The following is a 54,612-nucleotide window of genomic DNA, read 5'->3' on the forward strand; positions in this document are numbered from 1 at the left end:
TCTTGACCGGTGAACTGCTGACCACGCCAAATGTGGCCAGCGTCAAGACATCGCTTGTTATCCGCGGCGCAAAAGACGAGCCAGGCGTGCCGTTCGACGTTCTGGAAGAACGAATGAACCGGACGGCGTAACCCCCAGACGTTTTGCAGGTGCGGTGTTCGGTGGCAGCATGGCAGCCACCGCCAAGGATAGAATCCAACTTAGTAACAGCTGCATGATGCCCCCCATAATGCAGTAATCGCTATCGTTACTCAGGCTGTCATCGCGTCGATTTCTCCGTCCCCGGCGCGCGGCATCAGCAGCGGACCAAAATCGTTGAGCGACTCGATATGCGCAAACAGGTTCAGATAAACCGACCGCAAAGAGTGGCTGATCATCCGGACCGCGTTCACACCTGGGTGATACGTTTCGAACTGTAAACCATCTACCCGAATAACGGAATGCCGTTTCAGACAAATGTGAAACAGTTCAACTGGCGTCGGCGGCATTGTTTCAATCACACCCGTTCCATCCTGAAATTCGGACACAGGTGTCAGAATCGGGTCATTTCCATACAAATGCCGTAAATGCGTCGGTGTGCCCACGATCCGTGCCGCAGGCCCGGCGATTACACCCGACATCGGCTTTTGGATCCCGAATGTATCTGCCGTGACGCGCGTAAGCGGCCGCGTGCGGCCCCGCGAATCCGGACGTCCCGGGATCAGAGTGACAGATCCCTTCCACAGCACGGTTTCCGACGCGCCATCCTGAGTAAGGACAGTATCCCCCGGCATCAGGTCTTCGATGGCCATGGGCCCATGTTCCGTTTCAACCAGCGATCCGCGCGTGAAGGCACAAAAGGCGTCTTCGAACATTGGCAGGGCAGGCGCTATGTGTCTGGTCTGAACCACGTTTCCGTTTTTCAACAGGGTGCTGACTTCATACCGGCGCAGCTGGGCCTTTGGTTTCGCAACCGGTCGCGGTGCGTCCCGCAGCATGGCTGTCGTTTCGATCGCATTTCTGGCCGCACGGGCCAGTGAACTAGGAATAGTCATAAATATTCCTTCCCCTCAAATTGTCCGGTCAGGCGCGGCGTAACCCCGTACAGGCCAACCTGGCGAACTGGTTCTTTGTCTTGAAACAAATGGGTGACCCTTGGGCGGCGGTCGGTCGGACCCCGCATTGCGACAAAATCTCGCTTTCCAATGGTCAACACATTGACCCCCCAGACAAACTCGTACTTCACGGGCGAAAATTGCCCGCACACACACAACTCCTGAATCCGTCTCGACCCCCTCAGATCGCGACGCATCACACATCGGGCAGGAGCAAGCCCGAAGCGCGTTCACCCAATCGAGACCGGCAGCTTGGCCTCGGGGTGTTTCTGTCTCAGCGTCGTGCCGCGATGCGGCTGGCGACCCTGACAGAATGGCTTGATACCCGCTTCCACGGCATTTCCAGCTTCTGGCTCCGCGTGGCGGCAACCATGGCTTTGAGAAAGCGAGATTTGGTTTTCATTTTCTGGTCCTGCTCCGAACGGGTTTGTTTCCCGCATCCGTTATGAACCTTTTGTGACGCACGTTTGCGGCATGGATAAGGCTTATCCGGGATGTTTTGCAGACAAGAAATTTATACTCGGTCCATCCTTCCACTCAACACGCCAGCGTCCGAAACAAGGACGTCAGAAGACCATCTGATAGCTGGCAAAACTCGTTACGATTCTGAGTCCGGTAAACACAACAAATGTGGCGGAAAAGTGGCGCGACGCCTAAATCTGGGCCAAAATCACAATCTTATGACCGAGATCAACCGCCCGTAATCGGCCTCGTTTGCATGTGTTGTGCGGCGATATGAATAGAACCGGTCCGGGTCGGAATATGTGCAGTGCCGGGTCCATTCCGCCTGCCCGACACCGGCCTGCCGCAATCGGTGCAAACCAAAGGCGGGCAGGTCGAATTGCAGCCGGTCATCCTGTCCGTTCGCGAAGAACCGGGTGTTGTCTGGAGAATCGGCGATAAATGCGTCCAGAAACTCGGGGCCCACTTCGTAGGCGCGTTGTGAAATGCTGGGGCCGATGACGGCGTTGATATTCCGGCGTGCTGCGCCAAGCGCTTCCATGGCGTCCAGAGTCGCCTCAAGCACACCGTCGAGTGCGCCGCGCCAGCCCGCATGCGCTGCTCCGATCACATTGGCTGCGGGATCGGCAAACAGAACTGGCTGGCAATCTGCCGTCAAAATTGTCAGCGCCAGACCAGGTGTCGCCGTCACGACCGCGTCCGCGCGTGGTTTTTCACCTTCCAAGGGCTGTTCAACCGTCAGAACTGTTGGGGAATGAACTTGATGCAGGCCGATCATCGCCTCGGGCGCGACGCCCATCGCATCGGCAACCCGCCGACGGTTCAGTGCGACAATTTCGGTTTGATCAGACGATCCATAACCGCAATTCAACCCGTTGAAGATACCAGAGGACGCCCCGCCGCGACGGGTCAAGAACCCGTGACGAAATGGGGAAAGCAAGTCCGAAGTCAGAATTTCCAGTGTCATGGCTCTAATCCCGGCGGTGGTGCAGCATAGGCCGGATAGAGGCCCATCACCTTGAACAGATTTCCCATTTCGGCCGGATGCGTCAACCGGCGATGCGCGGCAGCCAGCGCGTCCAGCTCGGAACCGCTCAGCGACCGGGACAAAGCCTGCGCCCTGGCGGTTATGCCAAGCCGTTCCAGAAACACGCCCTGCGGTGTCAGGCGTGTGTGCCTGGCTCCACAGGCGCGGGTCGCAATGGCCAGAGGCTCAAAATCCACATGTGCCGTCAGGTCGGCCTGACCGGGTGACGCCAGCGGATCGGCGGGCTTGTGGTTTTGCAGGGCTTGCAGTGTATCGCCCAAAGAATGCCAGTCGCCATAATCGACGATCAGCGCGGCACCTCCGTGGCTGGCGATCCGACCGGCAATCACGGTCAGAATGGGGATCGCAGCCGCGCACAGCTCGACCAGATCACCATCCTTGGTGTCCGAAAGCCTGTCCGCCAGCGCCACTTGTGGCCCATTGGGCCCTCGCCCAAACAGCAATTCGCCGTCGCGCTCGCCGACCAGGCGTTCACTCCAGCCGTCACCGTCGCGCAGGAACTGCCGGACAGGCAGCGCGTCGAAGAACTCGTTCGCCACCAGCAGCAGTGGTTGGTCCGGCAACTCTGCGACCCTGTCAGCCCAGTTCGGTGTGTAACCCTTCAGGGTGTCCGCCTGCACCTGCTTCAGGGCAGGCGAGGCCTCGATCAGCACAATCCGGGCAGCATCGTGAAATCCCTGCACGGTTCGGGTGGCACGCAATATGTCACTCATCAGAGTGCCGCGCCCGGGCCCCAATTCGCACAGGGTGAATGGCGCGGGACGGCCCTGATCCATCCAGCATTGCGCAAGGCACAGCCCGATCAGTTCGCCAAACATCTGGCTGATTTCCGGTGCCGTGGTGAAATCCCCGTCAGCCCCCAACGGATCACGCGTCGTGTAATAGCCCAGCGTGGGATGCAGAAGGCATTCGGCCATGTAGTCGGCCACGCTCATCGGGCCATCCTGTCGGATGCGGGCGATCAGGTGATCGGTCAGGCTCATTTTGCCCGCCCTGCGCGCAAGACAAACCACAGGCCAAGCGCGATCATGGGCAATGACAGGATCTGGCCCATAGTCAGGCCATATCCGCCCACATGCCAGGCCAATCCCAGCGGATTGCCGGGCGACACGAACTGCGCATCCGGCTGGCGGAAGAATTCAACAATAAAGCGCGATGCGCCGTAACCGGCCAGAAACGTGCCCATGATCAGGCCGGGTTGCTGAAAGGCTCCCCGGCGATAGACCAGCCACAGCAACAACGCGCCCAGCAACACGCCTTCCAACGCCGCTTCGTACAGCTGCGAGGGGTGCCGGGCACACATTCCCGCAACCACGCCGGGGCAGTCCTGCGCGGCAAAACCGGGAAAGATGACGGCCCAGGGCAGCTCGCTCGGGCGGCCCCACAGCTCGGCATTGACGAAATTGGCAAGCCGCCCCAACAGAAGGCCGGGTGGCACGGTGTAGGCAACCAGGTCGCCCAGCGACAGGGCCGGAATCCGATGGTGCCGGGCAAACAGATACGAGGCCAGAATCACGCCCAGCAGCCCCCCATGAAACGCCATACCGCCCTGCCAGACCTTCACGATCTCAAGCGGATGCGACAGGTAATAGCCAGGTTGGTAAAACAGCACGAAACCAAGCCGCCCGCCCAGGATCACGCCCAGAATGATCCAGGTGACCAGATCCTCCAGTTGGCCCGGTTTCATCGGCGGGCCGTCCGCAGGCCACAGGGCAGGGCGGCGCAACGCCACGACTGCCAGCCGCCACGCAATCAGGATACCCGCGATATAGGCCAGCGCATACCACCTCAACGCGAACTCTATCCCGAACAGCGAGATCGAGAACAATTCGGGCGACAGATCGGGGAAATTCAGAACAGCCTGCATGTGCGTCTCATTGCCCGGGGTTTGCAGGGCAAGTCAACCTTGAGCCTGCGGCAATCTTTCCCCATATAGAGATCAACCGCGATACCGGAGTAAAGATATGCAAACCCGCAACAAGATACTGGACGACATGTCCCAGCTGATGACCAACGCCATGGGTGTCGCGCAGGGCGCGCGGGAAGAGGCCGAGAACGCGATGAAGTCGATGATCGACCGCTGGCTGGCCGACCGTGATTTCGTCACCCGCGAAGAATTCGATGCCGTCCGCGCCATGGCCCAGAAAGCGCGCGAAGAAAACGCCGCACTCGAAGCCCGCATTGCCGCACTCGAGGCGAAACTGGACAAGTAACGCCGCGGGCGTTCCCTGATTTCACAGTTTTGGACAAACTCTGCCGCCGCGCAATCCGACCGGGATTGTGCGGTGTCGTGCATTCTGACGTATTGCGGGATTTAATCAAGACAAAGCTGACCCGACAGCCAATATTTTGATCCACGTTGCCTTCTGTCCACAACTTATTGCTGTTATCCCCAACAAATAGGGTTGCCAGAACCCACGCCACATCGCACCATATTTAGTACAGGCCTATGGGGGAAGCCCGGTTTGTAGAGCAGGCAACTAGCGCTGGGGCGCTGCCAGCCCCAAGATGCTAGAGATTAGTGAGGTGGCATTATGGCCCTTTCCGAGCAGTATCTCGAAGAAGACATTCATCCGATCGACATTGTTGAACATCTGGCCGAACACCACGACTGGGATTTTGACCGCATTGGGGACGATCAGATCGCCATGGCTGTCGAGGGCCAGTGGCGGACGTATTCGATCACCCTCGCCTGGTCCAACTATGACGAAACGCTGCGGATGGTGTGTTCGTTCGAAATGGAACCACCGGCCGAGCGGGAAATGCAGCTCTATGAGCTGCTCAACAAGATGAATGATCAGTGCTGGGCAGGTGCCTTTACCTATTGGGCGAACCAGAAGCTGATGGTGTACCGGTACGGGTTAGTCCTTGCCGGGGGGCAGACAGCCAGCGCCGAGCAGATCGACACGATGATCACCGCTGCCGTCATGAGCGCGGAACGGTACTATCCGGCGATTCAACTGGTCACCTGGGGCAATCGAGAGCCAGAAGAAGCCATGCAAGTGGCCATTGCAGAGGCCTACGGCCGGGCGTAAAGCTTTGCCCCGAACCGACATGTAACGCGGGAGGGGCAAATGGACATGACGCGTGTGGCCGAACAGGGGCTTGTGCTTCTGGGGTGCGGAAAGATGGGGTCCGCAATGCTGGCGGGATGGCTGGAACACGGCCTCCCGCCAGCGTCCGTTTGGGTGATCGATCCGCACCCGTCCGACTGGCTGAAGGCGCAGGGCGTCAACATCAACACACCCTTGCCCGAAGCCCCTGCCGTGGTTTTGGTCGCGGTCAAGCCGCAGATGATGGGCGAGGCCTTGCCCGCCATTCAGGCGCTGGGCGGTGGCAGCACGCTGTTTGTTTCGGTCGCGGCGGGCACCTCGATTGCCACGTTCGAATCCGTTCTGGGCAGCGATACGCCGATCATTCGCGCCATGCCCAACACCCCCGCCGCCATCCGTCAGGGCATCACCGCGTTGATCGGCAACAGCCACGCCTCTGCCGAGGATCTGGCTCTGGCCGAAAACCTGCTGTCGGCGGTGGGTGAGACGGTTCGTCTTGAAGATGAGACGCAGATGGATGCGGTCACCGGCCTCAGCGGATCCGGTCCTGCCTATGTGTTCCATCTGATTGAAACACTTGCCAAAGCCGGCGAGGCGCAGGGCCTGCCGCATGACCTTGCGATGAAACTGGCCAAATCGACGGTGGCCGGGGCCGGCGCACTGGCGATGGCCGCTGACGAGGATCCGTCTCAACTGCGGATCAATGTAACGTCGCCGAACGGCACGACCCAGGCCGCGCTTGAGGTGCTGATGCATGAAGAACGCGGCTTCCCTGACCTGCTGCACCGTGCCGTCAAGGCCGCAACCGACCGATCCAAGGAGCTGTCACGTGAGTGAGATTTCTTTCGACGATTTTCTCAAGGTCGATATTCGTGTGGGCGAGGTGATCCGCGCCGAACCCTATCCCGAAGCCCGCAAACCCGCGATCAAGATGTGGATAGACTTTGGTGATGAGATTGGCGAACGCAAGACCTCGGCCCAGATCACCGCGCATTATGATCCGTCGACCTTGGTGGGCAAACAGGTCATGGCAGTGGTCAATTTCCCCCCTCGCCAGATCGGCAAGTTCATGTCCGAGGTTCTGGTGCTTGGCCTGCCCGATGACAGCGGCGAGATCGTTTTGATCGGCCCTGACGGTAAGGTTCCTACAGGCGGGCGGATGCACTGATGAAACTGCTGATCACGCGCCCGATGACTCCGGCAGTCGAATCGCGCGCCCGCGCCGATTTCGATGTCACCATCCGGGAAAACACCCTGCCCATGGCGCGGCAGGAGATGCTGGCCGCTCTGGCCGATTACGACGTGGTTGTCCCGACGCTGGGCGATCAGTTCTCGGCTCAGATCTTTGCCGAGGCCGGTCAGCCGCGCTGCAAGCTGCTGGCCAATTTCGGTGTTGGCTTCAACCATATCGACGTGGATGCTGCACGCACGGCCGGGATTGATGTAACCAACACCCCTGGCGCTGTCACCGACGCCACGGCCGATATCGCCATGACCCTGCTGCTGATCACAGCCCGGCGCGCCGGTGAGGGTGAGCGGCTGGTGCGGTCGGGTCAGTGGCAGGGCTGGCACCCGACGCAGATGTTGGGCCAACATGTGACCGGCAAGCGCGTGGGCATCGTCGGCATGGGCCGCATCGGGCAGGCCATCGCGCGCCGCTGTCATTTCGGGTTTGCTATGCAGGTGGCCTATCAGTCCCGCAATGCAAAAGATCTGGATTTCCCGGCGGAATTTACACCTGACCTTGAAGCCCTTGTCGCCTCGGTCGATTTCCTTGTGCTTGCGGTTCCCGGCGGTGCGGAAACCCGCCACCTGATCAATGCGCAGATTCTTCAGGCGATGAATCCTTCGGCCATTCTGGTCAATATCGCGCGGGGTGAGGTCGTGGACGAAGCGGCCCTGATCGCAGCGCTGCAATCGGGTCAGATTGCCGGGGCCGGGCTGGATGTCTATGAGTTCGAGCCCAAAGTGCCCCGGGCCCTTTGTGAAATGGAAAACGTCACCCTGCTGCCCCATCTGGGCACGGCCACCGAAGAGGTGCGCAGCAGCATGGGGCAAATGGCACTGGATAACGTGGCGGCATTTGTGGCGGGCGAGGCGTTGCCCAACCCGGTCTAGTCGCCCACCGCCTCGCGCCAGTGTTTGCGGCACAGCGAAACATAGGTCTCGTTGCCGCCGATCTGAACCTGGGCACCTTCGGTGATGGCGTTGCCGTTTTCGTCCTGACGTATCACCATCGTGGCCTTGCGTCCGCATTTGCAGATGGTGCGGACCTCGCGCATCTCATCAGCCAGAGCCAGCAGCGCGGCTGATCCGGGAAACAGCTTGCCCTGAAAATCCACCCGCAGCCCGTAGGCCAGCACCGGTACGTCCAGATCGTCGACGGCCCGGGCCAGCTGCCAGACCTGCGCTTCGGACAGGAACTGTGCCTCATCGATGAACACGCAGGTTACCGGACCGTCGCCCAGTCTGTTTCGGATCATCGCGAAGACGTCGTCGCCGGGCGTGAAGGTATCGGCCTCCTCCGAGATGCCGATGCGTGATGCGATCCGTCCGGCACCCGCCCTTCCGTCAATGGCCGCGGTCATCAGGTATGTCTGCATCCCACGCTCGCGGTAGTTGTGCGAGGCTTGCAGCAATACGGTCGATTTCCCCGCGTTCATGGTTGAATAGTTGAAATACAGCTTTGCCATGACGCGGGTCTAAAACGCTTGGGGAAAAGGAACAAGATACCAATCTTTTTGATGGAGCGACGTCGCCGTTGCGTTCGCAGAGGCCGAGCTACGCTCTAGGGGATGGAACCCCCACATCTGCAACAGCGACGCCGTCGGCCAACATGTGGCCAAAACGCAGCAAGGCTTAACAATATCACCCCGCAATCACTCATTACCGGCTTGAACTGCCGCCACTCACTCACAAAATCCCCCGCATATCTGAGGGATAGCCAATGTATGACATTTCAATTATGACTTGGTTATGGGAAATTTACCCACGCTTTCCCCCGTTTGGACATCGGGCAGGCGTTTGCAGGTAACAAAGGTAAAACAATGGCAGATATCGGGGCCTATCTGAAAAAACACACAGAAGCGCTGGTCAAGGATGTTGGAATCGAAGCCGCGTGTGAAATTACGGGGAAATCCAAAGCCACTTTGGGACGATACTATTCCGACAATGCTGAGCACGAGGACAGGTTCATGCCTGTGGACGCGGTGGCCCGCCTTGAAAACGCGGCGACTTACCCGCACGTGACGTCGGCTTTGGCGGATCTGAAGAACATCACCTTGTCCTATAGCGACCGCAACACCTCTACCCCCCGCACCGGTGGCGTCAATTCGGATGTCATTGCGCTGAGCCAGCGGTTTGCGATGTTGATGACCGAGTATCAGGCCGCAATCGAAGACGGAATCATCACCGTCAACGAAGCCAAACGGTTGCTGAAAGAAACCAGTTTGCTGCAACAGGTTCTGATCGAGATGAAGCTGCATCTGGAAGAAGAAAGCGTCAGCTAGCCGGGGTCAGGAACCGTTGCGCTCATGACCGGCCAGTTTTCGCCTGTGCGGCTTACCTGTTTTCATGCTCGAAAAGTCAGAAACGCTGACTGTGCCTGTTGCCTCAATTCAGTCACGTCTGTCTTGTAAGGTCCGTCGCGGGCAAGATCGTCAAGGGCAGAGAACCATGCAGAAATCGCAGGGAACATACAGGATTTTCGCAGACCGGGTGGTTCTGCGATTTTTTGTATGCGCCTATGTGGCACTTCTGGTTCTGATGACCCTGAGTGGTCATCAGGATGGCTCTGACGACGTGATGCGCTGGGTGGTCGTGCAGGATCTGTTGCAGGGGCAGGGCTGGTTCGACAACCATCAGTATCGGCTGGGTCCCGAGGGCGGTACATTGATGCATTGGTCCCGATTGATCGACGCGCCGATCGCCTTGCTCTACGGAACATTCGGTTTGGTTTTGCCGCCCGATACGGCCCTTCAGGTGACGGCATTCGCCTGGCCCTCACTTTTGGCCGGCCTGGCCTTGTGGGCCTTTGCGGTGACAGGCAGCGTTTTGGGCGCGCGGGAAGGCGCTGTTTCGGCACTGGTTGTGGGTGTGCTGGCGCTCGAACACTCCAGGAAGTTCGACTATTTTTCGTTTGATCACCACAATGCTCAGATTCTTCTGTTCGCCACGGCCCTGATGCTGTTTGCGTTGCGCAGGGACAAACCATATGCCGGATGGCTGCTGGGTGCCTGCCTGGCGCTTTCGGTGTCGATAGGCACCGAATCGATATTACAGATCGCACTTGTCGCCGTGTTTTTTGCCATTGACTGGATCGTCAACGGTGAACCGACCCGTCGCCGGACCATGGCATTCGGTATCGGGCTGGTCGTGACGCTTGTACTGACCAGCCTTGCGACAACGGGACACGAGGCCTTTCTGTTTCCAAGCTGTGACGCCCTGACTCTCAGCGTGGCGTTGCCGGCGAGCGTTGCCGCGGCGGGGCTTTGCATTGTGGCCTGGATCGGGTCTGGCTGGTCACTTTGGGGCCGGGTCGGCGCATGTGTTGCAATTGGCGTGGTGACATTGGCCTGCGCTTACGATTTCGCCCCGCATTGTCTCAGCAATCCGATCGAAGCCCTGCCTCAGGACATGCGCGACTATTGGCTGAGCCAGGTGGCGGAAGCCCAGAAAATCAACGTCACTCTGCAACGGCACCGGGGCGAAGCGCTGGCCCTGATCGCGATGTCGATCCTGTGCGTGGCAGCCGCCCTGATCTTTGCAGTCAGATCGCCCTTCAGACTGGAATACGCCCTGTTTCTGGCCCTGATCGTGACCGGCCTGGTGGTGTTCCTCTATCAGTCCAGAATGATGACATTCCTGGGCGTTTCGCTGGTGGCTGTCCAGGCGCAGATCCTGCGTGTCCTATACACCTCTTATGCAAGCAGTCGCCGCGCGATGTCAGGGCTTGCGATGGTTGCTTTCATCCTCTGCATCTCGCCGAAAACCGGCGCCAGCATCGATGAGCAGTTGGGGCGCTTTGCCGAGCCGTCCTTTGCCGCATCCGCGATGCCGGCCCGACAGTCACAGCAAAATTCGGGGGCATCCTGCAAAACGCCCGAAGCCTATGCAGCCCTGCATGGCCTGCCAGCCGGCAGAGTTCTTGTTGATTTCGACTTTGCCGCGAACGTGCTGCGCCATACCGACCATTCCGTATTGGCGGGCAATTATCACCGGAATCAGGCTGGAATTCTGGCGCAGATCAAACTGTTCCGATCGGACGCCGACCAGATCGGATCACGCCTGACCGAGCTGGACGTGGATTACGTCATGCTCTGCACGTCCGCACCGCGCGCCGAATTCTGGTCCTGGGCGTCACAGGGCCGTGGTTTGCAACCGCGATTGATTGCGGGGGAAATCCCGGCCTATCTCAGACGGATACAAGCTGCGGAAGGTACAGCCTTTCAGGTCTTTCAGGTGAGTGGGGCAGGCTAGGCCACACAAGATCAACCGTCAGGCGTGGCGCTTCACGATCACCGAACCGACGGAATACCCGGCGCCGAAGGAACAGATCAGGCCCAGATCACCTTCCTGCAAGTCGTCGGAATACTTAGAAAACGCGATGATCGACCCCGCAGAAGACGTGTTGGCATAATCCTGAAGGATGTTGGGTTGCTCGCCCGGCTCGGGTTCGCGGCCCAGAACTTTCTTGCCGATGAAGTCGTTCATCGTCTTGTTGGCCTGATGCAGCCACAGGCGTTTCAGATCAGAGTTTCTGACCCCTTCGGCATCCATGTGGTCGCTGATATGCTTGCTGACCATCGGCAGTACTTCCTTGAATACTTTCCGACCGTTCTGCATGAACTGCATGTCGCGCCGGTCGGTCAGCCCGTCAGGGCGCGAGCGGCGCAGAAAGCCGTTGTTGTTGCGGATATTGTTGGAAAACGCAGTAGCACAGCGGGTCGACAGGATTTCGAAATGCGGGCCTTTGGCGTCTTCGATCCGCTCGATCAGCGTTGCCGTCGCCACATCGCCAAAGATGAAATGACAATCCCGGTCGCGCCATTCCAGATGGCCCGAGCAGATCTCGGGGTTGACCACCAGCGCCGCTCGCACCGATCCAGACCTCACCATATCCGCCGCGGCCTGAATGCCGAACGTGGCCGAAGAACAGGCGACGTTCATGTCAAAGCCGAACCCGTTGATCCCCAGTTCCTGCTGAATTTCGATCGCAATCGCCGGATAGGCGCGCTCGTGGTTCGAGGCCGCGCAGATTACCAGATCGACATCCGCCGCTGTGCGCCCCGCCTGCGCCAGCGCCTTCCTGCAGGCATCCACTGCCATCTCGGTCATGATCCCGGGCTCGTCATCGCTGCGCTGGCGCAGCGTCGGGTGCATCACGTCCGGGTTCAGCACCCCGGCCTTGTCCATCACGTAGCGGTTTTCGATCCCCGACGCCTTGACGATGAACTCTTCCGAGGAATGCTGCATCGCCTCCATCTGCCCGGCGGCGATGGCTTCGGCATTCTTCGCGTTCTGTTTGTCGGCATAAGCGTTGAATGCTTCGACAAGCTCGGCATTGGTGATGACGTTTTCCGGCGTGAAGACACCGGTACCGGTGATGGCGGGGGTATACATGGCGAGCCCTGAGTGTTTCGGATTTGCCCAAAATGCAGTCACGGTGTGATTTGATCAAGGTATGTTGACCTAAGGGAATGTGCATAAAGCTGTAGCTTCATATCTTGAATAGTTCAGAAACTGAAGTATATGACCGCTCCAAACGCGCGGAGATCCCCGATGCCCGACGATATCAGCACCAGGCTTGGCCGCCTCAGCCCCGAGATTCAGGCGATCATGGGCGTCTATGCCCTGTACTGGAAACTGGAAGAGACCTTCGACTGTATCGAAACAGACCTGAGCCACCCCGAATGCCATATGCTGATCAAGCTGGATCAGCCGAAACGCATGGGGGTTCTGGCTGCAGATATGCTGAGTGTACCGTCCACAATCACCGCCACCGCGGATTCGCTGGAAAAAGCCGGCTATCTCATGCGCGAGCGTGACCCCGAAGACCGCCGCGCCTGGTTGCTGGTGCTGACCGAGCGTGGCGAAGAAGCCCGCAACATGCTGGTGGCCGAGGCCGGAGACCTTTTTCACAGGGCCTCGGGCCTGAACGACGAAGAAACAGCCGAATTCGCGCGACTGGCGCGCAAAATCCGTGACAACGTTTTGAAAACGGGAATTCCCGAGGGACTGAAGAAATGAAACTCCTGACCTCTCTGGGCCTTGCACTGGCCGTTCTGGCAACTCCGATTACCGCTCAAGATACTCCGAAACCGGTCAAGCTGATGCAGGTGCACGAAACAACGCCCGGCTTCACCCGCCAGTTCTTCGGTCGTGTTGCCGCGCGGCAGACGGTCGATCTTGCCTTTCAGGTTGCCGGTCAGATCGTCGAAATGCCGGTCAACGAAGGGTTTGTCATCCCCAAAGGCGGCCTGATTGCGCGACTGGATCAGGAGCCGTTCGAACTGCGGCTTGAGCGGGCGCAGCTGCAAAAGGAACAGGCCGACCGAACCGTCGCACGCCTGTCGCGTTTGCGGGGCACCACGGCCAGCCAGGTGGCGGTCGATGACGCGGAGACCGAAGCGCAACTGGCCGCGATCGCACTGCGCGATGCCGAATACGAACTGGAACACGCGACTCTGACCGCACCATTTGACGCGCTGGTCTCCAGCCGCGCGGTCGAGGCTTTCACCACCGTATCGGCGGGCACGCCGATCGTCCGCATCCACGACATGTCCGAACTGCGCATCGAGGTGGACGTGCCCGAGATCCTGTTTCAACGCTCGGGCCAGAACGACGATATCACCATCACCGCCAAATTCCCCGTAAGTGATGAAGTCTTCCCGCTGGAAATCCGTGAATTCGACGCTGAAACCTCAAGTGTCGGGCAGACCTTCCGCATTCAGTTCGGCCTGACCCCGCCCGAGGGGCTGCAAATTCTTCCCGGCTCGTCCGTCACCGTCAACGTAAAGGTCCGGGATGAGCGCACAGGCATCGTCGTGCCGGCGACGGCCGTCATTGCGGATGCAACAGGTGAGCTTAGCGTCATGGTGTTTTCTCCCGCTGGCGCGGATGAAGGCACGGTCCGCCGCGTTCCGGTGACAATCGAACCCACGCAGTCGGGCGATGTTCGGGTGTTGAAAGGCTTGTCCGACGGTGACGAAGTTGTTGTGGCTGGCGGTGCTGTGCTGACAGACGGTCAGTCCGTGCGCCGGTTCACCGGCTTCGCGAACTGAGGGGCAGACAGATGAACATCGCACGCGCCTCGATTGATCGACCGCTTTACACATGGCTGATCATCCTCATTGCCCTCTTTGGTGGCATCTGGGGATTCACGTCGCTTGGTCGCTTGGAAGACCCGGCTTTCACCATCAAGAACGCGGTCATCGCCACGCAATATCCCGGTGCCACGGCGGAACAGGTGGCGCTTGAAGTGTCCGAACCCCTTGAATCCGCGATCCAGCAGATGGGCGAGGTGGATGTCATAACTTCTGTCAACCAACCCGGACAATCGCTGATCGAAGTAGAGATCAAGTCGACCTACGACGGCACCGAACTGCCCGATATCTGGACCCGCCTGCGGGCCAAGGTGCGCGATGCTGCCCGCGGGCTTCCGTCGGGTGTCAGCCAACCCTATGTGAATGACGGGTTCGGTGATGTGTTCGGCCTGTTCTATGCGGTGACTGCCGAAGGGTTTTCGGACGCCGAAAAGCATGAACTGGCAACGTTTCTGCGTCGCGAACTGCTGACAGTGGACGGCGTCGCCGATGTCGAGGTTCAGGGCCTGCCGGACGAGGCGATTTTTGTAGAGCCCGATCTGGCGATCTCGGTGAACCAGAACGTCCCGCTGCAAGCGATCAACGAAGCCATAGCCAACGCGGATTCGGTGAATTCCTCGGGGTCTTTGCGGTCTGAAGATGCCCGCACCACCATTCTGACGGCCGAGGGTTCGGACAGTGTCTCGGCCATTGCGGGCCTGTCTGTCGGTTCGCAAGGGCAGGTGATCAACCTGTTCGACATGTCCGATGTCTATCGCGCCCGTCAGAACGATCCGGACATCATGATCCGCTATAACGGGACCGAAGCCTTTACCCTCGGTATCGCTGGTCTGGCGACGGAAAACATCGTCGAGGTCGGCAAGCGAGCTGACGCCAAATTCGCCGAGCTGGATGCGAATATCCCCTTCGGTGTCGATATTCTGCCGATCTATCAGCAACATGTGGTGGTCGAACAGGCCTCGAACAACTTTCTCGTGAACCTTGCCATGTCGGTGGCCATCGTGGTCGCCGTTCTGGGCATCTTCATGGGCTGGCGCGCGGCCATTGTTGTCGGTTCGACCCTGTTGCTGACCGTGGTCGGCACGCTTCTGTTCATGTCACTATTCTCGATTGAGATGGAACGGATTTCCCTGGGTGCGCTGATCATTGCCATGGGTATGCTTGTGGACAATGCCATCGTGGTGGCCGAAGGGATGCAGATCGCGATGTTGCGTGGCCAATCCTCGCGCGATGCGGCTGAGGATGTGGCGTCCAAAACCCAGATCCCCCTGCTTGGGGCCACCGTGATCGGCATCATGGCCTTTGCCGGGATCGGGCTCAGCCCGGATGCGACGGGCGAGTTTCTGTTTTCCCTGTTTGCGGTGATCGGCATTTCGCTGCTGCTCAGCTGGATACTTGCCATCACGGTCACGCCTTTGCTGGGGCACTATTTCTTCAAGCAGGGCAAGGAGGGTGAGATCGACGCCTACGGGGGCATCCTGTTCCGCACATATGGCGCGATCCTGCGGTTTGCGCTCCGCTTCCGGTGGCTGGTTGTTGCGGGTCTCATCGGCGTAACCGTTGCGTGCTATGCCGGGTTCGGGTTGATGAAACAACAATTCTTCCCCAACTCGAACACGCCTTTGTTCTTTGTGCATTACAAGCTGCCTCAGGGCACGCCGATTGCCCGCACGGCTCAGGACATGGCGGTATTCGAAGATTGGCTGACCCAACGCGATGACGTGGTTTCGGTCACGACATTCGTCGGTCAGGGGGCAACCCGGTTCATGCTGACCTATTCGGCGGAAAAACCGAACCCGAGCTATGGTCACATGATCATCCGCACGGAAAGTCTGGATAACATCCCGGCCTTGCAGGCGGATCTGGAAGCGTTCGGGTCGGTCCAGTTCCCCGAAGGCGAGTTCGGAACCAAGCGCCTGGTGTTTGGCCCCGGTGGCGGTGATCCGATCCAGGCCCGGTTCTCGGGCAGCGATCCGGTGGTCCTGCGTCAACTTGCGGATGAGGCCGTGCAGCGCATGGCGGCGGCGTCGCCCAACGCGCTGCTCGTTCATCATGACTGGCGCGAACAGGAACTGGCGGTGCAGCCGATCTATGCCACAGAACGGGCCCAGACCGCGGGTGTTACGCGCGAAGACATTGCGGCCACGCTGCAATTTTCGACCGATGGCATCACGGGCGGTGTGCTGCGGGAACGTGACCGCCTGATCCCCATCATCTTGCGTCGTCCGGCGGACGGAGATTATTCCATCGTCGATCAGGTGGTGTATTCGGACCAATCCGGGAAATTTGTACCAATCGAACAGATGGTCGATGGATTCGAGTACAAATCCCTCAATACGCTGGTTCATCGCCGCGATCGTGTTCTGACCATCACCGTCGGCGCGGACATCCCGCCCAACCTGACGGCGGCTCAGGTACACGCCGAAGTTCGGGACGCCATCGAGGCAATCGAATTACCCCCCGGATACAAGATGGAGTGGGGCGGTGAGTTCGAAAACTCGCGTGACGCGCAGGAAAGCCTGGGCAAACAGTTGCCGTTGAGCCTGCTGATCATGGTGCTGATCTCGGTTCTGCTGTTCAACGCGATCCGACAGCCGATCATCATCTGGCTGCTGGTTCCGATGTCGGTCAACGGCGTGGTCATCGGCCTGTTGGGCACAGGGCTGCCCTTTACCTTCACGGCCCTTCTGGGCCTGCTCAGCCTGTCGGGCATGCTGATCAAGAACGGCATCGTTCTGGTGGAAGAGATCGACCTGGTTCGCGCCACGGGCAAACCCTTGCGCGCATCCATCGTCGAAGCCTCGGTCTCGCGTTTGCGTCCTGTGATGCTGGCTGCGATCACCACTATTCTGGGCATGGCGCCGCTGCTGACCGATGCGTTCTTCGTCTCGATGGCGGTGACGATCATGGGCGGGCTGGCTTTTGCGACCGTCCTAACAATGGTCGCCGCGCCGGTGTTCTACCTGCTTTTCTTCGCGGGCGATGAAAAACGCGAACTTGCAACGGTGTGATCCCTTTTCAAGATTGCAATGGAATCCCAGCTAAAACACACCGATCCTTGTGTGCCAGTTTAATCGTACCGAACCATTCAAAGTGACTCAGATCAGAAGGCGTCGGGAGGGTCGTAGAATGGTCGCCTGAGGGGCGGCCTGCATGGAACTCGTTGTTTGACGATGGTCGCCGCTCATCGAGAAACGCAAGGCTTGCCAGGCTCTTCTTCATTTGCTTCAGCGTGTTAGGAATTTGCACGAGGAATTCAATGGATAACAAAATTGGCGTGGCGGGCGTCGCTGGGGGGTTGGTCGGTATAGGGACCTTGTTATACACATACATTGATGGGGAACGAGCCAACGCGCGTGAGCAGGATTTGGGATTTAGCCAGTTTGCTGCAAAAATTTCTCGTCTCGAGGCAGATCTTGAACAAATAGACGAAGAACTCACTTTAAAGGATCAAGAGATTTCTTCGTTGCGCGACGCATTGAGTGCCATCAGCGAACGAGCACCGGTTGATCTTACGTTGCTGGAAAAACGCCTTAGCGATCTTGAGGAACAGCCTGTCGGGCAAGGACAAGCCGCTTCTGTAGAGGCTGTGGCAGCTTTTTTAGTACAGAACCACTTGGATGAGCTGCGCGGACCACAGGGACTGGCAGGTCCGCAAGGCCCGGTGGGTCCAAAGGGGGAAGCCGGGGCTGCTGCTAGCTCGGCGGCACTGAATCCGCGCGCTCCTATCGAAGTCACTGGCGACTTTTCGACAGATTTTGAACCGCAGTATTTCGGGTCGACCAAAGCGAACCTCGTGGGATGTGCAGGAAAGGGCGTGCGGGTTTCCTGCACCATGCTTTTGGAACCGGAAGATGCCGCGTCATATCACTTTCAGGCCAGAGGAGACAAAATTCGCCTGGCATTGCCGACGGCGGAATGGGTCCAGGCGAAAGAATTCAAAGTTGGTTCACAAAAAAACTGGGTTGTCGGGGGCAATTTGTCCGCGGGTATCCCCCAGCGTGTAGATATTGCTTTCGACCTGCCGAGCGGTGGGCACAAAGGATTTCTGGCATTGGAAGTTTTTGAAGGTCAAAGCAGATCAACCGCCGTTTGGAAAGACATCCCTTTGGCAGAATGATGAGGAAGCTCTGGAGCATATCCAGAGCTTCTTAACGCTGATAGCCACGGCGCTTATCCCTGTAGCGACTTCACCTCGACATCCCCTTCGGCCTGCGCCTTGATCGCCAGAGCGGCAGCATGGCTTGCAGCGGCCGTAGTGTAATACGGGATCTTGTCATAAAGCGCGATGGACCGGATGGCCTTGCTGTCCTCGACCGCCTGCGCGCCTTCGGTGGTGTTCATCAGCAGTTGAACCTGACCGTCTTTCAGCATGTCGACCACGTCCGGGCGGCCCTCATAGACCTTGTTGACCACGTCGCATGGCACACCCTGTTCCGCCAGCCAGCTTTGCGTGCCGCGGGTGGCGACCAGCGTGAAGCCTTGTTCGACCAGAACCTGTGCGGCCTCGAGCATCGCCGCGCCCTTGTCGGCATCCTTGATCGAAATAAAGGCCCGGCCCGAAGTCGGCAGCACCATGCCCGCGCCCATCTGCGCCTTGAGGAAGGCGCGCGGGAAATCGCGGTCCCAGCCCATGACCTCGCCGGTCGAGCGCATTTCCGGGCCAAGGATGGTATCGACGCCCGGGAAACGGGCGAAGGGCAGGACCGCCTCTTTCACCGAGAACCATGGCATGTCCGGGTCGGCCAGCGTCATCTGATCCGCGATCTTTGTGTCGTCCACGGTCTTGTAGGGCGGACGCTGCGGGAAGCTCGCCAGCTTTTCGCCTGCCATGACGCGCGCGGCGATGGACGCAATCGCGCTGTCGGTGGCCTTTGCCACGAACGGCACGGTGCGCGAGGCGCGCGGGTTGACCTCGATCAGGTAGATCTCGTCATCCTTGATCGCGAACTGAACATTCATCAGGCCAACAACGTTCAGCGCCTTGGCCAGCTTGAACGCCTGATCCTTGATCTGCGCGATGATCTCTTTCGACAGCGAATAGGGCGGCAGCGAACAGGCGCTATCGCCCGAGTGCACGCCGGCCTCTTCGATATGCTGCATGATGCCTGCCACATGCACATCGGTGCCGTCGCACAGCGCGTCCACGTCCAGCTCGACCGCGCCAGCCAGATAGCTGTCCAGCAGAACGGGGCTGTCGCCCGAGACCACCACGGCCTCGTTGATGTAGCGTCGCAGCTGGTCCATGTCGCGAACGATCTCCATCGCGCGGCCGCCCAGAACGTAGGACGGGCGGATCACCAGCGGAAAACCGATTTCCTCGGCGATTTCCAGCGCCTGCGCGTCGGTCGAGGCGATGCCGTTCTTGGGCTGTTTCAGCCCCAGTTCATTGACCAGCGCCTGAAAACGCTCGCGGTCTTCGGCCAGGTCAATCGCGTCAGGCGTGGTGCCCAGGATCGGGATGCCCTCGGCCTCGAGCGCGTTGGCCAGTTTCAGCGGTGTCTGTCCACCGAACTGAACAATGACGCCGTGCAGCGTGCCGTTTTCCTGTTCCTTCGTCAGGATTTCCATGACGTGTTCAAAGGTCAGCGGCTCGAAATACAAGCGATCCGAAGTGTCATAATCGGTCGAAACCGTCTCGGGGTTGCAGTTGATCATGATGGTTTCATAGCCCGCTTCGGTCAGCGCGAAGCAGGCGTGGCAGCAGCAATAGTCGAACTCGATGCCCTGACCAATGCGGTTTGGGCCGCCGCCAAGAATGACGACCTTTTTGCGGTCGCTCGGGCGCGCCTCGCATTCGACCTCGCCCATCATGGGCGCTTCGTAGGTTGAGTACATGTAAGGTGTCTGCGCCTCGAACTCGGCGGCGCAGGTGTCGATGCGTTTGAACACCGCTGAAACGCCCAGATTGCGGCGCGCGCGGCGGACGTTGTCTTCGTCACGGCCCGTCAGCTTGCCCAGGCGCGCATCGGTGAATCCCAGCATTTTCAGCTTGCGGATACCATCCTCGGTGACAGGCAGGCCGTCCTTGCGGAGCTGACGCTCGGCCTCGACGATCTCGCGGATGCGAGCCAGGAACCAGGGGTCGAACTTGGTGACGCCGAAAATCTCGTCATCGCTCAGGCCATGGCGCATCGCTTGTGCAATGGTGCGCAGGCGGTCGGGTGTCTGCTGGCTGATCGCCTTGATCACGGCGGCCTTGTCGTCGGCCTCGTCCCAGAGGCCTACGTTCAGGCCGGGGATTTCGACCTCATCAAAGCCGGTCAGGCCCGATTCCATCGAGGCCAGAGCCTTCTGCATCGATTCGTGGATCGTACGGCCAATCGACATCGCCTCGCCCACTGACTTCATCGCGGTGGTCAGATAGGGTTCGGAACCGGGGAATTTCTCAAACGCGAATTTCGGAATTTTTGTCACGACATAGTCGATGGTCGGCTCGAACGAGGCCGGGGTGACTTTGGTGATGTCGTTGTCCAGCTCATCCAGCGTATAGCCCACGGCCAGTTTTGCGGCGATCTTGGCAATCGGGAAACCGGTCGCCTTCGACGCCAGCGCCGACGAGCGCGACACGCGCGGGTTCATCTCGATCACGACCATGCGACCATCGACCGGGTTGATCGCCCATTGCACGTTTGAGCCGCCGGTTTCGACACCGATTTCGCGCAGCACGGCAATCGAGTGATTGCGCATGATCTGGTATTCTTTGTCAGTGAGCGTCAGGGCAGGGGCCACGGTGATCGAGTCACCCGTATGCACGCCCATCGGATCGACGTTTTCGATGGAACACACGATGATGGCGTTGTCGGCAGTGTCGCGCACCACCTCCATTTCGTATTCTTTCCAGCCCAGAAGGCTTTCGTCGATCAGGATTTGACCCACGGGCGAGGCATCCATACCCGAGCGGCAAATGTGGATGTAATCCTCACGGTTATACGCCACGCCGCCACCGGTGCCGCCCAGTGTAAAGGCCGGGCGGATGATGGCAGGAAGCCCCACGGTTTCAAGGGTTTCAAGCGCCAGCGCCACGCCAGCGTCCAGGTCTTTCTTGCCGCTCTCGTCCTTGGGGGCGGTCACAATCTCGGCCTTGGGGTTTTCGATGCCCAGCCGGTCCATAGCCTCGCGGAACAGGGCGCGGTCTTCGGCCATTTCGATGGCATCGCGCTTGGCGCCGATCATCTCGACGCCGAACTTGTCCAGCACGCCCATTTCTTCCAGTGCCAGCGAGGTGTTCAGGCCGGTCTGTCCGCCCATGGTGGGCAACAGGGCGTCAGGGCGTTCTTTCTCGATGATCTTGGCGACCACTTCGGGTGTAATCGGCTCGATATAGGTGGCGTCGGCCAGACCGGGGTCGGTCATGATCGTCGCCGGGTTCGAGTTCACCAGAATGACCCGGTATCCTTCCTCGCGCAGGGCCTTGCAGGCCTGAGCACCGGAATAGTCGAATTCACAGGCCTGACCGATAACAATGGGGCCCGCCCCAATGATCATGATCGACTGGATGTCGGTTCTTCTCGGCATGGCCTTGTTCCTTCGATTGTCCGCGAGTCAGGGCACCGCCCCAGCGCCCAAATTGTCCTGCGTTATAGGGACCGCGCAAAAAGGTGCAAGAGGTATCGGAAACAGGGACGAAATTGCCGCTTTCCCCTCTTTCACTTGGCAGAGTATTCTCTATATGGCCCCTCACGGCAAATGAGGATGCAAGTGCGTATTCGTTTCGATCAGGGACCGGCCGGGCGAGGAACCCGGTTTCAGCGTCCGTCTCAGGTGATCCGCGCGGATGTGGCGGAGGACGTGCCCCAGGCTCTGGCGGCGCTGGACGAGGCGCGCGCAGGCGGTGCCTGGCTGGCAGGGTATGCCAGTTACGAGCTGGGCTATGCGCTTGAACCCCGGCTCAATGGTCTATTGCCGGAAGAACGACGCCTGCCCTTGTTGTGCTTTGGGGTCTATGATGCACCGGATCGTGTCGCCCTTCCGTCGCCTGCGGGTGAAGTGGGCGCATTCCGGCCGCGCTGGGATGAAGCGCGCTACGGCAAGGCCTTCAGGGCCGTGCATGACGCCATCGGTGCCGGCGACATCTATCAGGCCAATCTGACATTTCCGATTGATCTGTCCGTCTCGGGCAACAGCGAAACGCTCTATGCCGCGCTGGCGGTGGGGCAGCCAGTGGGCCACGGAGCACTGGTGCAGCAGGATGGGCTGCCCGATCTTCTCAGCCGCTCGCCGGAGTTGTTTTTCCGCACCGATGAGGGTGGGCGGATCGAAACCCGGCCGATGAAGGGCACGCAACCGCGCAGTGAAGACCCGGATGAGGATGCGCGCCGCCGAGCTTTTCTGAGCGCGGACGAAAAGAATCGGGCCGAGAACCTGATGATTGTTGATTTGCTGCGCAACGATATCAGCCGCGTCGCGCTGCCCGGATCCGTTCATGTGCCTGACCTGTTCCGGGTGGAAACCTATGCCACCGTACATCAGATGGTCTCGCTGGTGCGGGCGCAGCTGCACAAATGCGTGGGGTTGGGTGAAATTCTGACGGCACTGTTTCCCTGCGGGTCGATCACCGGAGCCCCCAAGATTCGCGCGATGGAAATTCTTGCGGAACTGGAGCCATGGGCGCGCGACATCTATTGCGGGACGATTGGCTGGGCCGCGCCTGATGGTCGGTCCGAGTTCAACGTGGCCATCCGCACCTTGATGCTTGAGGATGATCAGGCCACTCTGAACGTAGGTGGCGGTGTCGTTTGGGACAGCACCGCCCCGTCAGAGTATGAGGAGGCGTTATGGAAAGCCCGCTTCGCCCGCCAGCTGAACCTGATTTCAGCCTGATTGAAACACTGGCCTTCCGCCCGGATCAGGGCTTTGTCAGGCTGGACCGCCATCTTGCACGAATGGCCCGTACTGCGCGGGTGTTCGAGATTCCTTTCAACCCCGATGAAGCAACCGCCCGACTGAATGGCGCTGCTTGTGACACCCCGCTGCGTTGCCGCCTTACGCTGGATGTGTCGGGATCGTTCGATCTGTCGACCGGCGAACTGGTGGACAATCCCAGAATCTGGCGCGTCGCTCTGTCGGATCAGCGTCTGGCTTCGAATGACCTGTGGTTGCGTCACAAGACCACGCGCCGTGCGCTCTATGATGCCGCGCGCGCAGCGCTGCCCGAGGGGGTGGACGAACTGTTGTTTCTGAATGAACTGGATGAGCTTTGTGAAGGCACCATTACGAACCTGTTTCTGGAAATGCCTGATGGCCGGGTTCTGACGCCCGCTCTGTCCTGTGGGCTCTTGCCGGGGATACTGCGCGAAGAACTGTTGGAAAATAAAGCGGTCACCGAAGCCGTGCTGACCTTGACCGACCTGAAAAATGCGCAAACTGTGCGGATCGGAAATTCACTGCGCGGACTGATCGAGGTGGAGCTGATAGACGGGTGACAAAAAACAGCACGATGATCGGACCGCCGGTTGCATTGCGACGGCTGCGGCTGGAATTTGGCCTGTTCTATATTGGCTTGCCGCTGCTGATCGCTGTTCTTTTCCCTCCGAACTGGATGTTTCCGGCGCTGTTTGCGCTGACCGGGCTTGGTATCGTGCTATTGCACCGGACGCCCGGGTTTCAATGGGCCGAACTTCGTTATGACTGGGCCAACTGGACCCTGCGCGAGGTGGCTTTGTTCTCTGCCATCGTGGCTGCCTTTTGTGTTGGGTTGATTCAGATCACGCGCCCGGAGGCCGCGTTCTTCCTGCTTGTGCACCGCCCCGAAATGCTGGCCTTCATCTGGGTCGGCTACCCACTTTTGTCAGCGCTGCCGCAAGAGCTGCTGTTCCGTCCTCTGTTTTTTCGCCGCTATCACGCGATCCTACCGGATGGGCGTGCGGCCTATCTGCTGAACGCGGCCATATTCTCGTTCGCGCACCTGATGTACTGGAGCTGGATCGTCGCGCTGATGACATTCGCCGGCGGCCTGCTGTTCACATGGGCCTACCGGCAGCGTGGGTCATTCTTCTATGCGGTGTTGCTGCACGCGATTGCGGGCAATATCATTTTTGCGGTGGGGCTGGGCGTATATTTCTACTCGGGCAATGTGCAAAGGCCGTTTTGAAGGGGCAACCCGCCTTGACTTTCCGGGGCTGACAGGGTGTATCGGCGCGACGAATTCTGCGCCCGAAGGGATATTCCATGCACGCCTATCGCAGCCACACCTGCGCCGCCTTGACCGCCGCCAATGTCGGAGAAACCGTTCGCCTGTCCGGTTGGGTGCATCGGGTTCGAGATCATGGGGGCGTGCTGTTCATCGATCTTCGCGACCATTTCGGCGTAACCCAGATCCTGTGCGACGGCGACAGCGCCGCCTTTGCCGAGCTGGAAAAGGTGCGGTCCGAATGGTGCATCCGTATCGACGGCACCGTCAAAGCCCGTGACCCGGACTTGGTGAACCCGAAACTGCCCACCGGCGAGATCGAGGTTTACGTGCGCGAACTGGAAGTTCTGGGGGCCGCCGACGAATTGCCGCTGATGGTCTTCGGCGATCAGGAATACCCCGAGGAAACGCGTCTGCGCTATCGCTATCTGGACCTGCGCCGCGAGGCGATGCAGCGGAACATGACCCTGCGCTCGGACGTGGTAGCCTCCATGCGCAAGCGTATGTGGGATCAGGGCTTCCGCGAGTATCAGACGCCGATCATCACCGCCTCGTCACCCGAAGGCGCGCGCGACTTCCTGGTGCCGTCGCGCCTGCATCCGGGCAAATTCTATGCGTTGCCGCAAGCTCCGCAGCAGTTCAAGCAGCTGATCATGGTGTCGGGCTTCGACAAGTATTTCCAGATTGCACCCTGTTTCCGGGACGAAGATCCACGGGCAGACAGGTCGCCCACCGACTTCTACCAGCTGGATCTCGAGATGTCCTTTGTCGAGCAGCAGGACGTGTTCGACGTCATTCAACCTGTTCTGACCGGCGTGTTCGAAGAATTCGGCGGCGGTCGCAAGGTTGATCAGGATTGGCCGCAAATTTCCTACAAGGACGCGGCGCTGTGGTACGGCACCGACAAGCCGGACCTGCGGAACCCCATCAAGATGCAGGTGGTATCCGAGCATTTCCGCGGTTCCGGTTTCGCGATCTTCGCCAAGCTGCTTGAACAGGAAGGCACCGAGATCCGCGCGATCCCCGCGCCGGGCGGCGGCAGCCGCAAGTTCTGCGACCGCATGAACGCCTTTGCCCAGAAAGAGGGTCTGCCGGGCATGGGCTATATCTTCTGGCGCGATCAGGGTCAGGGGATGGAGGCTGCGGGACCGCTGGCCAAGAACATCGGCCCCGAGCGCACCGAGGCAATCCGTCAGCAACTGGGTCTGGGCGTTGGCGATGCGGCGTTTTTCCTGGGCGGAAAGCCAAAAGCCTTTGAAAAGGTTGCCGGCAAGGCGCGTGACGTGATCGGTGAGGAATTGAACCTGACCGAAAAAGACCGTTTTGCCTTTGCCTGGATCGTCGATTTCCCGATCTATGAGCAAGACGAGGAAACCGGCGCGATCGATTTCGAACACAACCCGTTTTCGATGCCGCAGGGCGGTATGGAGGCGTTGCAGGGCAACCCGCTGGATGTGCGCGGCTACCAGTATGATCTGGCGTGCAACGGGTACGAGCTGGTTTCAGGCGCGATCCGGAACCACAAGCCGGAAATCATGCTGAAGGCCTTTGAACTGGCGGGCTATGGCGAGGATGAAGTGAAATCCCGCTTTGGTGCCCTGTTCAATGCCTTCCACTACGGCGCCCCGCCACACGGTGGATGCGCGGCTGGTATCGACCGGATCGTGATGCTGTTGGCAGATGAGGCCAATATCCGCGAAGTCATGATGTTCCCGATGAACCAGCGAGCCGAAGATCTGATGATGGACGCACCTTCGGACCCGACCTCGGATCAGTTGATGGAGCTGGGTCTTCGCATTATCCCTCAGGACCAGTAAAAAAACCGCCCGCTTGTCGCGGGCGGTTTTTTTGCACGCAGGCAGTCTGTGTCAGTCCAGCGGGTCTTTCAGATTGGTTCGGTTGACGCGGATGGAACGCGCGGCCTGCCGTGTTTGGCGGTACAGCCAGATGCACAAAAGGGTTGCAGTGATGAAATACGCTGTCACCATTTCAAATCGCCTCTCGCTGTTCCAGTCGGTTCTGCACCATCCCGGCAACCTGCGCCGCCTGCGCCATGATCGGCGTCCCATTCGCGCGTGACAATGCCAGCTTTCGCGCTGCTTCCGCCAAGGGCCTGTCATTTGCTTCGCGCGCGACGCCGTGCAGGAACTGTGCGGCGTAGTCCAATGTACGGTGATCGTTGGGACCTGCGAGCACATCGGCGATATGGGCCATGTCGTCCTGATAGGCCAGAGGGTCCGGGCGGATGATTTCATCGCGCACGGCATGAAGCCCGCTGGGGCGCCGGTCCTCTGGCAGGCGTTCCAGAATGGATTTCTGAAAATGGGACATTGATTTTAGCGGCTTGGACAAAAAACCATCCGCGCCGGCCGCAAGAGCCATGTCTTCGCTGCCGTCATCGCCCGAAAGGCCCATGATGACACTGATACGGGGCGTGGCCTCGGCCAATTCGGCGATCAGGTCGGCGCCGGAACCGTCCGGCAGGCCCATATCGACCAGGATAACCGAAGGCCGATAGATCTGTAGGTGCCTTCGGGCCGATTTCAGGCAATCCGCACGGCGAATGCGCGCGCCGCTGTGCAGGCACATCAGGCGGATGGCATCGCAAGCGTACCGGCTGTCTTCGACAACCAATATGGTCTGACCCAGCAAGGGTCGAGTCGCGGTAGGCGCGGCGGCGGTGGTGGCAAGTAGGCCCGAATCGTCCATGGCAGCTCTCCTATGCAGCAGATGCTTCACGCTAGGAACTTCTGGCTAACACGACGTTAACGCGCGATTTGGCGCACTTGTCCTTTGGCGGATCAGCCCCCATAACCCATGCAACGCAGGACAGCAGGAGTGAGACATGATTGGACGTCTGAACCACGTCGCCATCGCCGTACCGGATCTTGAGGCGGCGTCTGAGCAATACCGCAACGCGCTGGGCGCCAAAGTCGGCGCGCCGCAGGACGAGCCGGATCATGGTGTCACGGTCGTGTTCATCGAACTGCCCAACACCAAGATCGAACTTCTGTATCCACTGGGTGACGACAGCCCGATCAACGGGTTCTTGGAAAAGAACCCGGCCGGCGGCATCCACCATGTATGTTACGAGGTCGAGGATATCATCGCGGCCCGTGATCATCTGAAAGCGACCGGAGCCCGGGTTCTGGGATCAGGTGAGCCCAAGATCGGTGCGCATGGCAAACCGGTTCTGTTTCTGCACCCCAAGGATTTCAACGGCTGCCTGGTCGAGCTGGAGCAGGTATAACTCCCCAGCCCCGGAGGGCCTGAAATGACCATTACTGCCGCGCTGGTGTTGTTCGCCGTCATCTGGTTCATGACGTTATTGGTGGTGCTGCCCATTCGCATCAAAACCCAGGGCGATCTGGGCGACATCGTTCCCGGCACGCATGCGGGCGCGCCGGAAGTGCATCACATGAAAAGAAAGATGTGGATCACCACCGGTATCTCTGTGGTTCTGTGGGCGATCATCGCCGGGATCATCCTGTCGGGCGTGATCTCGGTGCGGGATTTCGATTGGCTGAACCAGTTGGAGCCAAGGTAATCCCCGTCAGGCCTTTTGGCCTGACAAGGCATGATAGATATGGGTGAACGTGGCGGCTCCGATGATCGGGATCACGAGGTTCACCAGCGGCACTGAAAGCGGAATGGCCATCAGTGTGCCCGCCACCCAGATCGTCGTTGAATGTTTGGCCCGCAGTTTGCGCGCGCCGTCGCGCCCGATCCTTCGCATCGCGGCAAGGGTAAAATATTCACGCCCCAGCAAAAATCCGTTCATCGCCCAGAAGATAAAAGGCGCAAGCGGGGTGAAAATCGCATAGAGGATCAGCGCCAGCAGGTTTGCCACAATCAGAAGGCCAAGGAAGCTGAGACCGTCCATAAGCGCCTCTGACACCGGGATGCGCCGTGCGGGCGGCAATGTCGGAAAATGTTTGTCCTCAACCGCCTGGGCCACCTCGTCCAGAAAGATCGAGGTGATGGCCGACGCGACCGGCACCATCAGGAAAACGGGCAGGATCAGAACGAGCACGATACCGGAATAGTTCAGAACGTCGTTCAGCCACGGCACAGCTCCCACAAACGGCAGTGAGATTTCGCTGCCGGACAGCCAGTTGATCAACCAAATCGCACCTGCACAGGCCAGAACCAGCAGCAGAATGGTCAGGCCCACGCCGCGCAGCAATACGGCGCGAAACCTGAGGTCTCCGGTCTGGCCAAGTGCGCTGAAAAAGGCGTTCAGGATGATCATTCCGAAACCCACTCTGTCAACGCGGCCACGTTGGGCCGCGGGCGTTCCGGCGGGGTCGCTCCCTCGGTGGCGATATGAATCAAACCGGCCACGCGTTCGTTTTCGGCAAGCCCGAAAGCATCGACACAGAATTCGCGATCATGTGTTTGCCAACCCGACAGCCAATTGGCGCCCCAGCCCGCAGCCAGCGCGGCATTCAGCAGCGCCAGACAGACCGCGCCAGCAGAGTAGGATTGTTCGATGGCCGGAATCTTTTCGGGTTGTTTGCGAACCTCGATGACCGCGACGGCCAGATGCCCCATATCGAACTGGCTGCGCGCTTTGGCGATGTCTTCCGGGCTCTTGTTCAGTCTTTGTCCGCAGGCCTCGGTCAGGGTCGCCAGGCGTGACATGGCGCCCTTTTCCAGAACGATAAATCGCCAGGGCTCCAGTTTGCCGTGATCGGGGCTGCGGGCTGCGGCCGTCAGCAACGGCAGCAACTCTTCCCGGGTTGGGGCCGGAGCAACCAGTGTCTTGGCCGGCCGGGACCGGCGCGACTGCAAAAACTCCAGAGCGGCGGGGTTTTTCAGGGACATATGTTAACTTCCTTTACATCGGGACTCTGTATCTTGGTCGGTATTCTGCCCGTTTCAAGGGCACGCCAATGGATTGCGTGGATCAATTTCATTACGACGTGCTTCGTGCAAGACTTTGAGAAAAAAGAGGAGACAATGGCGAAAACCAAACTGCGCGATCTGCCGGATCTCAGCGCAATGGCGCAGGCCGGGGCCGTGTTCAAACTGAAGGTGACGCCCAAGGCGGCCCGCGATCGGGTGAGCGTCGAAGACGGGCAGATCAGGGTATCCGTTACGGCCCCGCCGGAAAACGGCAAGGCCAACAGGGCCGTGCAGTTGCTGCTTGCAGAATGTCTTGGCGTCGCGCCCTCGACCCTGACGCTGAAGCAGGGGCCAGCCGCACGGATCAAGCTGTTTTCCTATGACCCCTGAGGTCCGGTTTCGCGAATTTGATAAACACCTTCGGGCAGATCCAGCGCGGCCGCCAGATCCCGCACCTGCTCGGGTGACAACGTGATCTTCTGTATTTGATCGGTGCGGGGATCAAGTTGTTCCAGCGTGACGCATTCCGCGAAATTGTTGATCACCACATCTTCCTGCAAAGGTTGTTCACCTTCGTCCACAAGCGTAATGACCGTCGAGTCGAATTCATGCTCAATCGTAAACATGAGGCCAGAGTGCAAGCCGCTGGGGCGCAATGCAAGCCGTTCGTTGAACCGGTGGTGTGGTTTCGCCGGCACGCGCGTACTATGTTGAAATCACGGCCATTCGGTCTCAAAGGATATGACATGCACAGATGGTTTGTTTTATTGCTGTCCCTGCTGCTTGCGGCATGTGGAGGGGGGGCCTTGCGCGTCCAACCCGCTGAGGAATGGCTGGGGGACGAGCCAGAGGCCGAACCGATGGTGCAAACCTTCCGAGAGGTCAGTCGCGCTGTTGGAGCGGAAGCCCGCAGCCAGTGTCTGAAACAGACGACCGGGCAGAATTGCGACTTTCGGATTCTTGTCGACCTGAACCCTCGGGCTTCGGTCAATGCATTCCAGACGCTGGATGAAAACAAGCAGCCGGTGATCATATTCACCCGCTCGATGATCGAATCCACCCAGAACGCGGATGAACTGGCGTTTGTCATGGGGCATGAAGCAGCCCACCACGTGTTGGGGCACATCGCCAGGCAGAGTGAAATCGCCAGCGCCAGCGCGGCCGAGTTCGGGCGGGTGGCAGAGTTGCGCGGCGGGGATGCCGCCGCCATTGAAGAGGCACAAAAGCTGGGCGCGCAGGTTGGCGTTCAGGCTTATGTGAAAGACTTTGAGCTGGAGGCAGACCAGTTGGGAACCATCATCACGTATAATGCGGGATACAATCCGTTGGTCGGGGCAAGATTCTTTGATCGCATCCCGGATCCCGGTGACAGGTTTTTGGGAACCCACCCACCAAATGCACAACGTGTGCAGATCGTGCGGGAAACAGCAGAGCAATTGGGTTTGTCCCAATGACCGAACTTACATGCTTGGGTGTTGTCATGACGGATCGCGGCTCGAAATACGCAGTGTCTGGGGCGCAGGTCACGACGCGGGCTGAAATCGATGCCGTTCTGAACGATTTGAAATCCGACAAGAGCTATGCCAAGGCCACCCACAACACCTGGGCTGCGGCTTTGCCGACCGGCGCGTTGAAAGCTGATGATGGGGAAAGCGGCGCGGGCATGGTGATCCTTCGGATGATCGAACGCGCCGGGCTGAAAAATCACGTAATAATCGTGACGCGCTGGTATGGCGGCAAGAAACTGGGCGGGGACCGCTTTCGCCGTGTTCAGGATGCCACGCGAGCCTATCTGGATCACATCGGCGTCCAATCTTGACCTGAGTCAATGTTTGCCTTCGCAGATGCGCTACCCTTTGGACACAGCGTGAAAGCGAAAGGAAACAGCATGCCCTCCCACGAGACCCTGCGGCTGCATGCCGGATTGGTGGACGATATGGCCAGAATGCTGGACATTGATCTTGAGGAAGCCGCCATTGACGGGTCCGTTTCCGTGGACCAGATTTCTGATGCTGTTTTGCGCTGTACCGACTGCCCGAACCCGGATCACTGCAAGAGTTTGCTGAACAATCCCGGATCTGCCCGGCGGACGCCCGAATACTGCCGAAATCAGGAATTGCTTCACAATCTCCTGCCTTGACACAAAGGTCTGCCATGACACATCTGGGCGAAATCATGACCCATCTGCGCTTGGTGTTGCGTATGGGGCAAACAACCGGAACCGATTTGGCTGCGGCCTATCGGAAAGGTCATCTGAAACAGCAAGAATGGGCTGAAATCGTGCAGCAGTGTCGCGGCTGTTCCTGGGCCAGGGACTGCCCGGAATGGTTGGAACGGCGCGAGCAGGTTGAACAGGCACCGACGACATGCCCGAATCGCAAGTACTTTACTGCCCTCAAAACCAAGCAGGTGGAGAACGCTTGATGTCTCAGGTCACGTTGGGGGAAATCGAAAAGCATTTTTGGCTTACGCGCTCGGTGTCACGCTGTATGGGCATTTCAATGACCGAAGCGATGGCCGAAGGACGTCTTTCACCCGAAAAATACGCCGAGCTTGTCACGCGGTGCCGTGCTGCCGGATGTGACGTACAATGCGAGTTTTGGCTTGCCCGGCAACAGGGCACAGCGACCACTGCCCCGGATTTTTGCCCCAATGCCGAGATACTGAATGGGTTGAAAACCTGATCAAAGCCCGTTGTGCGTTCCGTCGCACAAAGGCGGTTTCGAGCTTTGCTTGCACCCACAAAAGAAGACCTTTTTGCTGTTTTCCGCAGTATATTTCACAGGCTCTAACCCGGTGCCTTTGTGCGATCCGTCGCAAAACGGCTGGCGGCTGGATTTGCCGCAGGCGCACCAGAAATAGGTTTTCCCTTCGACGACCTCGACCGGAAAAGGCGATTTTCGGGCAATGATGGGTGCGTTTGACATATGGCTTCTCCGTCTTTGGCTGAATTCGCTGCAACAGTTTAGGGCGCCGGAGTCAGAAGGATAGGTTTTACGCCTCAAAGAACGTCATTGCGCCATTGGATTGGCATGGATTCGCTGTGACTCACGAAGACGTGATCGATTCAGTTGCCAGATTGTCGTTCAGCCCGTATTCTTAACCTGGCCCCGAAAAGCTGGGCAATATCAGAAAAGTAATAAAGGATTGACGGACATGAAACTGAAACTCGCTGCCGTTGGCGCATTTGCACTGATCCTGACTGCCTGTGCGCAGCAGGAAGAACCGACACCTGTTTACGTTCAGCCCAGCTATGACAAAGCCGGCACACCCAGCTGTCCAGGTGGTTATCAATTGGCCACAACCGAGGCTGGCCAAACGGTCTGTGACCCAATCACTCAGTAAGCCATTCGCAGGCGGCCCGGACCCGGACCGCCTGTACGCTTTCGGGAAAAACCGCCACCAGTTGTGGCGGTTTTTTCTTGCCTGCGATTTCTCGGCTATCGGACAGGTTGCGTTCTTCGCTTTGCGTGAACCCTGTTTAGTGCCTTTTGAAGCCGTAGGTATGCTTGAACTTGAATGACTTGAATTTCTGTCGCTTGACCGACCCGTAGGGGATATGCCCGATGACACGCCGTTTGGGGGCGGTGTATCGATAAACCGGGGCCGGCTTTTTGATATGCGCCTTGGGCCGCTTGGCATGTGACCTGGCCTTCGGGGCCACGTAATACCAGTTTATCTTGTGATGGCCGTTTTTCTGAAAGCTCAGGTGTTTGCCGCCAACCGTAATGAATCCGGCAGAGCCGACCTGTGTAGGCTGGGCGTAACCGGGAGTGGCCACGAAATGCGCGGCCATCAGGAAAACCACGCAATTCAGGCCAAGCTTGAAGATACGAGACATGAAAACCTCCATGATTGGCTTTCAGTCCAAGATCGGGTCTGATCGCGTGTTCGGCCAATAAACTCGGTTCACGCTTTGCCCATATGCCGTGTGCTCGACGCGGTGTCAGACCTTAGACTGGTTTGCCCCACAAATCGTATTCTCCGGCCTCGTCCACTTCGACCGTGACGATGTCACCGGGCCTGAGGTTTTCGAACCCCTCATCGATGAACAGGTTACCGTCGATCTCGGGCGCGTCTGCTTTGGTGCGGCAGGTGGCGGCCTCGTCGTCGACCTCGTCCACGATCACCTCAAGCGTCTGTCCGACCTTCGCCCGCAACTTGGCCTCCGAGATCGCCTGTGCCTTTTCCATGAAGCGATCCCAGCGTTCTTGCTTGATTTCGGCCGGAACGTGATCGGGCAGGTCATTTGACCGCGCGCCATCGACGTTTTCATACTGAAAACACCCGACCCGATCCAGTTGAGCCTCGTCCATCCAGTCCAGCAGGGTCTGGAATTCCGACTCCGTCTCACCCGGATAGCCGACGATAAAGGTCGACCGCAGGGTGATATCCGGGCAGATCGCGCGCCAGGCCTTGATTTCATCCAACGTTCTGGCCGACGCGGCCGGGCGGGCCATGCGTTTTAGCACATCCGGGTGGGCGTGTTGAAACGGGATATCCAGATAAGGCAGCACGTTGCACCCGGCATCCGCCATCAGTGGGATCAGGTCCCGCACATGCGGATAAGGGTACACATAGTGCAGCCGCACCCAGGCATCGAGCTGCCCCAGCTCGCGCGCCAGATCGGTGATATGGCTGCGCACTTCACCGTCTTTCCACGGGTTGATGTCGTATTTCCGGTCCAGCCCATAGGCCGAAGTGTCCTGGCTGATGACCAGCAATTCGCGCACGCCGTTTTGCACCAGTTTTTCCGCCTCGCGCAGAACCGCATGCGCCGGGCGGCTGGCCAGTTTTCCGCGCATGTCGGGGATGATGCAGAACTTGCACTTGTGGTTGCAGCCCTCGGAAATTTTCAGATAGCTGTAGTGGCGCGGCGTCAACTGCACACTGCTGGCGGGCAACAGGTCCACGAACGGATCAGGATCGGGGGGCACGGCGGCGTGCACCGCATCCAGCACCTGCTCGTATTGGTGTGGGCCGGTGACAGCCATGATGCGAGGGTGATGCTCGCGAATGTAATCCGGCTCGGCCCCCAGACAGCCGGTCACGATGACCTTGCCGTTTTCCACCAGCGCCTCTCCAATCGCGTCCAGCGATTCCGCTTTGGCGCTGTCGAGGAACCCGCAGGTGTTCACAATGACGGCATCGGCCCCGGCATAATCTGGCGAAATGCCGTATCCTTCGGCACGTAGTCGGGTCAGAATGCGTTCACTGTCGACCAACGCCTTCGGGCAGCCCAAAGACACCATGCCGATGGTTGGCTGGTTCGATTGGGGTGTCTCGGTGATCCGGGCAGAAGGCGCCAGGTCGGGGCGGAGGTTCGGAGGGTTTGTCGTCATGCGCGGCATATAGTCGGGAAAGCTTCCCCTTGCAAATGTGATGCGTGATTTGAATGATCACGGCAATGACAAGCCAAAAGGCGGAGAGCAGAAAATGAAATGGCTGATGCGCATCCTGTTTATCGTTGTCGCCGTGATCGCGTTGATCATCGGCGCGCTGTTGCTGATGCCGGGGGAAAAGCTTGCCGCGATTCTGGCCGAGCAGGTCAAAGCCCAGACCGGCCGTGATCTGACGCTGACCGGTGATGTGCGCATTTCCTTCTGGCCGGTGGTCGGGATGGAAACCGGGCCGGTACGTTTCGGCAACGCAAGCTGGGCCGGACAGGAGCCGATGCTCAGCGCGGATAGCCTGGCTGTCGGAGTGGACGCTGCCGGGCTGTTGAACGGGGATTTGCGGATCAAACGTGTTTTTGCAGACAATCCCGTGTTGCGGCTGGAACGATCCGATGGTCGCGGCAATTGGGAATTGAGCGCCCAGACAACCGCGACAACTGCGGTCGCGACCGGGGGCACGACGCCCGCTGAGCATTCGGGGCAGGTCACGCTGGATCAGCTGGAACTGACGAATGCACGGCTGATTTACGTGGAAAACGGTTCGACGCAGATGGATTTCTCGGGCGTGACACTATCTGCGAGCTGGCCCGAGGTGGCGGCCCCGTTGGAGATGGAGGCCGCCATGCCAGTGCCCGGAGGTGCGGTTCAGGTTGACCTGAAAATCCCGGACTTGCCGGCATTTGCCGCCGGGTCAGTGACTGATCTGGAATTGGCTTTGACGGCCCCGGGCGGAGAGATCGGATTTGACGGGCGCGTCAATCTTGCGGGTGAAATGGATGGAACCACCAAGGTCGTAACGCGTGACACTGAAGGGATGCTTGCCGCCTTCGGTCAGGCTGGCACATCCGTACCGCCCGGATTGGGCGAGACTGCCGACATTTCAGCGCATATGACGTATACGCAGGATGGGCGGGTTTCCATGCGGAACATGGTTGCGCAATTGGATGACAACCGGTTCGTGGGTGAGGCGGATATCACCATTTCGGACCCGCCGCGTATCGTGGCCCGTCTGGAAGCCGGTGATCTGGATCTGTCGCGGATTTCCGAAACTGCTTCTGCCTCAGGCGGCACGTCTCAGGCAAACGCTCCTGCACCTGAGGGGTGGTCGACGGACCCTATAGACGCGTCTGCTCTGGCATTGGCGAACGGTACAATCCGCCTGACGGCGAACTCGATCGCCGTGCCCGGGATGACGTTCGGCAAAAGCGATCTGACCCTGTCGCTGGATCGGTCGCGGGCCGTTCTGGAAATGCACCCGGCCACGCTGTTTGCGGGTCAGTTGCACGGTCAGGTGGTGGCCAACAACCGCAACGGCCTGTCTGTGGGCGGCAACGTGACCGCCACCGGGATCGATCTGAAACAGGCACTGACCACGATGGCCGGGGTCAAACGCCTGTCGGGAACCGCTGCGGGAGCGTTTGAGTTTCTGGGTGTCGGCCAGTCCGAGGATCAGATCATGCGGTCCCTCAGCGGCAAGGGAAACCTGGATGTCGGTCCCGGAGTGATTTCCGGGCTCGATCTGGACCGATTGATGGGGCAGGGTACCGGATCAGGCGGAACCACCGTGTTCAACAGCCTGACGGCCAGTTTCACCATCGACCAGGGCGTGTTGACGAACAGCGATCTGCTCATGTCACTGAAGAATTTCCGCGCAGATGGCACCGGCACCGTGGATCTGGGGGCTCGCAACATCGACTATCTGTTCACGCCCGTGGCGCTGCGGGCCAATTCCGGGCAGGGGATATCGGTTCCCGTTCGCATCAAAGGCCCCTGGAGCGACCCGTCGATCAAGCCGGACCTGACCAAGGTGATCGAGGCGGCGGCGGATGTGAAGGTCAAAGAACTGGAAGACGACGCCAAACAGAAGGTTTTTGAAAAGGTCGGAAACGAATTGGATTCGACGATCACCGACAGTGACCAGATCGAAGACGCCATCAAAAACAAGCTTGAAGAAGAGGCAAAAAAAGGTCTGCTCAAATTATTCGGCGGCGACTGAGCAACCATCGTGCTTGGGGCATCGGGATATGCCCCAAGCAGTTGTTTTCAGATGGTTTGGTCGTAATCGCCGACACCGGGCTCGGTTCGGATGACGGCGTCAATGTCCGCGAAGATGGCGCGCATCTCAGCCTCGCTTTCGCTGCTTTCACAGACGACGACCAGATTGGGGGTATTGGACGAAGCCCGCACCAGACCCCAGCTGCCGTTGTCCAGAATCACACGTGCGCCGTTCACCGTAACCACTTCTTTGATTGCGCGGCCTGCGAGTGTTTCGCCCGCATCTCCCTTGGCGACCAGCTTGTCGACCAGCCGCTGAAGGATATCATATTTCTGGGTATCGGCGGCGTGGGGTGACATCGTGGGCGTGGACCAGGTCTTGGGCAGGGCCTTGCGCAGGTCCGACATGCTCTTGCCCGGGTTGCGGTCCATCAGTTTGCAGATTTCGACCGCGACACGCATCCCGCAGTCGTATCCACGCCCGATCGGTTCGGCCAAAAAGTAGTGGCCTGATTTTTCGAACCCTGCCAGTGCCCCGATTTCCTTGACGCGGCGCTTCATGTGGCTGTGGCCGGTCTTCCAGTAATCGGCTTTGACGCCCAGGGCCTGCAACTCGGGGTCGCTGGCGAACAGACCGGTGGATTTCACATCCGCAACAAAGGTCGATCCGGGGTGAAGCTTGGCCAGGTCGCGGGCCATGATGACGCCAACCTTGTCGGCAAAAATCTCCTCACCCTCATCATCGACGACGCCGCAGCGGTCTCCGTCACCGTCAAACCCCAACGCCAGATCGGCACCGCTGGATTTCACCGTGGCGGCCATGTCGTGCAGCATCTCCATGGCTTCCGGGTTCGGGTTGTAGTTGGGGAAGGTATAGTCCAGCCGGTTATGGCTGGGCACGACCTCAACCCCGATCCGTTCGAAAATCTCGGGCGCAAAGGCCGAAGCCGTACCATTCCCGGTCGCGCAGACCACTTTCAGTGGACGGGACATTTTGAAATCCCCGACCAGGTCGTCGATATAGGCCTGTTTGACGCCATCGACGAACTCGTACGAGCCGCCTTCGCGCGCGACGCCCTCGCCGTTCAGAACGATGTCACGCAGTTCCGACATCTCATCCGGGCCATGGGTCAGCGGGCGGTCAAAACCCATTTTGACCCCGGTCCAGCCGTTCGGGTTGTGGCTGGCGGTGACCATGGCCACCGCAGGCACATCCAGATGGAACTGCGCAAAATAGGCCATGGGGCTGAGCGCAGGGCCGATGTCTTTGACGCGGATACCAGCCTGCATCAGGCCCAGCATCAGGGCATTTTTGATCGCCAGTGAATAATCGCGATAGTCGTTTCCGACCGCGATCACAGGCTCTATCCCGCGCCTGTGCATCTGTGTGCCAAGTCCCAGCCCAAGCGCGGTCATGCCGGGCAGGTTGATCTCTTCAGGATATTTCCAACGGGCATCGTATTCACGGAACCCGGTGGGCGTGATCATCGCGTCGCGCAGAAAGGTCCAGCTGTTGGGTGTTACCTCGGTGAGGGGTTTGATCATAAGAAATCTCAATCGTTAAATCTGAATCGGATTCGCTTTAGCAAGCGCATCAAATCGCATCAATGTGTCAACAAGTTGGGGCATCTGATCGAGCGGGATCATATTTGGCCCGTCCGATGGGGCCGAGTCCGGATCCTGATGGGTTTCAATGAACACGGCCCCGACACCCAGAGAAACCGCGGCGCGGGCCATCACGGGTGCAAATTCGCGTTGTCCGCCCGAAGACCCGCCCTTGCCTCCGGGTTGCTGCACGGAATGGGTGGCGTCCATCACCACCGGATACCCGGTCTTCGCCATTTGGGGCAGCGCACGCATATCGGCAACCAGCGTGTTGTAGCCAAATGAGGTGCCACGTTCGGTCAGTAGGATATTCTGATTCCCGGTGCTTTCGATTTTGTCGACGATGTTGGTCATTTCCCAAGGTGCAAGGAATTGCCCCTTTTTCACATTGACCGCTTTTCCGGTGTTACCGGCCGCCAGCAGCATGTCGGTCTGACGGCACAGGAATGCCGGAATTTGCAGAACGTCCACCGCCTCGGCGGCGATGGCGCATTGCGCTTCGGTATGAACATCGGTCAGAACCGGGATGCCCATCGTTTTACGGATGTCATCCAGTACCTTCAGCCCCGCATCGATGCCCATGCCACGCTTACCCGACAGGGATGTCCGGTTCGCCTTGTCATAAGACGCCTTGAAGACGAATTGCGCCCCGGCTGCGTCGCAGGCTTCTTTCATTTTGCCCGCAATCATCTGCGCATGGTCTGCCGTTTCAAGCTGACATGGCCCAGCTATGATGGTCAGCGGAAGGTCGTTGCCGACTGTCAGGTCGGAGATTTTAACATGTTTCATGAGTTTTATGAGGATACCTGTTCACGAAGGACCGACGCGGTAAGCGAGATCATCAGGTAGATACCAGCAAACAACAGGAATGCCAAAATCGTATTTTCGAACTTGCGCGGATAGCTGGGCTCCTGACTGGGAACAGGGTTGACCGAGACGGTCAGATAGCGCACCTGCCGGTTGGCTTCGGACCGGGTCGCTTCCATTTGCTGCATTGCCGTTTGCAGCATCATGTCGCGCGCCGCCAGGTCCGCCTGCGCGATCTGGATACGCACGCTCAGCCGCGCCAGCGAGTTTTCGCCGTCCGAGGCATCCTGCATCTCGGCATTCAGTTCTCTCAGAACTTTTTCCAGGCGGGCGATATCTGCCTTGACGCCATCAACCTTTGCCTTGTTCGGGCGCAGGTTGTCCTGAAGCGCGGCGAGCTCAAGCTCTTTGTCCTGAACCAGTATTTCGATTTCGTTGATGCGGGCACGCAGGCTGGCAATGACGTTTTCGGGGTCAAGAACTGCGCCCTGAAGCTGAAGCTCGATCAACTCTTCCTGAGCCTGCCTGCGCGCTTCCTGCGCCGCTTCGAAACTTTGCAGCGCGTCGCGCATCTGGTCTTCGCGTTTTTTTCCGGACAAGGCGTTCACCCTGTCTTCGGCATAAGAAATCAGGCGCTCGGAAAATTCGGTCGATGTCTGCGCGTCGGGGGCGGCAACCTCCATCCGAATGACCCCTTCGGTCGGGTCATAGCCGATTGTAATCATGCGTTTGAACAGCTTATAGGCGTCTTCAAGCGAGGCGTCTGGCGCCAGTCTTTGAATCGGGTCGATCCATTCCTGCTTGAAAACATCAGAAAACCCGGCATCGCGGTCCAGCAACAGCAAAGCTTCTTTCGATTCCAGAAAGGACTGAACCGAGATCGAATCCTGTGTGGTGGCGAATTGCGTGCCGGCAAGCAGACCGCCGATATTGCCCGGTCCGCCATCCGCTTGCAGAATCAGGAATTCGGAATCGCTGGCATACATCGGCGTGGCGATGCGATAGAAATAGAAGCCGACAATGAAGGTCGGCAAGAACACAAAGGCCGCCAGACGCGCAAACAGTCCAAACAATTTACGCTTGCGACGACGGGCGATGTCTTTTTGGATTTGGCCAATTTCAAAATTGCGCCGCTCAGCCGGGCTGAGCTCGGGCCCGGGCCCGGGCAGGTTTGTTTTCTCGGCACCTATGGCCTGCGGCAGTTGAACGTTGATCCTGTCCTTGGGTTTGTCACCCTCGTCCGATGGCCTTGCGGCGGCAAGGTCCAGAAGATTGGTGCGCTGGAAGGGGTCGATGCCCTTTTTGCGCAGCAATCGCACCGCGTCATAGTCCGACGTCGCGGCCAGACCGTGTTTCTGCGCCAGACGTCGTGCGATACGCAATTGACGGCCCGTCAGGCCTTCGCGCTTGATGTCGTCCAGCTGCGTCCCGGGCTGTGCTTCGTCGGCGGCCGCAGGGCCTTGTGTCGCGTTGCGAATACGCGAGATGGCGTCCGATCGCGCCTCGGCCGAGTTTTCCGTCTGGCGTCTGCGGCGCCAGTTGTATTTTCTAACCTTGGGTTTCGTAGTCATACAGCTGCTTTGCCTCTTCCAAGGAGTCAAACATATACAATTGCCCGTCCAGAAGTACGGCCGCTTTCTGGGCGAATTTCTCCAACACGGACGGGCTGTGCGATACGATTACCAAAGTCGTCGTGCGCAACCTTTCCTTCAGGATCGCCCCTGCCTTTTCGTTGAATTCGACATCTGTTGTCGCCGGCATCCCTTCGTCGATGAGATACATGTCAAAGTCCAGCGCCAGCATCAAAGAAAAGGTGAAACGCGCCCTCATCCCAGAGGAGTAAGTGGCAAGGGGCTGGTCGAAATATTCGCCCAGACCGCAGAGCCATTTGCAATAGGCCTCGATATAGTCGGGGTCCATACCGTAGATCTTGGCGATGTAGCGCGCGTTCTCAAGCGCTGACAGTTTTCCCGACACGCCACCGGTGAACCCCATGGGAAAGGACACCCGGCATTCGCGGCGGACCACGCCTTCGTCGGGTTTCTCCAGGCCGGCCATCATGTTGATCAACGTGGTTTTTCCGGTTCCGTTCGGGGCCAGAACGCCCAGTGAGGTGCCCAGTTCGACCCGAAACGAGACCCGATCCAGAATCACCTTGCGGCGCGTTCCGGTCCAGAAGGATTTGCTGACGTTGTCGAATTCTAGCATTCGCGGTCTGCTGCTCGTTTCGTTCGTGTTGTCGCACTTGCGGGCGGCCAGAAAAGGTATTTTTTACCGGCCCATGTTGGCTACATTATGTCGAATTATGAAACAAATGATCAATGCGGTCCGGTTGCGCGCATGAATGTCTGATTGGGTGCAGCAAAGGTTATCGGTCACTTGGTGCCGCGTCAGGTCGTTATTATCTGTTTTGGCAGCCGACAACAGACGGGATGGGCAGGGGCCTTCACGATCATATGAACGCTTTACGTCAGGAAATCCGCGCCTGCCGCTTGTGTGCCGACAGGTTCGCGCAAACAAAAACCGCACACGAGCCGCGCCCGGTGGTCTGGTTCCGCCCCGGAACACCGATCCTTGTCGCGGGGCAGGCACCGGGCGCCCGTGTGCACGAGTCGGGGCGGCCCTTCACCGACCCGTCCGGCGACAGGCTGCGGCACTGGCTGGGGATTGATGAGACGGTTTTTTACGATCGCGACCGTGTTTCGATTGTACCGATGGCGTTCTGCTTTCCGGGGTATGATGCGCGCAATGCTGATCTTCCGCCACCTGCGATTTGCCGCAAGACCTGGCATGACCGGGTGATGCAGGACCTGGGGCGTGTGCCGCTGACCGTGTTGGTCGGAGGTCATGCACACAAGTTTCATCTTGGCGCGCGCGGGTCGGTGACGGACACCGTCCGCAACTGGCGGGACCATGCGCCGCGGGTCTTTGCCTTGCCTCACCCGTCCTGGCGCAATACGGCATGGTTGAAGAAAAACCCGTGGTTCGAGGCTGAACTGCTGCCTGTTTTGCGTGCACGGGTCCAAGAGGTGCTGAATGATTGAATCCACGGCGTTGGACTCTGCGCATGCCGCGATGCAGGCGGACCCGACAAGTGATGCCGCTCGTCTGCGTTTCTTCGAACGGCTTGCGGATAGCGAGCTGTTTCTGATGCTGACCGAAGAAGCGCGGGACGAGAATATCTCGCCCGAATTGTTCGATGTGGCTGACGGGCGCTTTGTTCTGGCCTTTGATCGTGAGGACCGGCTGGCGCAGTTTGCCGGGCGGCCCGTGCCTTATGTGGCGCTGTCGGGGCGGGTGCTTTCGGGGATGCTTTCGGGGCAGGGCATCGGGCTTGGTCTGAACCTGGAGACTGCGCCATCTTCGATGCTGGTCCCGGCGGAAGCCCTGGAATGGTTGGCTGAAACGTTGCAGCACCGCCCGCAAAAGGTCGAGGAAGAGCTTGCCGAGTTTTTGCCCCCTGCCGGCCTGCCGCAGGCCCTGCTGACCGCGCTGGATGCGAAACTGGCGACGGCAGGCGGACTTGCAAGCGCGGCCTATCTGGTTGCCACCAAGTCCAAATCGGGCGCGCAGGGCCATCTGTTGGGATTTGTCGATGCCATCGAGGGGGCCGAGCCCGCTTTGGCCAAGGCCGCGTCCGAGGCGCTGACCTTTTCCGGGATTGAGGCAGGCGCGATGGATGTCGGGTTTTTCACCGCAAGCGAGGCCGCCGCCGCGCTTCTGGCCAAGGTGGGCCTTCGGTTTGATCTGCCCCAGCCGCAAATTGCCGAAGCGGTCCGCGAAGCCCCCGGCAGCAATCCGGACAACCCACCCATTCTGAAATAACCATCCAAACACAAACACGCGGCGCAAGCTGCACCGCGTGTCATAGCGCCTAGGATATGTTTATTCCGCTGCCGCTTCCAGCTTGTCCTGCGTGCGGGTTTCGAAATCGCTGGCGTCGTGGCGTTCGTGAAGCTGCGTGTGCGGCTCGCCAAAGGCGCGGTTGACCATGCGGCCGCGCTGAACCGCCGGGCGCGCGTCGATTGCCTTGGCCCATCGCATGACGTTCTTGTAGGATTCCACGTCCAGGAACTCTGCCGCGCTGTAAAGGCGGCCCAGAACCAACTGGCCATACCAGGGCCAAATCGCCATGTCGGCGATCGAATAGTCTTCGCCCGCGATGAAGGTTTTTTCCGCCAGTTCACGATCCAGAACATCCAGTTGGCGCTTGGTCTCCATGGCGAAACGGTTGATCGGGTATTCCCATTTCTCGGGTGCATAGGCGTAGAAATGCCCGAACCCACCGCCCAGGTAAGGCGCGCTGCCCATCTGCCAGAACACCCAGTTCATCACCTCGGTCCGCTCGGGGCCGGATGCGGGCAGAAACGCGCCGAACTTTTCAGCCAGATGGAACAGGATCGAGGCGCTTTCAAAAACACGAACAGGTTTGTCACCTGACCGATCCCAAAGCGCGGGGATTTTCGAGTTCGGGTTGGCCTCGACAAAGCCTGAGCTGAATTGATCGCCTTCTCCGATGTTGATCAGCCAGGCGTTGTATTCAGCGCCTTCATGACCAAGTGCCAACAGCTCTTCCAGCATCACCGTGACTTTTACGCCATTGGGTGTCGCGAGCGAGTAAAGCTGAAGAGAATGCTGTCCGACCGGCAGGTCCTTGTCATGGGTCGCTCCGGCGATCGGTCGGTTGATGTTGGCGAATTGTCCGCCACTTTTACTGTCCCAGGTCCAGACCGCTGGAGGGGTATACGAGGATTGGTCGCTCATCTCTTGCCTTTCTTGCCTATGTCAGGGCTGCCATACAGCTAATATTGCAAACCGCCGAGTCCAACCCCACTCAACTGGCGTATTCTGTAACAATCCGCCGCCAAACTCTCACGTTTTCTCGTGTCGGGTCACAGCGGCGTTAGGGGGACTACGCACCGCTTGGGAATCGCATATTGTCCTGTCAGACCTGCCGCAAGGCATCACGGATTTAGTTGACCCGAAAAGGATGAACGACATGAAACGCTTTGCATTGACACTCGCTGCGGCCATAGCTCTGGCGGTTCCGGCTTTTGCCGGCCCTCAATATATCGACGGCACAGGTTTTGCTGTTTCGGGTTATGATGTCGTTGCCTATCGCAGCCTGGATCAGATGCCTGTGGGCCAGTCGCAGCCCGAAGGTGTGCGCGGAAATGCCAACATCACCGCCGAGTACAACGGTGCGACCTGGGCATTTGCGACCGAGGAAAACCGCGACAAATTCCTTGAAAACCCAGCATACTACGCGCCGCAATATGATGGGCACTGCGCTTACGGCGTGTCGCGTGGTGGCAAGGTTCCTGCAAATCCAAACCTGTGGCGGATCGTGGATGACAAGCTGTATCTCAACATCACCGACGTGGTTGTCGGATTTTTCGAGGAAGACATTCCAGGCAATATCAATCTTGCCGAAGGAAACTGGCCCGGTATCGAACCAAGCGACGCTTCGACCAATGTGATCCCGAAATTCACGTCGGAAGGCCCGGTTTCGAACTGATCCGGCATCAAAAGACCCAAGCCCGGCTGGTCCAGCCGGGCTCAGGCCGTTACCCCGCAAGCCAGAATTGATCCCGAATATCCTGATCGGCATCAAACCTGATCCGCACACTCTTGGCCCCCGGAAATTTCCGTTCGCGGATCGTATCGGGGATGATGACTTCTCCGGCGCCGGTATCTTTTGACTGAAAGCTCAAAATTTCAGCCTCGGTGTGGCGCGCGTTGGTCAGGACGGTCGTCGGCAAGGCCACGCGATTTGCCCCATGATGCACGGGCGTGGTGACAAAATAGGTCAGATGCCGCCCGTAACACCCGACCGCGTCGGGAACGTGATCCGAGACACATGCATCAGATCTGTCCTGAACATCCGCTTCATCGTGCATTTGCGGCAACCTCTGGTCGGGATTCAGCATCGCCTTGCAGGCGGCGATATCCTCCAGCGGAAGTTCGATGATGCGCTTCTTCAAACGGGGTCGGCGCGGTTGCGGAGGGCCGGAACTGGCACCACCTTTCATAACCAAACCTTCTTTGCGCAGAAAATCATAAGCCGCCTTGGCGCGCGAAAAACCGGAACTGTCCCCATCCTTGTGATCGGGGTGTGAATGGAATGCGATCTGCCTCCATGCGTCCCTGATCTCTTGGGAACCGGCGCAGGGGCTCAACCCCAGATCCGCCAACGCATCCGCGCGTGCCCGCACTTTATCGACAGGTTCCATACTCAAAACACTCTTTACAAACTACACAGTACCAGTGTGGTCACAGTCATAGTTTTGTCAATTTTCAAGAATGATTTGCGGGGCTGGTGACAACAATCGCGATGTTGAGATTCAATTGTCCCTCAAAGCCGCCGTTTTATAGGCGTGGTTGTGAAACAGTACACATCTTCCGAAACGACAAACGCCCGGGCGTAAACGTAACCCGGGCGAACCATTGGATTTTTTGAAAGTCAGGCGACGTTTTCCAGTTCAACGCGCGGTGTAATGCCCAGTGCAAAGCAGACATCGCGCGTCAATTCGGGACGGTTCAGGGTATAGAAATGCAGCTTGTCCACGCCGCCTTCGATCAGGTCTGAACACAGCTCTGTGCAGATTGCCGTGGCCAACATATCCTCACGCTCGTCGCGCACCGCTTTTTCAAACGCCTGTTCGACCCACTGGGGAATATGCGTGCCACAGCGCTTGGCGAAGTTGCGGGCGCCTGCCCAGTTCTCGATCGGCAGGATGCCCGGCACGATCGGTTTGTCGATGCCGGCCTTGGCGCAAGCATCGCGGAACCGGAAAAAGGTTTCGGCTTCGAAGAAGAACTGCGTCAGCGCTTCGTCTGCACCTGCGTCCAGCTTGGCCTTCAGCCAGTCCACATCCGCAGCCATGTTTGCAGCCTCGGGGTGGGTGTCGGGATAGGCCCCGACACGAATGCTGAACATTTCGGTTTCGGCCAGTGCCTCGATCAGTTCAACAGAACTGGAAAACCCGTCGGGGTGCGGCACAAACTTGTCCTGACCCTTTGGCGGGTCGCCGCGCAGGGCGACGATGTCCTGCACGCCGGCGCGGGCAAAGGTGTCTGCAATCTCCAGCGTTTCCTGCCGCGAAGCATCGACACAGGTCAGATGAGCGGCCACGTTCAGGCCCGATGACTTGTGCAGGGTCGAAACCGCGTCGCGCGTCAGTTCACGCGTCGTGCCACCAGCGCCGTAGGTGACGGAAACAAAACGGGGATCCAAAGGGGCCAATGTCTGGACCGTGTCCCAAAGGCGGAAAGAGGCTTCCAGAGTTTTGGGCGGAAAGAACTCGAAGGAAATTTCAGGTTTGGACATCGTGGCCTCACTGGATCAACTGAGCCTCTTGTGCCATGGCATGCATTGTGAAACAAACTCATATTACTCAACAACAACATGAATGCTGTTTGAAATGCATATTGAATTCCGGCACCTGCGCACCATCAAGGCGATCCATGAATGCGGCGGGCTGGCCCGCGCTGCGGATCAGTTGAACATCACCCAGTCCGCATTGAGCCATCAAATCAAAGGGTTGGAGGATCAGGCCGGGGTCGAGCTGTTTCTGCGCCGCTCCAAACCCATGAAACTGTCGGCTGCCGGTTTGCGGCTTTTGCGCCTGGCCGAGCAGATACTGCCGCAGGTCGAAGCCGCCCAGAATGAGTTTTCTTCGCTGCGGGACGGGCGCACGGGGCGGATGCATATAGCCATCGAATGCCATGCTTGTTTCGAATGGCTGTTCCCGGTGCTCGAATCCTTCAGGAAATCCTGGGGCGACGTGGATGTCGATATCCGCCCTGGTCTTGCCTTCGACGCGCTTCCGGCCTTGCAGAAGGAAGAGGTCGATCTGGTGGTCTCGTCCGATCCCGAAGACCTGCCGGGTGTCGAGTTTGTCGAACTTTTTGATTATAACGCGGTGTTTGTGGCCGCTTCGACCCATCCCCTGGCCAAGAAAGACTATGTCGAGGCCGAGGATTTTCGCGGCCAGACCCTGATCACCTATCCAGTGGAACGCACGCGTCTGGATGTGTTCAGCCAGCTGTTGATCCCAGCGCGGGTTGAGCCTGCCACGATCCGGCAGGTGGAACTGACCGCCGTCATCCTTCTGCTGGTGGCATCGAACCGGGGCATTTCAGTGCTGCCGGATTGGGTCGTGCGCGAGGTCAAATACAACTCGGACTACGTCACCCGACCCTTGACGAAAGAGGGCATTACACGGCGTCTCTATGCCGCGGTCCGTTCGGAAGATCTGGAGAAACCCTTTGTGCAGGAACTGGTGAAACTGGCCCGGGAAGAAGCGCGCAAGCTGCAATCCCAGTAACGGCGTTTCCTGCGGGTCTGTTATGCGCATCATTCCTCTTGGCAAGGGCGCATTGCGGCAGTATACGCGCGGTTTGACCGGACAGGAGCCTTTTGACAATGGTTGGCAGCGCAAATCTCAACATCATGATCAAGGCCGCGCGCAAGGCGGGGCGTTCTTTGGTCAAGGATTTCCGTGAAGTCGAGAATCTGCAGGTGTCGATGAAAGGCGCCGGTGATTTCGTCTCGAAGGCCGACATCGCCGCCGAAGCCATCCTGAAAGAAGAGCTGCTGGGCGCACGACCGACCTATGGCTGGCTGGCCGAAGAGGGCGGCTCCATCGATGGTGAGGATCCGACCCGCCGCTGGATCGTCGATCCGCTGGACGGCACCACCAATTTCCTGCACGGCCTGCCGCATTGGGCGATTTCCATAGCACTGGAACACAAGGGCAAGATCGTTGCCGGCGTGATCTATGACGCCGCCAAGGACGAGATGTTCTTTGCTGAAAAAGGTGAGGGCGCTTGGATGAACGACACCCGTATTCGCGTGTCGGGTCGTCATCGCATGATTGAATCGGTCTTCGCGACCGGTCTGCCCTTTGGTGGCCGCTCGGATCTGCCTGCGACTTTGCAGGATCTGGCGCGTCTGATGCCCGCCTGCGCCGGTGTGCGTCGTTGGGGCGCCGCCGCGCTGGATATGGCATATGTGGCCGCAGGCCGGTACGAAGGCTTTTGGGAACGCCGCCTGAATGCGTGGGATCTGGCTGCCGGTGTGATCATCGTCAAAGAGGCTGGCGGCTTCGTGCAGGCGCTTAACCCTGAAGGCAACGTGCTGGAAGATGGTGAAGTGATCTGTTCGAACGAACCGATCTTCGATCAGTTCGCCAAGGTGATCCGGGGCTAGGCGCCCTTTGAACCGGCTTTAGCGGCGCGGAACGCGCGGAATGCGGGATTGTGACAGCTTGTACCTCGCTTCCGGGTGGGGCGGATGTCCGTGGGTGCGATCCCAGAACTGAATTCCGCCGCGTCTCAGCCACAGCGGGATGCACAGGATCAGGCCAACGGCAAATCCCCCGGTATGGGCCCAATAGGCGATGCCGCCTTCGTCCGGATTGCTGGTGACACTGCCAAAGAACTGTATCGCCAGCCAGACGCCCAGCATGATGAAGGCGGGGATGGTAAAGACCCTGAAATAGACGATCAGGATCAGCAGGATATCCACCCGTGCTTTCGGGAACAGCAGCAGATACCCGCCCATCACGCCCGCAATCGCGCCCGAGGCCCCAACAGTGGGAACTTGGGATTCGGGCCCGGTGATGACGTGAATCAGGCCCGCGCCGATTCCTGCCGCCATGTAAAACAGCAGGAAGGGCAGATGGCCCATCTCGTCTTCCAGATTGTCACCGAAGATCCACAGAAACAGCATGTTGCCGGCCAAGTGCATCCACCCCCCGTGCAGGAACATGGATGTCACCAGGGTTTCCAGCCCGAACCCGTCGCTGACCCGCGCCGGAATAATGGCGTAGTCGAAAAACAGCCTGCCGATCCGTGGCCCATCATTCATGATCCCCACATAGCTGAGGAAGATCAGGATATTGGCCGCCAGCAAGGCATAGACAACATAAGGTGTGCGCCCCGAAGGGTTATGGTCGCGGATCGGAAACATGCCTTGACGCTGGGCTTTTGTGCGCCCAGCGTCAAGGCAAGCTTATGCCGCACCTCCCAACAACACGGCGTTTCCACCCGCCGCGGTCGTGTCCACGCAGACATGGCGTTCACCCAGAACACGCGCGCGGTCGGGCTTGCCGGGAATAAGCGGCAGAATCGGGCCGTCGCGGCGCGCCAGATGGTGTTCGATCTGCCCCGCTGTTTCCTCGTCTCCCCACCACAACACGCCCGAAATGCCGGTCAGGTTTTCCAACCGGTGCAGGTCAAGCATCCCGGTCGCCTGAATGGCGGTGCCACCCAGCGCAGATACAGCATCGGCCTGCGCACGCGCTGCGGCCTCTCCGGGTCCCAAGCAAAGAAGAGGCGGACGGGGATACACGCTCAGGCGGTTCGATTCACCGGTCGGGCCGGGCAGGGACCGGGTTTTGACCGGCACAGGTTGACCTTGTGCAGCAGGCAGATCAGCCACGGCGCCCCAGGTATCCGCCGTGCTTTGACGGTCGGGTGCGCAGAACCGGATCATGTAGTTCGGCCCACCCGCCTTGGGGCCGGTGCCTGACAATCCTTCGCCACCAAAGGGCTGAGACCCGACGATGGCGCCGATCTGGTTGCGGTTTACATAGATGTTGCCCGCATGGATCGCCTCGGTCACATGCTGCACGCGGTCGTCTATGCGGGTGTGCAGGCCGAAGGTCAGGCCGTATCCGGTGGCGTTGATATCGGCGATGATCTTGTCGATCTCTTGCGATTTGAACCGGGCGACGTGCAGCACCGGGCCGAACACCTCGCGTTCCAGCGCGGCGATGCCGGGGATCTCGATCAGCGTCGGAGCAACAAAGATGCCTTCGGGCGGCAACGGAAGCTCCTTCAACACCCGCCCTTTGTTGCGCGCCTTGGTCACATGTTCGGCGATGCCCTGACGGGCCTGTTCGTCGATCACCGGTCCGCAATCCGTCGACAAAAGCCAGGGGTCGTCGACCGACAGCGCATCCATCGCCCCTTTGAGCATGGTCAGAACGTCATCGGCGATGTCTTCCTGCAAATACAGGCAGCGCAGGGCGGAACAGCGCTGGCCCGCCGACTGAAAGGCGCTTTCGATGATCGATTGCACGGCTTGTTCGGGAAGGGCGGTGCTGTCGACGATCATCGCATTCAGACCGCCGGTTTCCGCGATCAGCGGCGTACCGGGGCGCATGGATCCGGCCATCGCCGCACGGATTCTCAGCGCGGTGTCTGTTGACCCAGTGAAGGCCACGCCCGAGATGCGCGGATCCGACGTCAGCGCCGCACCCACGGCAGGCCCCCCCGGCAACAGTTGCAGCACATCGCGTGGTACCCCCGCCTCGTGCATAAGCTGAATGGCACGATGTGCGATCAGGGGCGTCTGGGGCGCAGGCTTGGCCAGAACCGCGTTTCCGGTTGCCAGCGCAGCAGAGATCTGCCCAGAGAAAATCGCCAGCGGGAAGTTCCACGGGCTGATGCAGGTGAAAATCCCCGCGGGTTCGGCATCGGGGATGTTGGCTGCATAGTAACGCAGGAAATCCACCGCCTCGCGCAGTTCGGCCACCGCATCGGGCAGCGACTTCCCGGCCTCACGCGCCAGCAGGGCAAACAACTCACCATAATGCACTTCGTAAAGATCGGCTGCGGCATTGAGGATGCGGGCGCGTTCGGCAGCGGGGGCATCCCAGGGGTTGGCCGAGGCCAATGCCATTTCCACATCCGCCGCGCTGGCTGGGGCCACCGCGCCGGGCTTGTCCTGAGGCCGTGCCGGATTGATCACCGGCTCATCCGCATCGGGTTTAGCCGCATCGGCCAGCAAGGGTTGCGCATACCAATGATGGGCGCGGAACTGATCCCGTGCCGCATCAATCTGATCCAGGGTTGGTGTGTGATGCAGGTCAAAACCCTTGGAATTCGGTCTTTCAGGCTGGAACAATTCCGGCCCGGTCGGCAGTGCGGGCGGAGGGGTCCGGACCGCAACAAACGGATCGGCGGCGACCACTTCCGGTGGCACATCTTCGTCCACAATCTGGTTGACGAAGGATGAATTCGCGCCGTTCTCCAACAAGCGCCGAACCAGATAAGCCAGCAAGTCGCGATGCGCCCCCACCGGTGCATAGATGCGGCACCGGGTGTTCTGCTTGTCCATCACGATCTGATGCAAGGTCTCGCCCATGCCGTGCAGGCGCTGGAACTCGAACGGTTGATCCTTGGCCATGTGAAGGATGGCGCTGACCGTGTGCGCGTTGTGCGTGGCAAATTGCGGATAGATCCGATCGGTCATGCCCAGCAGTTTGCGTGCATTGGCGATATAGGAGATGTCGGTTGCCGCCTTGTGCGTGAAGACGGGAAAGCCATCCACACCTTCGACCTGCGCGCGTTTGATCTCGGTATCCCAATAGGCGCCTTTGACCAATCGCACCATAATCTGGCGATCGTGACGTTCGGCCATGCCATACAGCGTATCCAGTACCAGCCCTGCGCGCGGGCCATAGGCCTGAACCACGATGCCAAACCCGTGCCAGCCGGCAAGGGCCGGGTCGGACATCACCGCCTCTATCACCTGCAACGACAGCGACAGGCGATCCGCCTCTTCTGCATCGACGTTCAGGCCCATTCCGGCCGCCTTGGCCAGCAGAGCCAGTGCCCGCAGCCGCGGCACCAGCTCGTCCATCACACGCTGTTCCTGTGCCAGCTCATAACGGGGGTGCAGGGCGGACAGTTTTACCGAAATGCCCGGGTTGGCGCGGATATCGTCATGGGTGCAGGCCTCGGCAATGGCCGAGATGGCGCGGGAATAGGACAGGTGATAGCGCGCCGCGTCCGCTTCGGTTCGGGCCGCTTCGCCCAGCATGTCGTAGGAATAGGTATAGCCCTTCTCCTCCATCCCGCGTGCGCGGTCCATGGCGGACTGAATGGTTTCCCCCAGAACGAACTGCCGGCCCATCTCTTTCATCGCGCGTGCCACGGCAGTGCGGATCACCGGCTCGCCCAACCGCTTGATCGCACCGCGCAGCGCCCCGACCGGAGACGCCTTGCCCTCGTCCAGCACCTTTCCGGTCAACATCAGTGCCCATGTCGAGGCGTTCACCAGCGAGGACGAGGATTGCCCCAGATGCTTGCCCCAATCGGAGGGCGCGATCTTGTCTTCGATCAGCGCATCAATTGTGTCGGCATCCGGCACACGCAGCAACGCCTCGGCCAGGCACATCAGGGCGATGCCTTCGTCGGTGGACAGGCCATATTCGGCCAGAAACACCTCCATCAACCCCGGAGAGGTGCTGGACCGGATATCGCGCACAAGCTGCGCAGCCGCGGCGCCGATGGCGCTGCGATCCGTGTCCGTCAGGCTGGCCTGAGAGATCAGTGTCTCAAGAACTGCCGACTGATCGGCATAGGTGGAAGTATCGATGAGGGTGCGCAGGCTGTGTGACATATGTCCTCCGGTCTTTGCGATAATATAATGCGGAAAAATCAGGACAACGGACTGAGTTTGATATATTTGAAGGAGGATGATCTGAATTTTTAGCAGCGGACAGTTCAAATGAGTTTTCCTGATCTTGATCGGTTTGACCGCTCGATTCTAAGGATTCTGGCCGAGGACGGCCGTATATCGGTGGCCGATCTTGCGCGCGAGATCGGGCTGTCGAAATCTCCGACGCAAGCGCGGCTCAAACGGCTTGAGGCGAGCGGAGTGATCCAGGGCTATCGGGCGATGCTGGATCCGATCCGGCTGGGCCTGGATCACGTCGCGTTTGTCGAGGTGCGTTTGACCGATACCCGCGAAAAGGCGCTGGCCGAGTTCAACGCAGCCGTCCGCAAAACCGCCGAGGTCGAGCAGGCGCATATGATCGCGTCCAATTTTGACTATCTTCTGAAAGTGCGCACCGCCACGATGTCGGAATATCGCCGTGTATTGGCCGAGAAGATTTCGTCTCTGCCGCATGTCGCCAATACTTCAACTTTTGTTGCGATGGAGGCCGTGAAGGAAACCGGTATGCTGGGCGGTTTTGAACATCAGCCTTGACGCGGTGGAATTATGGTCCACCCTTGTTCCGTGATGCGAACCTGTGCTGCAACGTTTCTACTGATCGCGTGTTCATGCTCGGCCATGGCCGAGACATGCCCCGCGGCTCCGGATCATATCGAAGGTGTGGATGCGCTGATCAAGCAGGTCCAAAAGGCGCAATCGCAAAGCGACGCCCGGGTCATCTCGAATAAAATGTGGGAACTTTGGACAGACGCGCCGGATGCCCGATCGCAGACCCTGCTGGATCGTGGAATGGCGCGACGAGAGGCGTGGGATTTGTCGGGCGCATTGGACGATTTCAACCAACTTGTCGAATATTGCCCGGATTACGCCGAAGGCTACAATCAGCGGGCTTTTGTAAACTACCTGAGGCAGGATTTTGACGCGGCATTGCGCGACCTGAATGTCACGATCGAAATGTCGCCAAACCATATCGGTGCGCTAAGTGGGCGGGCTTTGTCCCTGATGGGGTTGAGACGTTTGGAAGACGCGCGTTCAGCACTGTCCGAGGCGCTTGAGCTCAACCCGTGGCTGTCCGAGCGGGCCTTGTTGGAGCCAGGCGGCCTTCTGGAGCCGCCCGGAGAAGATATCTGACAGCCGGATCGGGCAAGTTTGGAAACCGGTCGCAAATCGCCAAACAGGTGCCTTTCGCGGCCACCTCGGGGACTGGGGCACCGCAATCAGAAGGGCAAATGGGTGACAAAGCCGTCAGCGTGACAGTATCCGGCGCTTTTCGGCCATGGCTTCGCGTCGCCGCTGCTCGATCCCGAGTTTGAAAGATTCTTCAACAAAGTCGATGTGATCCTTTGCCGCTTTTTCGGCCCGCTTTTCATCCCCTTCGATCACCGCGCGACCAAGTTCGAGATGTTGTTGCAGCAGCTTTTCGCCGGTCCCGTCAATCGTGCGCAGGAAGTCACGATTGTAGAAAACGCCCTTGCGGGTGAGTTCGTAGATCGACGCCATCATGTGGATCAGGGTCGCGTTCTGGCTGGCATCCACAATCGCGGAATGCAGCGCAAAGTCCGCCTCTTGCGAAGCCTTGGCGTCCTGCTCTTGCCAGGCACGCTCGTTTTCATCAAGGATCTCGGAAATCCGTTCCTTGTCTGCCTTGGTGGCGCGACGTGCGGCAAGCCGGGCCGCGAAACCTTCCTGCTCACGACGATACTCAAGATAGTCGAAGAAAGCCGGCTCGTGGCGTTCGTACAAAGCAAGAAGCGCGGGCATCATGGCTTGTCCGGTCAGGGCTGCGACGAATGTTCCCTCACCGTGTTGCGTTGTGACCAGACCGCGTTCTTCCAGCACCTGAAGGGCTTCGCGCAGCTTCGGGCGCGACACGCGCAACATCTCGGCCAGATCACGCTCGGAGGGCAGTTTCCGGCCCTGCTTCAGGATGCCCGAAGCGATCAGGTCCTCGACCTGTGAAACCACCGCATCAGCCAGCGATTCGTGTCCAACCGGTTCAAAAATCGCCGTGGTGTTCATGAGATGCTGCCCCGTGTGACGCTATAATAACCAGAATAACTGGTAAACAAAGATAACCATATCCGTTCAGATTTCAAGCGCGAGGCTGTTCTTCCCGGACGTGAATTACGTGTCTGTTTAAGAATGATTTTTGGAGAATCTGTTGGCTTTTTGAGGCAGTCGCATCGGGATTTTGCAGGGCTTGTCGAAGGCGAGCTTCCAGTTTCGGTTAGCCCAGTGGTAAACAAAGTTATTGACTGGTTTGAGTTGGTAAAGTTAGTTTACCACCGGAGCGGCGCTGGAAGAGCCTGCGCCACTGATCGGAGAAAACCCGACCAAACCTGGAGGAGATTTCATGAAGAAGACCCTGACAAGC

The 54,612-nt window shown here is 59.1% G+C and carries 59 protein-coding genes (2 of these 59 only partly in view); 34 read left to right on the plus strand and 25 right to left on the minus strand.

What is annotated here, in order from left to right; translation table 11 throughout:
* Positions 1–131: the 3' end of an Lrp/AsnC family transcriptional regulator gene (locus ACR0LI_RS00575; RefSeq protein WP_152458979.1), read on the plus strand. The gene continues 370 nt to the left of window position 1, outside the view; only the last 131 of its 501 coding nucleotides appear in the window; its start codon lies off the left edge, out of view; the stop codon is at positions 129–131.
* 120 nt (positions 132–251) lie between these two features.
* Here the strand turns inward: ACR0LI_RS00575 and ACR0LI_RS00580 are convergent, their stop codons facing one another.
* The 5 genes from ACR0LI_RS00580 to lgt all read right to left on the minus strand — a co-directional run bounded on the left by ACR0LI_RS00580 (position 252) and on the right by lgt (position 4,471).
* Positions 252–1,034: a Hint domain-containing protein gene (locus ACR0LI_RS00580; protein WP_171722752.1), complete on the minus strand. Its 783-nt coding sequence runs from the start codon at positions 1,032–1,034 to the stop codon at positions 252–254.
* Between the two features lie 334 nt (positions 1,035–1,368).
* The gene (locus ACR0LI_RS00585) at positions 1,369–1,497 is read right to left on the minus strand and encodes a hypothetical protein (protein ID WP_256367481.1); all 129 of its coding nucleotides are present in this window, start codon (positions 1,495–1,497) and stop codon (positions 1,369–1,371) included.
* 267 nt (positions 1,498–1,764) lie between these two features.
* Complete coding sequence (gene pgeF, locus ACR0LI_RS00590) at positions 1,765–2,523, minus strand: peptidoglycan editing factor PgeF (protein WP_480492144.1); 759 nt, start codon at positions 2,521–2,523, stop codon at positions 1,765–1,767.
* On the minus strand, positions 2,520–3,587 hold the full coding sequence (locus ACR0LI_RS00595; RefSeq protein WP_480717834.1) for a class I SAM-dependent methyltransferase: 1,068 nt from the start codon (positions 3,585–3,587) through the stop codon (positions 2,520–2,522). The genes pgeF and ACR0LI_RS00595 overlap by 4 nt, the downstream gene beginning before the upstream one ends.
* Positions 3,584–4,471 (minus strand): prolipoprotein diacylglyceryl transferase, encoded by an 888-nt coding sequence (gene lgt, locus ACR0LI_RS00600; RefSeq protein WP_480717835.1) that lies wholly within the window; start codon positions 4,469–4,471, stop codon positions 3,584–3,586. The genes ACR0LI_RS00595 and lgt overlap by 4 nt, the downstream gene beginning before the upstream one ends.
* A gap of 97 nt (positions 4,472–4,568) precedes the next feature.
* On the opposite strand from lgt, the gene ACR0LI_RS00605 reads away from it, so the two are divergent.
* From ACR0LI_RS00605 to ACR0LI_RS00625, 5 genes are all read left to right on the plus strand, one after another.
* The gene (locus tag ACR0LI_RS00605) at positions 4,569–4,817 is read left to right on the plus strand and encodes an accessory factor UbiK family protein (RefSeq protein WP_152458974.1); all 249 of its coding nucleotides are present in this window, start codon (positions 4,569–4,571) and stop codon (positions 4,815–4,817) included.
* Positions 4,818–5,138: 321 nt separating this feature from the next.
* A complete protein-coding gene (locus tag ACR0LI_RS00610) occupies positions 5,139–5,639 on the plus strand; it encodes a type III secretion system chaperone family protein (RefSeq protein ID WP_152458973.1) in 501 nt (166 codons plus the stop codon).
* A 39-nt stretch (positions 5,640–5,678) separates the two neighbouring features.
* A complete protein-coding gene (proC, locus tag ACR0LI_RS00615; RefSeq protein ID WP_171634418.1) occupies positions 5,679–6,494 on the plus strand; it encodes a pyrroline-5-carboxylate reductase in 816 nt (271 codons plus the stop codon).
* Positions 6,487–6,825, plus strand: a complete 339-nt coding sequence (locus ACR0LI_RS00620; RefSeq protein WP_171634415.1) for a tRNA-binding protein — start codon at positions 6,487–6,489, stop codon at positions 6,823–6,825. The genes proC and ACR0LI_RS00620 overlap by 8 nt, the downstream gene beginning before the upstream one ends.
* Positions 6,825–7,775, plus strand: a complete 951-nt coding sequence (locus tag ACR0LI_RS00625) for a 2-hydroxyacid dehydrogenase (RefSeq protein ID WP_480717836.1) — start codon at positions 6,825–6,827, stop codon at positions 7,773–7,775. Before ACR0LI_RS00620 ends, ACR0LI_RS00625 begins: the two co-directional genes overlap by 1 nt.
* On the opposite strand, the gene ACR0LI_RS00630 is transcribed toward ACR0LI_RS00625, so the two are convergent.
* Complete coding sequence (locus ACR0LI_RS00630) at positions 7,772–8,350, minus strand: thymidine kinase (protein ID WP_171634409.1); 579 nt, start codon at positions 8,348–8,350, stop codon at positions 7,772–7,774. The genes ACR0LI_RS00625 and ACR0LI_RS00630 overlap by 4 nt on opposite strands.
* Before the next feature lie 354 nt (positions 8,351–8,704).
* Between ACR0LI_RS00630 and ACR0LI_RS00635 the strand changes: the two genes are divergently transcribed.
* Both ACR0LI_RS00635 and ACR0LI_RS00640 read left to right on the plus strand, forming a co-directional pair.
* Positions 8,705–9,166, plus strand: coding sequence for a hypothetical protein (locus ACR0LI_RS00635; RefSeq protein WP_152458969.1), 462 nt, complete (start codon positions 8,705–8,707; stop codon positions 9,164–9,166).
* 166 nt (positions 9,167–9,332) lie between these two features.
* Positions 9,333–11,135 (plus strand): hypothetical protein, encoded by a 1,803-nt coding sequence (locus tag ACR0LI_RS00640; RefSeq protein ID WP_480717837.1) that lies wholly within the window; start codon positions 9,333–9,335, stop codon positions 11,133–11,135.
* Positions 11,136–11,153: 18 nt separating this feature from the next.
* On the opposite strand, the gene ACR0LI_RS00645 is transcribed toward ACR0LI_RS00640, so the two are convergent.
* Positions 11,154–12,278 carry a beta-ketoacyl-ACP synthase III gene (locus ACR0LI_RS00645; RefSeq protein ID WP_171722760.1) on the minus strand — a complete coding sequence of 375 codons (1,125 nt, stop codon included), beginning with the start codon at positions 12,276–12,278 and terminating at the stop codon, positions 11,154–11,156.
* Positions 12,279–12,437: 159 nt separating this feature from the next.
* Here ACR0LI_RS00645 and ACR0LI_RS00650 point away from each other — a divergent pair, with 159 nt between their 5' ends.
* From ACR0LI_RS00650 to ACR0LI_RS00665, 4 genes are all read left to right on the plus strand, one after another.
* Positions 12,438–12,905, plus strand: coding sequence for a MarR family winged helix-turn-helix transcriptional regulator (locus tag ACR0LI_RS00650; protein WP_171634400.1), 468 nt, complete (start codon positions 12,438–12,440; stop codon positions 12,903–12,905).
* The gene (locus ACR0LI_RS00655) at positions 12,902–13,939 is read left to right on the plus strand and encodes an efflux RND transporter periplasmic adaptor subunit (RefSeq protein ID WP_210092729.1); all 1,038 of its coding nucleotides are present in this window, start codon (positions 12,902–12,904) and stop codon (positions 13,937–13,939) included. The genes ACR0LI_RS00650 and ACR0LI_RS00655 overlap by 4 nt, the downstream gene beginning before the upstream one ends.
* Positions 13,940–13,950: 11 nt before the next feature.
* On the plus strand, positions 13,951–16,992 hold the full coding sequence (locus tag ACR0LI_RS00660; RefSeq protein WP_480717838.1) for an efflux RND transporter permease subunit: 3,042 nt from the start codon (positions 13,951–13,953) through the stop codon (positions 16,990–16,992).
* Between the two features lie 248 nt (positions 16,993–17,240).
* Entirely contained in the window at positions 17,241–18,101 is an 861-nt protein-coding gene (locus ACR0LI_RS00665) for a hypothetical protein (RefSeq protein WP_171722763.1), read from the plus strand.
* 53 nt (positions 18,102–18,154) lie between these two features.
* Here the strand turns inward: ACR0LI_RS00665 and carB are convergent, their stop codons facing one another.
* On the minus strand, positions 18,155–21,499 hold the full coding sequence (gene carB, locus ACR0LI_RS00670; RefSeq protein ID WP_171634390.1) for a carbamoyl-phosphate synthase large subunit: 3,345 nt from the start codon (positions 21,497–21,499) through the stop codon (positions 18,155–18,157).
* Between the two features lie 177 nt (positions 21,500–21,676).
* On the opposite strand from carB, the gene ACR0LI_RS00675 reads away from it, so the two are divergent.
* The 4 genes from ACR0LI_RS00675 (at position 21,677) to aspS (ending at position 25,930) form a co-directional block, all read left to right on the plus strand.
* Positions 21,677–22,804 carry an aminodeoxychorismate synthase component I gene (locus ACR0LI_RS00675; RefSeq protein ID WP_171634384.1) on the plus strand — a complete coding sequence of 376 codons (1,128 nt, stop codon included), beginning with the start codon at positions 21,677–21,679 and terminating at the stop codon, positions 22,802–22,804.
* A complete protein-coding gene (locus ACR0LI_RS00680) occupies positions 22,759–23,406 on the plus strand; it encodes an aminotransferase class IV family protein (RefSeq protein WP_171722764.1) in 648 nt (215 codons plus the stop codon). Before ACR0LI_RS00675 ends, ACR0LI_RS00680 begins: the two co-directional genes overlap by 46 nt.
* Complete coding sequence (locus ACR0LI_RS00685) at positions 23,403–24,074, plus strand: CPBP family intramembrane glutamic endopeptidase (RefSeq protein WP_480717839.1); 672 nt, start codon at positions 23,403–23,405, stop codon at positions 24,072–24,074. The genes ACR0LI_RS00680 and ACR0LI_RS00685 overlap by 4 nt, the downstream gene beginning before the upstream one ends.
* Before the next feature lie 77 nt (positions 24,075–24,151).
* Positions 24,152–25,930: an aspartate--tRNA ligase gene (gene aspS, locus ACR0LI_RS00690; protein ID WP_480717840.1), complete on the plus strand. Its 1,779-nt coding sequence runs from the start codon at positions 24,152–24,154 to the stop codon at positions 25,928–25,930.
* 172 nt (positions 25,931–26,102) lie between these two features.
* Here the strand turns inward: aspS and ACR0LI_RS00695 are convergent, their stop codons facing one another.
* Complete coding sequence (locus tag ACR0LI_RS00695) at positions 26,103–26,822, minus strand: response regulator (protein ID WP_171634374.1); 720 nt, start codon at positions 26,820–26,822, stop codon at positions 26,103–26,105.
* A gap of 136 nt (positions 26,823–26,958) precedes the next feature.
* On the opposite strand from ACR0LI_RS00695, the gene mce reads away from it, so the two are divergent.
* Both mce and ACR0LI_RS00705 read left to right on the plus strand, forming a co-directional pair.
* Positions 26,959–27,363 (plus strand): methylmalonyl-CoA epimerase, encoded by a 405-nt coding sequence (mce, locus tag ACR0LI_RS00700; protein ID WP_170346086.1) that lies wholly within the window; start codon positions 26,959–26,961, stop codon positions 27,361–27,363.
* 24 nt (positions 27,364–27,387) lie between these two features.
* Positions 27,388–27,660: a DUF1467 family protein gene (locus ACR0LI_RS00705; RefSeq protein ID WP_117867937.1), complete on the plus strand. Its 273-nt coding sequence runs from the start codon at positions 27,388–27,390 to the stop codon at positions 27,658–27,660.
* Positions 27,661–27,666: 6 nt separating this feature from the next.
* On the opposite strand, the gene ACR0LI_RS00710 is transcribed toward ACR0LI_RS00705, so the two are convergent.
* Positions 27,667–28,365, minus strand: a complete 699-nt coding sequence (locus ACR0LI_RS00710) for an EI24 domain-containing protein (protein WP_480717841.1) — start codon at positions 28,363–28,365, stop codon at positions 27,667–27,669.
* Positions 28,362–28,940 carry a nitroreductase family protein gene (locus ACR0LI_RS00715; RefSeq protein ID WP_480717842.1) on the minus strand — a complete coding sequence of 193 codons (579 nt, stop codon included), beginning with the start codon at positions 28,938–28,940 and terminating at the stop codon, positions 28,362–28,364. The genes ACR0LI_RS00710 and ACR0LI_RS00715 overlap by 4 nt, the downstream gene beginning before the upstream one ends.
* A 135-nt stretch (positions 28,941–29,075) precedes the next feature.
* Between ACR0LI_RS00715 and ACR0LI_RS00720 the strand changes: the two genes are divergently transcribed.
* Positions 29,076–29,351 (plus strand): DUF167 domain-containing protein, encoded by a 276-nt coding sequence (locus tag ACR0LI_RS00720; protein ID WP_480492128.1) that lies wholly within the window; start codon positions 29,076–29,078, stop codon positions 29,349–29,351.
* Here the strand turns inward: ACR0LI_RS00720 and ACR0LI_RS00725 are convergent.
* A complete protein-coding gene (locus ACR0LI_RS00725) occupies positions 29,339–29,587 on the minus strand; it encodes a hypothetical protein (RefSeq protein WP_170346090.1) in 249 nt (82 codons plus the stop codon). The two genes, ACR0LI_RS00720 and ACR0LI_RS00725, sit on opposite strands and share 13 nt — an antisense overlap.
* Positions 29,588–29,707: 120 nt before the next feature.
* Between ACR0LI_RS00725 and ACR0LI_RS00730 the strand changes: the two genes are divergently transcribed.
* The 5 genes from ACR0LI_RS00730 (at position 29,708) to ACR0LI_RS00750 (ending at position 31,645) form a co-directional block, all read left to right on the plus strand.
* Positions 29,708–30,415 carry a M48 family metallopeptidase gene (locus ACR0LI_RS00730; RefSeq protein ID WP_480717843.1) on the plus strand — a complete coding sequence of 236 codons (708 nt, stop codon included), beginning with the start codon at positions 29,708–29,710 and terminating at the stop codon, positions 30,413–30,415.
* Positions 30,412–30,780, plus strand: coding sequence for a YigZ family protein (locus ACR0LI_RS00735; protein WP_171206242.1), 369 nt, complete (start codon positions 30,412–30,414; stop codon positions 30,778–30,780). The genes ACR0LI_RS00730 and ACR0LI_RS00735 overlap by 4 nt, the downstream gene beginning before the upstream one ends.
* Before the next feature lie 69 nt (positions 30,781–30,849).
* Positions 30,850–31,101: a DUF6455 family protein gene (locus ACR0LI_RS00740; RefSeq protein ID WP_171634356.1), complete on the plus strand. Its 252-nt coding sequence runs from the start codon at positions 30,850–30,852 to the stop codon at positions 31,099–31,101.
* 14 nt (positions 31,102–31,115) lie between these two features.
* On the plus strand, positions 31,116–31,385 hold the full coding sequence (locus ACR0LI_RS00745; RefSeq protein ID WP_171634354.1) for a DUF6455 family protein: 270 nt from the start codon (positions 31,116–31,118) through the stop codon (positions 31,383–31,385).
* A complete protein-coding gene (locus ACR0LI_RS00750) occupies positions 31,385–31,645 on the plus strand; it encodes a DUF6455 family protein (protein ID WP_171634351.1) in 261 nt (86 codons plus the stop codon). The genes ACR0LI_RS00745 and ACR0LI_RS00750 overlap by 1 nt, the downstream gene beginning before the upstream one ends.
* Here the strand turns inward: ACR0LI_RS00750 and ACR0LI_RS00755 are convergent, their stop codons facing one another.
* Entirely contained in the window at positions 31,646–31,888 is a 243-nt protein-coding gene (locus ACR0LI_RS00755) for a CDGSH iron-sulfur domain-containing protein (protein WP_171634349.1), read from the minus strand.
* Between the two features lie 229 nt (positions 31,889–32,117).
* On the opposite strand from ACR0LI_RS00755, the gene ACR0LI_RS00760 reads away from it, so the two are divergent.
* Entirely contained in the window at positions 32,118–32,306 is a 189-nt protein-coding gene (locus ACR0LI_RS00760) for a hypothetical protein (RefSeq protein WP_050604769.1), read from the plus strand.
* Positions 32,307–32,442: 136 nt separating this feature from the next.
* Here ACR0LI_RS00760 and ACR0LI_RS00765 read toward each other — a convergent pair whose 3' ends face one another.
* Both ACR0LI_RS00765 and rimO read right to left on the minus strand, forming a co-directional pair.
* Positions 32,443–32,802, minus strand: a complete 360-nt coding sequence (locus ACR0LI_RS00765; RefSeq protein WP_480492126.1) for a hypothetical protein — start codon at positions 32,800–32,802, stop codon at positions 32,443–32,445.
* 112 nt (positions 32,803–32,914) lie between these two features.
* Entirely contained in the window at positions 32,915–34,303 is a 1,389-nt protein-coding gene (gene rimO, locus ACR0LI_RS00770; protein ID WP_171634341.1) for a 30S ribosomal protein S12 methylthiotransferase RimO, read from the minus strand.
* A 40-nt stretch (positions 34,304–34,343) separates the two neighbouring features.
* Between rimO and ACR0LI_RS00775 the strand changes: the two genes are divergently transcribed.
* Positions 34,344–36,353, plus strand: a complete 2,010-nt coding sequence (locus ACR0LI_RS00775) for an AsmA family protein (RefSeq protein ID WP_480717844.1) — start codon at positions 34,344–34,346, stop codon at positions 36,351–36,353.
* A 47-nt stretch (positions 36,354–36,400) separates the two neighbouring features.
* On the opposite strand, the gene ACR0LI_RS00780 is transcribed toward ACR0LI_RS00775, so the two are convergent.
* Genes ACR0LI_RS00780 through ACR0LI_RS00795 form a run of 4 tightly spaced genes read right to left on the minus strand, consistent with a single transcriptional unit; the run spans position 36,401 to position 40,972 of the window.
* On the minus strand, positions 36,401–37,897 hold the full coding sequence (locus ACR0LI_RS00780) for a phosphomannomutase/phosphoglucomutase (RefSeq protein ID WP_171634338.1): 1,497 nt from the start codon (positions 37,895–37,897) through the stop codon (positions 36,401–36,403).
* Positions 37,898–37,912: 15 nt separating this feature from the next.
* Positions 37,913–38,746 carry a 3-deoxy-8-phosphooctulonate synthase gene (kdsA, locus tag ACR0LI_RS00785; protein ID WP_171722771.1) on the minus strand — a complete coding sequence of 278 codons (834 nt, stop codon included), beginning with the start codon at positions 38,744–38,746 and terminating at the stop codon, positions 37,913–37,915.
* Positions 38,747–38,751: 5 nt separating this feature from the next.
* Positions 38,752–40,335 carry a KpsE/RkpR family capsule polysaccharide export protein gene (locus ACR0LI_RS00790; protein ID WP_480717845.1) on the minus strand — a complete coding sequence of 528 codons (1,584 nt, stop codon included), beginning with the start codon at positions 40,333–40,335 and terminating at the stop codon, positions 38,752–38,754.
* Positions 40,313–40,972, minus strand: coding sequence for an ABC transporter ATP-binding protein (locus tag ACR0LI_RS00795; RefSeq protein WP_152458943.1), 660 nt, complete (start codon positions 40,970–40,972; stop codon positions 40,313–40,315). Before ACR0LI_RS00795 ends, ACR0LI_RS00790 begins: the two co-directional genes overlap by 23 nt.
* Positions 40,973–41,220: 248 nt before the next feature.
* Between ACR0LI_RS00795 and ACR0LI_RS00800 the strand changes: the two genes are divergently transcribed.
* Positions 41,221–41,808 (plus strand): uracil-DNA glycosylase family protein, encoded by a 588-nt coding sequence (locus tag ACR0LI_RS00800; protein ID WP_171634328.1) that lies wholly within the window; start codon positions 41,221–41,223, stop codon positions 41,806–41,808.
* Positions 41,801–42,589: an SseB family protein gene (locus ACR0LI_RS00805; protein ID WP_480717846.1), complete on the plus strand. Its 789-nt coding sequence runs from the start codon at positions 41,801–41,803 to the stop codon at positions 42,587–42,589. The genes ACR0LI_RS00800 and ACR0LI_RS00805 overlap by 8 nt, the downstream gene beginning before the upstream one ends.
* 60 nt (positions 42,590–42,649) lie before the next feature.
* On the opposite strand, the gene yghU is transcribed toward ACR0LI_RS00805, so the two are convergent.
* Entirely contained in the window at positions 42,650–43,528 is an 879-nt protein-coding gene (gene yghU / locus ACR0LI_RS00810; RefSeq protein ID WP_480717847.1) for a glutathione-dependent disulfide-bond oxidoreductase, read from the minus strand.
* Positions 43,529–43,763: 235 nt separating this feature from the next.
* Between yghU and ACR0LI_RS00815 the strand changes: the two genes are divergently transcribed.
* Positions 43,764–44,282, plus strand: coding sequence for a YHS domain-containing (seleno)protein (locus ACR0LI_RS00815; RefSeq protein ID WP_171634317.1), 519 nt, complete (start codon positions 43,764–43,766; stop codon positions 44,280–44,282).
* Positions 44,283–44,331: 49 nt separating this feature from the next.
* On the opposite strand, the gene ACR0LI_RS00820 is transcribed toward ACR0LI_RS00815, so the two are convergent.
* Positions 44,332–44,997: a J domain-containing protein gene (locus ACR0LI_RS00820; protein WP_171722775.1), complete on the minus strand. Its 666-nt coding sequence runs from the start codon at positions 44,995–44,997 to the stop codon at positions 44,332–44,334.
* 230 nt (positions 44,998–45,227) lie between these two features.
* On the minus strand, positions 45,228–46,094 hold the full coding sequence (gene metF / locus ACR0LI_RS00825) for a methylenetetrahydrofolate reductase [NAD(P)H] (protein WP_480485524.1): 867 nt from the start codon (positions 46,092–46,094) through the stop codon (positions 45,228–45,230).
* 94 nt (positions 46,095–46,188) lie between these two features.
* Between metF and ACR0LI_RS00830 the strand changes: the two genes are divergently transcribed.
* Together ACR0LI_RS00830 and ACR0LI_RS00835 are read left to right on the plus strand one after the other, a co-directional pair.
* Positions 46,189–47,094, plus strand: a complete 906-nt coding sequence (locus tag ACR0LI_RS00830) for a LysR family transcriptional regulator (protein ID WP_171723621.1) — start codon at positions 46,189–46,191, stop codon at positions 47,092–47,094.
* A gap of 98 nt (positions 47,095–47,192) precedes the next feature.
* Positions 47,193–47,978, plus strand: a complete 786-nt coding sequence (locus ACR0LI_RS00835) for an inositol monophosphatase family protein (RefSeq protein ID WP_171118687.1) — start codon at positions 47,193–47,195, stop codon at positions 47,976–47,978.
* A gap of 18 nt (positions 47,979–47,996) precedes the next feature.
* Here the strand turns inward: ACR0LI_RS00835 and ACR0LI_RS00840 are convergent, their stop codons facing one another.
* Both ACR0LI_RS00840 and putA read right to left on the minus strand, forming a co-directional pair.
* Complete coding sequence (locus tag ACR0LI_RS00840) at positions 47,997–48,740, minus strand: rhomboid family intramembrane serine protease (RefSeq protein WP_171634305.1); 744 nt, start codon at positions 48,738–48,740, stop codon at positions 47,997–47,999.
* A gap of 42 nt (positions 48,741–48,782) precedes the next feature.
* Positions 48,783–52,181, minus strand: coding sequence for a bifunctional proline dehydrogenase/L-glutamate gamma-semialdehyde dehydrogenase PutA (putA, locus tag ACR0LI_RS00845; protein WP_480717848.1), 3,399 nt, complete (start codon positions 52,179–52,181; stop codon positions 48,783–48,785).
* A 108-nt stretch (positions 52,182–52,289) separates the two neighbouring features.
* Between putA and ACR0LI_RS00850 the strand changes: the two genes are divergently transcribed.
* Complete coding sequence (locus ACR0LI_RS00850) at positions 52,290–52,772, plus strand: Lrp/AsnC family transcriptional regulator (protein ID WP_171634300.1); 483 nt, start codon at positions 52,290–52,292, stop codon at positions 52,770–52,772.
* 33 nt (positions 52,773–52,805) lie between these two features.
* Positions 52,806–53,369 carry a tetratricopeptide repeat protein gene (locus ACR0LI_RS00855; protein WP_171635143.1) on the plus strand — a complete coding sequence of 188 codons (564 nt, stop codon included), beginning with the start codon at positions 52,806–52,808 and terminating at the stop codon, positions 53,367–53,369.
* Between the two features lie 114 nt (positions 53,370–53,483).
* Here the strand turns inward: ACR0LI_RS00855 and ACR0LI_RS00860 are convergent, their stop codons facing one another.
* Positions 53,484–54,257, minus strand: coding sequence for a FadR/GntR family transcriptional regulator (locus tag ACR0LI_RS00860; RefSeq protein ID WP_152458933.1), 774 nt, complete (start codon positions 54,255–54,257; stop codon positions 53,484–53,486).
* 334 nt (positions 54,258–54,591) lie between these two features.
* Here ACR0LI_RS00860 and ACR0LI_RS00865 point away from each other — a divergent pair, with 334 nt between their 5' ends.
* On the plus strand, positions 54,592–54,612 hold the beginning of the coding sequence (locus tag ACR0LI_RS00865) for a TRAP transporter substrate-binding protein (RefSeq protein ID WP_171634294.1). Its footprint extends 1,029 nt past the window's final position; only the first 21 of its 1,050 coding nucleotides appear in the window; the start codon lies at positions 54,592–54,594; its stop codon lies beyond the right edge, outside the window.

This window comes from Ruegeria sp. CL7, from assembly GCF_056536445.1.

Excerpts from the sequence above, each read along its gene's own strand:
- rimO (WP_171634341.1), bottom strand. The coding sequence starts at position 34,303 with ATGACGACAAACCCTCCGAACCTCCGCCCCGACCTGGCGCCTTCTGCC.
- ACR0LI_RS00585 (WP_256367481.1), bottom strand. The coding sequence starts at position 1,497 with ATGAAAACCAAATCTCGCTTTCTCAAAGCCATGGTTGCCGCCACGCGG.
- ACR0LI_RS00650 (WP_171634400.1), top strand. The coding sequence starts at position 12,438 with ATGCCCGACGATATCAGCACCAGGCTTGGCCGCCTCAGCCCCGAGATT.
- ACR0LI_RS00740 (WP_171634356.1), top strand. The coding sequence starts at position 30,850 with ATGCCCTCCCACGAGACCCTGCGGCTGCATGCCGGATTGGTGGACGAT.
- ACR0LI_RS00630 (WP_171634409.1), bottom strand. The coding sequence starts at position 8,350 with ATGGCAAAGCTGTATTTCAACTATTCAACCATGAACGCGGGGAAATCG.
- ACR0LI_RS00645 (WP_171722760.1), bottom strand. The coding sequence starts at position 12,278 with ATGTATACCCCCGCCATCACCGGTACCGGTGTCTTCACGCCGGAAAAC.
- ACR0LI_RS00860 (WP_152458933.1), bottom strand. The coding sequence starts at position 54,257 with ATGAACACCACGGCGATTTTTGAACCGGTTGGACACGAATCGCTGGCT.
- ACR0LI_RS00730 (WP_480717843.1), top strand. The coding sequence starts at position 29,708 with ATGCACAGATGGTTTGTTTTATTGCTGTCCCTGCTGCTTGCGGCATGT.
- ACR0LI_RS00705 (WP_117867937.1), top strand. The coding sequence starts at position 27,388 with ATGACCATTACTGCCGCGCTGGTGTTGTTCGCCGTCATCTGGTTCATG.
- ACR0LI_RS00820 (WP_171722775.1), bottom strand. The coding sequence starts at position 44,997 with ATGGAACCTGTCGATAAAGTGCGGGCACGCGCGGATGCGTTGGCGGAT.
- ACR0LI_RS00800 (WP_171634328.1), top strand. The coding sequence starts at position 41,221 with ATGAACGCTTTACGTCAGGAAATCCGCGCCTGCCGCTTGTGTGCCGAC.
- ACR0LI_RS00835 (WP_171118687.1), top strand. The coding sequence starts at position 47,193 with ATGGTTGGCAGCGCAAATCTCAACATCATGATCAAGGCCGCGCGCAAG.
- mce (WP_170346086.1), top strand. The coding sequence starts at position 26,959 with ATGATTGGACGTCTGAACCACGTCGCCATCGCCGTACCGGATCTTGAG.
- ACR0LI_RS00780 (WP_171634338.1), bottom strand. The coding sequence starts at position 37,897 with ATGATCAAACCCCTCACCGAGGTAACACCCAACAGCTGGACCTTTCTG.
- ACR0LI_RS00805 (WP_480717846.1), top strand. The coding sequence starts at position 41,801 with ATGATTGAATCCACGGCGTTGGACTCTGCGCATGCCGCGATGCAGGCG.
- ACR0LI_RS00640 (WP_480717837.1), top strand. The coding sequence starts at position 9,333 with ATGCAGAAATCGCAGGGAACATACAGGATTTTCGCAGACCGGGTGGTT.
- ACR0LI_RS00755 (WP_171634349.1), bottom strand. The coding sequence starts at position 31,888 with ATGTCAAACGCACCCATCATTGCCCGAAAATCGCCTTTTCCGGTCGAG.
- ACR0LI_RS00595 (WP_480717834.1), bottom strand. The coding sequence starts at position 3,587 with ATGAGCCTGACCGATCACCTGATCGCCCGCATCCGACAGGATGGCCCG.
- ACR0LI_RS00680 (WP_171722764.1), top strand. The coding sequence starts at position 22,759 with ATGGAAAGCCCGCTTCGCCCGCCAGCTGAACCTGATTTCAGCCTGATT.
- ACR0LI_RS00715 (WP_480717842.1), bottom strand. The coding sequence starts at position 28,940 with ATGTCCCTGAAAAACCCCGCCGCTCTGGAGTTTTTGCAGTCGCGCCGG.
- kdsA (WP_171722771.1), bottom strand. The coding sequence starts at position 38,746 with ATGAAACATGTTAAAATCTCCGACCTGACAGTCGGCAACGACCTTCCG.
- ACR0LI_RS00815 (WP_171634317.1), top strand. The coding sequence starts at position 43,764 with ATGAAACGCTTTGCATTGACACTCGCTGCGGCCATAGCTCTGGCGGTT.
- ACR0LI_RS00580 (WP_171722752.1), bottom strand. The coding sequence starts at position 1,034 with ATGACTATTCCTAGTTCACTGGCCCGTGCGGCCAGAAATGCGATCGAA.
- ACR0LI_RS00765 (WP_480492126.1), bottom strand. The coding sequence starts at position 32,802 with ATGTCTCGTATCTTCAAGCTTGGCCTGAATTGCGTGGTTTTCCTGATG.
- ACR0LI_RS00610 (WP_152458973.1), top strand. The coding sequence starts at position 5,139 with ATGGCCCTTTCCGAGCAGTATCTCGAAGAAGACATTCATCCGATCGAC.
- metF (WP_480485524.1), bottom strand. The coding sequence starts at position 46,094 with ATGTCCAAACCTGAAATTTCCTTCGAGTTCTTTCCGCCCAAAACTCTG.
- ACR0LI_RS00635 (WP_152458969.1), top strand. The coding sequence starts at position 8,705 with ATGGCAGATATCGGGGCCTATCTGAAAAAACACACAGAAGCGCTGGTC.
- pgeF (WP_480492144.1), bottom strand. The coding sequence starts at position 2,523 with ATGACACTGGAAATTCTGACTTCGGACTTGCTTTCCCCATTTCGTCAC.
- ACR0LI_RS00675 (WP_171634384.1), top strand. The coding sequence starts at position 21,677 with ATGCAAGTGCGTATTCGTTTCGATCAGGGACCGGCCGGGCGAGGAACC.
- ACR0LI_RS00830 (WP_171723621.1), top strand. The coding sequence starts at position 46,189 with ATGCATATTGAATTCCGGCACCTGCGCACCATCAAGGCGATCCATGAA.
- ACR0LI_RS00725 (WP_170346090.1), bottom strand. The coding sequence starts at position 29,587 with ATGTTTACGATTGAGCATGAATTCGACTCGACGGTCATTACGCTTGTG.
- ACR0LI_RS00625 (WP_480717836.1), top strand. The coding sequence starts at position 6,825 with ATGAAACTGCTGATCACGCGCCCGATGACTCCGGCAGTCGAATCGCGC.
- ACR0LI_RS00660 (WP_480717838.1), top strand. The coding sequence starts at position 13,951 with ATGAACATCGCACGCGCCTCGATTGATCGACCGCTTTACACATGGCTG.
- ACR0LI_RS00795 (WP_152458943.1), bottom strand. The coding sequence starts at position 40,972 with ATGCTAGAATTCGACAACGTCAGCAAATCCTTCTGGACCGGAACGCGC.
- ACR0LI_RS00710 (WP_480717841.1), bottom strand. The coding sequence starts at position 28,365 with ATGATCATCCTGAACGCCTTTTTCAGCGCACTTGGCCAGACCGGAGAC.
- ACR0LI_RS00720 (WP_480492128.1), top strand. The coding sequence starts at position 29,076 with ATGGCGAAAACCAAACTGCGCGATCTGCCGGATCTCAGCGCAATGGCG.
- ACR0LI_RS00735 (WP_171206242.1), top strand. The coding sequence starts at position 30,412 with ATGACCGAACTTACATGCTTGGGTGTTGTCATGACGGATCGCGGCTCG.
- ACR0LI_RS00850 (WP_171634300.1), top strand. The coding sequence starts at position 52,290 with ATGAGTTTTCCTGATCTTGATCGGTTTGACCGCTCGATTCTAAGGATT.
- ACR0LI_RS00840 (WP_171634305.1), bottom strand. The coding sequence starts at position 48,740 with ATGTTTCCGATCCGCGACCATAACCCTTCGGGGCGCACACCTTATGTT.
- ACR0LI_RS00775 (WP_480717844.1), top strand. The coding sequence starts at position 34,344 with ATGCGTGATTTGAATGATCACGGCAATGACAAGCCAAAAGGCGGAGAG.
- yghU (WP_480717847.1), bottom strand. The coding sequence starts at position 43,528 with ATGAGCGACCAATCCTCGTATACCCCTCCAGCGGTCTGGACCTGGGAC.
- ACR0LI_RS00745 (WP_171634354.1), top strand. The coding sequence starts at position 31,116 with ATGACACATCTGGGCGAAATCATGACCCATCTGCGCTTGGTGTTGCGT.
- ACR0LI_RS00665 (WP_171722763.1), top strand. The coding sequence starts at position 17,241 with ATGGATAACAAAATTGGCGTGGCGGGCGTCGCTGGGGGGTTGGTCGGT.
- ACR0LI_RS00655 (WP_210092729.1), top strand. The coding sequence starts at position 12,902 with ATGAAACTCCTGACCTCTCTGGGCCTTGCACTGGCCGTTCTGGCAACT.
- putA (WP_480717848.1), bottom strand. The coding sequence starts at position 52,181 with ATGTCACACAGCCTGCGCACCCTCATCGATACTTCCACCTATGCCGAT.
- ACR0LI_RS00855 (WP_171635143.1), top strand. The coding sequence starts at position 52,806 with ATGCGAACCTGTGCTGCAACGTTTCTACTGATCGCGTGTTCATGCTCG.
- ACR0LI_RS00605 (WP_152458974.1), top strand. The coding sequence starts at position 4,569 with ATGCAAACCCGCAACAAGATACTGGACGACATGTCCCAGCTGATGACC.
- lgt (WP_480717835.1), bottom strand. The coding sequence starts at position 4,471 with ATGCAGGCTGTTCTGAATTTCCCCGATCTGTCGCCCGAATTGTTCTCG.
- aspS (WP_480717840.1), top strand. The coding sequence starts at position 24,152 with ATGCACGCCTATCGCAGCCACACCTGCGCCGCCTTGACCGCCGCCAAT.
- ACR0LI_RS00760 (WP_050604769.1), top strand. The coding sequence starts at position 32,118 with ATGAAACTGAAACTCGCTGCCGTTGGCGCATTTGCACTGATCCTGACT.
- ACR0LI_RS00695 (WP_171634374.1), bottom strand. The coding sequence starts at position 26,822 with ATGGACGATTCGGGCCTACTTGCCACCACCGCCGCCGCGCCTACCGCG.
- proC (WP_171634418.1), top strand. The coding sequence starts at position 5,679 with ATGGACATGACGCGTGTGGCCGAACAGGGGCTTGTGCTTCTGGGGTGC.
- carB (WP_171634390.1), bottom strand. The coding sequence starts at position 21,499 with ATGCCGAGAAGAACCGACATCCAGTCGATCATGATCATTGGGGCGGGC.
- ACR0LI_RS00750 (WP_171634351.1), top strand. The coding sequence starts at position 31,385 with ATGTCTCAGGTCACGTTGGGGGAAATCGAAAAGCATTTTTGGCTTACG.
- ACR0LI_RS00790 (WP_480717845.1), bottom strand. The coding sequence starts at position 40,335 with ATGACTACGAAACCCAAGGTTAGAAAATACAACTGGCGCCGCAGACGC.